The organism is Bradyrhizobium sp. CCBAU 53421, from assembly GCF_015291625.1.
Taxonomy (GTDB): domain Bacteria; phylum Pseudomonadota; class Alphaproteobacteria; order Rhizobiales; family Xanthobacteraceae; genus Bradyrhizobium.
Window position 1 is genome coordinate 7606752 of record NZ_CP030047.1, and the last position, 57671, is coordinate 7664422.

At 58.6% G+C, this 57671-nt stretch carries 47 protein-coding genes and 2 pseudogenes (2 of these 49 cut by a window edge); 21 read left to right on the forward strand and 28 right to left on the reverse strand.

Annotation, left to right across the window (positions count from 1 at the left end; genetic code table 11):
• Both XH92_RS35535 and XH92_RS35540 read right to left on the reverse strand, forming a co-directional pair.
• Window positions 1–829: the beginning of a trehalose-6-phosphate synthase gene (locus tag XH92_RS35535; RefSeq protein ID WP_194456270.1), read on the reverse strand. The gene continues 989 nt to the left of window position 1, outside the view; 829 of the gene's 1818 nt are visible here — the first part of the coding sequence; it begins with the start codon at window positions 827–829; the stop codon falls past the left edge of the window.
• A gap of 294 nt (window positions 830–1123) precedes the next feature.
• Window positions 1124–2011, reverse strand: coding sequence for a LysR substrate-binding domain-containing protein (locus XH92_RS35540; RefSeq protein ID WP_194461576.1), 888 nt, complete (start codon window positions 2009–2011; stop codon window positions 1124–1126).
• 137 nt (window positions 2012–2148) lie between these two features.
• Between XH92_RS35540 and XH92_RS35545 the strand changes: the two genes are divergently transcribed.
• The 5 genes from XH92_RS35545 (at window position 2149) to XH92_RS35565 (ending at window position 7844) form a co-directional block, all read left to right on the forward strand.
• Window positions 2149–2898, forward strand: coding sequence for an SDR family NAD(P)-dependent oxidoreductase (locus XH92_RS35545; RefSeq protein WP_194456271.1), 750 nt, complete (start codon window positions 2149–2151; stop codon window positions 2896–2898).
• 19 nt (window positions 2899–2917) lie between these two features.
• Window positions 2918–3766, forward strand: a complete 849-nt coding sequence (locus tag XH92_RS35550; RefSeq protein ID WP_194456272.1) for a transketolase — start codon at window positions 2918–2920, stop codon at window positions 3764–3766.
• A complete protein-coding gene (locus tag XH92_RS35555; RefSeq protein ID WP_194456273.1) occupies window positions 3763–4773 on the forward strand; it encodes a transketolase family protein in 1011 nt (336 codons plus the stop codon). The genes XH92_RS35550 and XH92_RS35555 overlap by 4 nt, the downstream gene beginning before the upstream one ends.
• Window positions 4774–4929: 156 nt before the next feature.
• Window positions 4930–5955, forward strand: coding sequence for a TRAP transporter substrate-binding protein (locus XH92_RS35560; RefSeq protein ID WP_194456274.1), 1026 nt, complete (start codon window positions 4930–4932; stop codon window positions 5953–5955).
• Window positions 5956–5960: 5 nt separating this feature from the next.
• The gene (locus tag XH92_RS35565; RefSeq protein ID WP_194461577.1) at window positions 5961–7844 is read left to right on the forward strand and encodes a TRAP transporter large permease subunit; all 1884 of its coding nucleotides are present in this window, start codon (window positions 5961–5963) and stop codon (window positions 7842–7844) included.
• 956 nt (window positions 7845–8800) lie between these two features.
• On the opposite strand, the gene XH92_RS35570 is transcribed toward XH92_RS35565, so the two are convergent.
• Window positions 8801–9934, reverse strand: a complete 1134-nt coding sequence (locus XH92_RS35570; RefSeq protein ID WP_194456275.1) for a glycoside hydrolase family 18 protein — start codon at window positions 9932–9934, stop codon at window positions 8801–8803.
• 951 nt (window positions 9935–10885) lie between these two features.
• On the opposite strand from XH92_RS35570, the gene XH92_RS35575 reads away from it, so the two are divergent.
• A complete protein-coding gene (locus tag XH92_RS35575) occupies window positions 10886–12652 on the forward strand; it encodes an MFS transporter (RefSeq protein ID WP_194461578.1) in 1767 nt (588 codons plus the stop codon).
• An 800-nt stretch (window positions 12653–13452) separates the two neighbouring features.
• Here the strand turns inward: XH92_RS35575 and XH92_RS35580 are convergent.
• The 8 genes from XH92_RS35580 to XH92_RS35615 form a co-directional block, all read right to left on the reverse strand.
• A complete protein-coding gene (locus XH92_RS35580) occupies window positions 13453–14289 on the reverse strand; it encodes a Crp/Fnr family transcriptional regulator (RefSeq protein WP_194456276.1) in 837 nt (278 codons plus the stop codon).
• Window positions 14290–15208: 919 nt separating this feature from the next.
• Complete coding sequence (locus XH92_RS35585; protein WP_194456277.1) at window positions 15209–15685, reverse strand: Lrp/AsnC family transcriptional regulator; 477 nt, start codon at window positions 15683–15685, stop codon at window positions 15209–15211.
• 291 nt (window positions 15686–15976) lie between these two features.
• On the reverse strand, window positions 15977–16237 hold the full coding sequence (locus XH92_RS35590; protein ID WP_194456278.1) for a hypothetical protein: 261 nt from the start codon (window positions 16235–16237) through the stop codon (window positions 15977–15979).
• 1434 nt (window positions 16238–17671) lie between these two features.
• Window positions 17672–18109: a hypothetical protein gene (locus tag XH92_RS35595; RefSeq protein ID WP_194456279.1), complete on the reverse strand. Its 438-nt coding sequence runs from the start codon at window positions 18107–18109 to the stop codon at window positions 17672–17674.
• Window positions 18099–19085, reverse strand: coding sequence for a hypothetical protein (locus tag XH92_RS35600; protein WP_194456280.1), 987 nt, complete (start codon window positions 19083–19085; stop codon window positions 18099–18101). Before XH92_RS35600 ends, XH92_RS35595 begins: the two co-directional genes overlap by 11 nt.
• A 69-nt stretch (window positions 19086–19154) precedes the next feature.
• On the reverse strand, window positions 19155–20444 hold the full coding sequence (locus XH92_RS35605; RefSeq protein ID WP_194456281.1) for a hypothetical protein: 1290 nt from the start codon (window positions 20442–20444) through the stop codon (window positions 19155–19157).
• A 607-nt stretch (window positions 20445–21051) separates the two neighbouring features.
• The gene (locus tag XH92_RS35610) at window positions 21052–21549 is read right to left on the reverse strand and encodes a hypothetical protein (RefSeq protein ID WP_246787890.1); all 498 of its coding nucleotides are present in this window, start codon (window positions 21547–21549) and stop codon (window positions 21052–21054) included.
• A gap of 829 nt (window positions 21550–22378) precedes the next feature.
• Window positions 22379–22633 carry a hypothetical protein gene (locus tag XH92_RS35615; RefSeq protein WP_194456283.1) on the reverse strand — a complete coding sequence of 85 codons (255 nt, stop codon included), beginning with the start codon at window positions 22631–22633 and terminating at the stop codon, window positions 22379–22381.
• A gap of 30 nt (window positions 22634–22663) precedes the next feature.
• Between XH92_RS35615 and XH92_RS35620 the strand changes: the two genes are divergently transcribed.
• From XH92_RS35620 to XH92_RS35630, 3 genes are read left to right on the forward strand one after another with little or no spacing between them, the layout of a single operon-like run.
• A complete protein-coding gene (locus tag XH92_RS35620; protein ID WP_194456284.1) occupies window positions 22664–24589 on the forward strand; it encodes an ATP-dependent endonuclease in 1926 nt (641 codons plus the stop codon).
• 15 nt (window positions 24590–24604) lie between these two features.
• Complete coding sequence (locus XH92_RS44030; protein WP_210345504.1) at window positions 24605–24820, forward strand: KTSC domain-containing protein; 216 nt, start codon at window positions 24605–24607, stop codon at window positions 24818–24820.
• Window positions 24821–24849: 29 nt separating this feature from the next.
• Complete coding sequence (locus XH92_RS35630; RefSeq protein WP_194456285.1) at window positions 24850–26130, forward strand: DUF2130 domain-containing protein; 1281 nt, start codon at window positions 24850–24852, stop codon at window positions 26128–26130.
• Window positions 26131–27456: 1326 nt separating this feature from the next.
• Here XH92_RS35630 and XH92_RS35635 read toward each other — a convergent pair.
• Window positions 27457–27663, reverse strand: coding sequence for a cold-shock protein (locus XH92_RS35635; protein WP_210345505.1), 207 nt, complete (start codon window positions 27661–27663; stop codon window positions 27457–27459).
• A gap of 963 nt (window positions 27664–28626) precedes the next feature.
• On the opposite strand from XH92_RS35635, the gene XH92_RS35640 reads away from it, so the two are divergent.
• The 7 genes and pseudogenes from XH92_RS35640 (at window position 28627) to XH92_RS35670 (ending at window position 32962) form a co-directional block, all read left to right on the forward strand.
• Window positions 28627–28857 (forward strand): hypothetical protein, encoded by a 231-nt coding sequence (locus tag XH92_RS35640; RefSeq protein ID WP_371817860.1) that lies wholly within the window; start codon window positions 28627–28629, stop codon window positions 28855–28857.
• A 376-nt stretch (window positions 28858–29233) separates the two neighbouring features.
• A pseudogene (locus tag XH92_RS44035) lies at window positions 29234–29929 on the forward strand (C1 family peptidase).
• 28 nt (window positions 29930–29957) lie between these two features.
• Window positions 29958–30005 (forward strand): annotated as a pseudogene (locus XH92_RS44040) (hypothetical protein); the annotation flags it as partial.
• A gap of 36 nt (window positions 30006–30041) precedes the next feature.
• Complete coding sequence (locus XH92_RS43340) at window positions 30042–30266, forward strand: hypothetical protein (protein ID WP_246787894.1); 225 nt, start codon at window positions 30042–30044, stop codon at window positions 30264–30266.
• A gap of 144 nt (window positions 30267–30410) precedes the next feature.
• Complete coding sequence (locus tag XH92_RS35660; RefSeq protein ID WP_246788611.1) at window positions 30411–31235, forward strand: isocitrate lyase/phosphoenolpyruvate mutase family protein; 825 nt, start codon at window positions 30411–30413, stop codon at window positions 31233–31235.
• Between the two features lie 132 nt (window positions 31236–31367).
• Entirely contained in the window at window positions 31368–32168 is an 801-nt protein-coding gene (locus XH92_RS35665; RefSeq protein WP_194456289.1) for a phosphocholine cytidylyltransferase family protein, read from the forward strand.
• A 179-nt stretch (window positions 32169–32347) separates the two neighbouring features.
• Entirely contained in the window at window positions 32348–32962 is a 615-nt protein-coding gene (locus XH92_RS35670; RefSeq protein WP_194456290.1) for a CDP-alcohol phosphatidyltransferase family protein, read from the forward strand.
• A 136-nt stretch (window positions 32963–33098) separates the two neighbouring features.
• Here the strand turns inward: XH92_RS35670 and XH92_RS35675 are convergent, their stop codons facing one another.
• The 9 genes from XH92_RS35675 to XH92_RS35710 form a co-directional block, all read right to left on the reverse strand.
• Window positions 33099–34031 carry an aminotransferase class V-fold PLP-dependent enzyme gene (locus tag XH92_RS35675; RefSeq protein WP_246788612.1) on the reverse strand — a complete coding sequence of 311 codons (933 nt, stop codon included), beginning with the start codon at window positions 34029–34031 and terminating at the stop codon, window positions 33099–33101.
• Window positions 33989–34306 (reverse strand): hypothetical protein, encoded by a 318-nt coding sequence (locus XH92_RS43345; protein ID WP_246787896.1) that lies wholly within the window; start codon window positions 34304–34306, stop codon window positions 33989–33991. Before XH92_RS43345 ends, XH92_RS35675 begins: the two co-directional genes overlap by 43 nt.
• Before the next feature lie 486 nt (window positions 34307–34792).
• Complete coding sequence (locus tag XH92_RS35680; protein ID WP_194456291.1) at window positions 34793–36562, reverse strand: asparagine synthetase B; 1770 nt, start codon at window positions 36560–36562, stop codon at window positions 34793–34795.
• A 467-nt stretch (window positions 36563–37029) separates the two neighbouring features.
• Window positions 37030–37839 (reverse strand): metallophosphoesterase, encoded by an 810-nt coding sequence (locus XH92_RS35685; protein ID WP_194456292.1) that lies wholly within the window; start codon window positions 37837–37839, stop codon window positions 37030–37032.
• Window positions 37836–39383, reverse strand: a complete 1548-nt coding sequence (locus tag XH92_RS35690) for an ABC transporter substrate-binding protein (RefSeq protein WP_194456293.1) — start codon at window positions 39381–39383, stop codon at window positions 37836–37838. The genes XH92_RS35685 and XH92_RS35690 overlap by 4 nt, the downstream gene beginning before the upstream one ends.
• A gap of 39 nt (window positions 39384–39422) precedes the next feature.
• Window positions 39423–40298, reverse strand: a complete 876-nt coding sequence (locus XH92_RS35695; protein WP_194456294.1) for an ABC transporter permease — start codon at window positions 40296–40298, stop codon at window positions 39423–39425.
• Entirely contained in the window at window positions 40298–41224 is a 927-nt protein-coding gene (locus XH92_RS35700; protein ID WP_194456295.1) for an ABC transporter permease, read from the reverse strand. Before XH92_RS35700 ends, XH92_RS35695 begins: the two co-directional genes overlap by 1 nt.
• Window positions 41224–42222, reverse strand: coding sequence for an ABC transporter ATP-binding protein (locus XH92_RS35705; protein WP_194456296.1), 999 nt, complete (start codon window positions 42220–42222; stop codon window positions 41224–41226). The genes XH92_RS35700 and XH92_RS35705 overlap by 1 nt, the downstream gene beginning before the upstream one ends.
• Window positions 42219–43226: an ABC transporter ATP-binding protein gene (locus XH92_RS35710; protein ID WP_371817861.1), complete on the reverse strand. Its 1008-nt coding sequence runs from the start codon at window positions 43224–43226 to the stop codon at window positions 42219–42221. Before XH92_RS35710 ends, XH92_RS35705 begins: the two co-directional genes overlap by 4 nt.
• A gap of 1048 nt (window positions 43227–44274) precedes the next feature.
• Between XH92_RS35710 and XH92_RS35715 the strand changes: the two genes are divergently transcribed.
• Window positions 44275–45204 (forward strand): TIR domain-containing protein, encoded by a 930-nt coding sequence (locus tag XH92_RS35715; protein WP_194456297.1) that lies wholly within the window; start codon window positions 44275–44277, stop codon window positions 45202–45204.
• Here the strand turns inward: XH92_RS35715 and XH92_RS35720 are convergent.
• The 3 genes from XH92_RS35720 to XH92_RS35730 are packed head-to-tail and all read right to left on the reverse strand — an operon-like array spanning window position 45173 to window position 48941.
• On the reverse strand, window positions 45173–45703 hold the full coding sequence (locus XH92_RS35720) for a Mov34/MPN/PAD-1 family protein (RefSeq protein WP_194456298.1): 531 nt from the start codon (window positions 45701–45703) through the stop codon (window positions 45173–45175). The two genes, XH92_RS35715 and XH92_RS35720, sit on opposite strands and share 32 nt — an antisense overlap.
• Window positions 45700–47391: a ThiF family adenylyltransferase gene (locus XH92_RS35725; RefSeq protein WP_194456299.1), complete on the reverse strand. Its 1692-nt coding sequence runs from the start codon at window positions 47389–47391 to the stop codon at window positions 45700–45702. The genes XH92_RS35720 and XH92_RS35725 overlap by 4 nt, the downstream gene beginning before the upstream one ends.
• Window positions 47391–48941, reverse strand: a complete 1551-nt coding sequence (locus tag XH92_RS35730) for a transcriptional regulator (RefSeq protein ID WP_194456300.1) — start codon at window positions 48939–48941, stop codon at window positions 47391–47393. The genes XH92_RS35725 and XH92_RS35730 overlap by 1 nt, the downstream gene beginning before the upstream one ends.
• Window positions 48942–49232: 291 nt before the next feature.
• Between XH92_RS35730 and XH92_RS35735 the strand changes: the two genes are divergently transcribed.
• The 4 genes from XH92_RS35735 to XH92_RS35750 all read left to right on the forward strand — a co-directional run bounded on the left by XH92_RS35735 (window position 49233) and on the right by XH92_RS35750 (window position 53618).
• Entirely contained in the window at window positions 49233–50354 is a 1122-nt protein-coding gene (locus XH92_RS35735; RefSeq protein WP_194456301.1) for a Fic family protein, read from the forward strand.
• Entirely contained in the window at window positions 50351–50902 is a 552-nt protein-coding gene (locus tag XH92_RS35740; protein ID WP_194456302.1) for a Pycsar system effector family protein, read from the forward strand. Before XH92_RS35735 ends, XH92_RS35740 begins: the two co-directional genes overlap by 4 nt.
• A gap of 403 nt (window positions 50903–51305) precedes the next feature.
• Window positions 51306–52262 (forward strand): S1/P1 nuclease, encoded by a 957-nt coding sequence (locus XH92_RS35745; protein ID WP_194456303.1) that lies wholly within the window; start codon window positions 51306–51308, stop codon window positions 52260–52262.
• A 6-nt stretch (window positions 52263–52268) separates the two neighbouring features.
• Window positions 52269–53618, forward strand: a complete 1350-nt coding sequence (locus XH92_RS35750) for a hypothetical protein (RefSeq protein ID WP_194456304.1) — start codon at window positions 52269–52271, stop codon at window positions 53616–53618.
• A 269-nt stretch (window positions 53619–53887) separates the two neighbouring features.
• Here the strand turns inward: XH92_RS35750 and XH92_RS35755 are convergent, their stop codons facing one another.
• The 4 genes from XH92_RS35755 to XH92_RS35770 all read right to left on the reverse strand — a co-directional run.
• Window positions 53888–54916 (reverse strand): hypothetical protein, encoded by a 1029-nt coding sequence (locus XH92_RS35755; protein WP_194456305.1) that lies wholly within the window; start codon window positions 54914–54916, stop codon window positions 53888–53890.
• 449 nt (window positions 54917–55365) lie between these two features.
• Window positions 55366–55764: a transposase gene (locus XH92_RS44045; RefSeq protein WP_371817862.1), complete on the reverse strand. Its 399-nt coding sequence runs from the start codon at window positions 55762–55764 to the stop codon at window positions 55366–55368.
• 58 nt (window positions 55765–55822) lie between these two features.
• Window positions 55823–56464 (reverse strand): transposase, encoded by a 642-nt coding sequence (locus XH92_RS35765; protein WP_194456306.1) that lies wholly within the window; start codon window positions 56462–56464, stop codon window positions 55823–55825.
• Between the two features lie 137 nt (window positions 56465–56601).
• A protein-coding gene (locus tag XH92_RS35770; RefSeq protein WP_194456307.1) for an HNH endonuclease crosses the window boundary here: on the reverse strand, window positions 56602–57671 show its 3' portion. It continues 157 nt past the right edge of the window; the window shows 1070 of its 1227 coding nt (coding positions 158–1227); the start codon falls outside the window, past its right edge; it ends in the stop codon at window positions 56602–56604.

The following is a 57671-nucleotide window of genomic DNA, read 5'->3' on the forward strand; positions in this document are numbered from 1 at the left end:
CATCCCTGCTCTCCAGCCCGAAATGGGTTCGCAGGCAGGCCGCGAAATTGTTCAGGTCCCGATTCGTCTGAAAGCCCAGCAGATCATATTCAAGCATCGATTTCATCAGCTCGCGATGGTTGGCTACGCGCCTTATCATGTCGGGCGCCGGCCACGGCGCGTGCAGGAAAAAGCCGGTTGGCCGCTCAATGCCGAGCTTGTGCAACTCGGCCCCGAGCGGAAATAGATGATAATCATGCACCCAGAATGCATCCCGATCCCGCAGCGTGAATGCCGCACGCGCGATGAAATCGTTCGTCTGCCAATAGCTGTCGTAGCCCTCTTCGGCGCGCGACATCCGGTCGGACAGGGAGTGCAATACCGGCCACAACGTTGAATTCGAATAATCCCGATAGTAGCCGGGAAAATGCGCTGCCGGCAGATCGAGTCTGGCGATCTGACCTGCGCCAATGTTCTCGAGTGGCAGTGGCCGCTCAGTCCCGTCACCGCGCTCTTTCGATGAGAATATCCAAGCGGCGCCGGAACGTTCAACGACCGGCTCGAGGGCAGCAGCAAGCCCACCGGCCTGGGGTTTATCGGGCTCGAACTCGGCGCCGCGGTTCGAAATAATGACAAGCTTCATGTCGGGTTGCTGGTTGACCACATCCGCCGCCTCGTCCGAGTTAGAAGGGGCGGGACCTGCACCGGTTGGTTCATCCAGCTCCGGCGGTATCTCATCCAGCTGCTGGTCAAAGGCGTGCTGGTTTATGGTTTCAACTTGCTGCGCAGCGCCTGACGTACTGCCGTATGCTAACGCTGCCGTTTCGAGAGCATTTCGAATTCGAACCATCTCAAAACTCCGTTTGACGATGTTTACGTTTGATTCAGTCGCAGATCAGCTCCGAGCGATATCCCCACGACGCCAGGGTGCCAGAGCTAGCTTTCGGCAAGCTGACCAACACTGAGCCAAGTGGCTGTCGTTCAACGCCATGCGTGCGCTCGTCAAGTCGATGAAGGCCAGTCGTTCTGCCTCTCGGAGGCGCGAGGCATGATCGGCTCGCGGGAAGCTCTTTCAGCCAAAGCCGATGTATTACGATTGTGGGTCACCACGTCGTCCGTGCAGCGCAGATTGACCCAGCTTGCGTTAACTCTTGTCGGTCCGCGCGAGCTCAGAGTTGATCCATTCCACGAAGGCTCGCAGGGCGCGGCGCTGACGGCCCGCGCGAGGGAAGACCAGATGATGGCCAACATAGCGGATGTCGGTGGAGCGACCGACCAGTGGCGCCACCAGTCTGCGAGATGCGACTTCGCGCTCGGCTAAAAGGGTCGATTCCAATGTCACGCCTACCCCTCCGCACGCCATTGCAATTGCGAGGAAGCTGCGATCGAAGCGCATGCCATGTATGGCGGGCGCTTCCAGTCCATTCGCCGCGAACCATTGATGCCACTGCACGCGCTTCACGTCCGAACGGATCAGCACGTGATTCAGCAGGTCTTTCGGTTTGCGGATCTTCCTTGCAAGCCGGGGGGCACAAAGCGGAGTGACCGTCTCTTCACCTAGCGGAACGACCTCCAATCCATCGCCGCGCGGCTGGCCGTAGACGATGTCGAGATCGAAGTCGTCATTCGTAAAGCGGGCATATTCCGTATTGGCCGCGAGGCGTAGCTCCAATTGCGGCTCGGCAGCAAGAAACTTCGTCAACCGCGGTGCGAGCCATTGGGCCGCAAAGCTGGGAGCACAATGTACCCTGAGCAGTTGTGGACCGCGACCCGCGACCTCCTCGATGCCGCGTCGCAGATTGTCGAAAGCGGCACCGGCGTGACGCATCAGATTCTCGCCAGCGGGGGTTAGCCGAACCGAGCGGGCACTCCGCTCGAATAGAGTGGTGCTCAATATGCCTTCCAGCTTGCGGATCGCATGGCTGACCGCGCTGGGGGTCAAATGCAGTTCGTTCGCCGCGTCGCTGAACGATCCTGTGCGCGCAGCCGCTTCGAAGGCACGAATGGCCGAGATTGGGATGCTCGACAGCAGCATGCCCATGAGTGAACCAGATTCACGCACCCAAGACAACTGCGCGTTTGTTCCGAAAATGGTTCGCGCGTATCAGATGCGGTCAAGAAGGCCGGCCGCTGAAGCGGCGTCTGGTACGTCAAACAGGGAGGACGAAAATGCTGCTTCGCGGCAAGACGGCAATCATCACCGGTGCAGCTTCGCCTCGCGGCATTGGCCTGTCGACAGCAAGGCGGTTCGCGGAAGAGGGAGCTCGCGTGGCCATCCTCGATATCGATGGGCCCGCCGCGCAGGCTGCCGCGCAGGGTCTCGGTGACGCTCATATCGGAGTGGCGTGCAACGTCGCCGATCAAGCCTCTTGTTTGAAGGCGGTCGAGATCGTCACCGGCACGTTCGGCCAGATCGATATCTTGATCAACAACGCCGGCATTACCCAGCCGGTGAAGTTCCTTGACATCACGTCGGGCGACTGGGACCGGATCCTAGACGTCAACCTCAAGGGCATAATGTTGCTGTCTCAGGCGGTGATCCCGCATATGCAAAAGCGCAAAGCCGGATCGATTGCATGCATGTCTTCGGTCTCTGCGCAGCGCGGCGGCGGCATCTTCGGCGGCCCGCACTACTCAGCGGCGAAGGCCGGCGTACTGGGGCTCGCGAAGGCCATGGCGCGCGAGTTCGGCGCTGACGGTATCCGCGTCAACTGCGTCACGCCGGGCCTCATCGGCACTGACATCACGTCCGGAAAGCTCACCGATGAAATGCGCGTAAAGATCCTCGAAACTATCCCGCTCGGTCGGCTCGGAGAGGCAACAGATGTCGCCGGAATCTACACATTCCTCGCCTCTGACCTGTCCGCCTATGTCACTGGCGCCGTGATCGATGTCAACGGCGGGATGCTCATCCACTAGCTCAGCGAAGGAGAGAAAAATGGATAGCGCGAAAACGCTCGCCAACGCACCAACCCTGGCGCAGCGCGCCCGCAACATTCGCCGCAATGCGTTGCGGATGGGCGAGGTCCAAGGTCAGGGATACATTGCGCAAGCGCTCGACATCGCGGACGTCTTGGCTGTCGCCTATTTTCACGCGATGCGCGTCCGTCCGGAGGACCCGACATGGGAAGAACGCGATCGTTTCCTTCTCTCGAATGGTCACTATGCGATCGCGCTCTACGCCGCGCTGATAGAAGCGGGCATCGTTCCCGAGGCTGAGCTTCAGACCTATGGGTTTGACGAAAGCCGTCTTCCGATGTCAGGCATGGCCGCCTATACGCCCGGCATGGAAATGTCCGGAGGTTCTCTCGGTTTGGGGCTGGCCATCGCCGTCGGCATGGGCCTCGCCCTGAGGCGCAAGGGCTCTGATAGCCGCGTATACACGCTGTTCTCCGACGGTGAGCTCGACGAGGGCTCGAGTTGGGAGGCCATGATGTCGGCGGCGCATCACGAGCTCGACAATCTGATTGCAATCATCGACGTCAACAATCAGCAGGCCGACGGCCCCTCGAAGCAGATGATGGGGTTTGAGCCGCTGGTCGACAAGCTCGAGGCATTCGGCTGGTTCGTTCGTCGAGTTGATGGAAACGATCTTGATGCAGTCGTGGCGGCCTTCGACGAGGCGCGCGCTCATAGCGGCCCGCAACCGCGCGTGATCGTAGCCGACACGCTGATGGGTAAGGGAGTTCCCTTCCTGGAGCAGCGCGAAAAAAATCATTTCATCCGGGTCGAGCCGCATGAATGGCAGCTCGCGTTGGCGGAACTCGATGCGGGAGACAAGTCATGAAGTCAGCAACCCCAGCCACGCCCGGGAAACCGCGGCTCACCACCTCGGCAATGATCGCATCGATCGCGTCCGAGGGACAAAGGACGAAGCCGGCGCCATTCGGTCACGCGCTCGTCGAGCTGGCCCGCAACCGGCCTGAGGTCGTCGGGCTGACGGCCGATCTCGGCAAGTACACCGACCTGCACATCTTCGCGAAACAGTTTCCGGATCGCTACTACCAGATGGGTATGGCGGAGCAACTGCTGTTCGGCGCAGCCTCGGGCCTGGCGGCGGAAGGTTTCATGCCGTTCGCGACCACCTATGCGGTGTTCGCGTCACGACGTGCATACGACTTCATCCACCAGACGATTGCCGAAGAAGACCGGAACGTCAAAATCGCCTGCGCTCTGCCTGGCCTTACGTCCGGTTACGGCCCCAGCCACCAGGCCGCCGAGGACCTGGCTTTGTTCCGCGCGATCCCGAACATGACGGTGATTGATCCTTGCGACGCGCACGAAATCGAACAGATCGTTCCCGCTATCGCCGCGCATAAAGGACCGGTCTACATGCGGCTGCTGCGCGGCCAAGTACCGCTTGTCCTGGACGAATACAATTACCGCTTCGAGCTTGGGAAAGCTTCGCTGATCCGCGACGGCCAGGACGTCCTGATCATCTCCTCGGGGATTATGACCATGCGGGCTCTGGAAACCACCAAGGTGCTCGCGGATGACAAGGTGGATGCGGCCGTACTGCACGTCCCGACGGTCAAGCCGCTTGATCACGAAGCGATCCTGCGCGAGGCGAGCAAGCCAGGTCGCCTTGTGGTCGTGGCCGAAAACCACTCCGTGATCGGCGGTCTCGGCGAGGCCGTCGCCGCGTTGTTGCTGCGTTCGGGCGTCCATCCAGCGTTTCGTCAGATCGCATTGCCCGACGAATTCCTCGCCGCGGGGGCCCTTCCGACGCTGCATGACCGCTACGGCATATCGACTGCTGAAGTTGCGCGGCAGATCAAGGGGTGGCTGCGCTAGTCGCGCAGCGCCATTCGTCGAGCTCGACCGAGAGAACATCGCTTGCGCGGCATTCGCCGCGGAAAACGATGACCGCTGCCCCGCGCCGGCGCCCGAGAGCCGGCCAGGTTTCCTGTGCCGATCGACCGATCACTTTGCATCAACAAGGAGGAAGCGATGACCCAACGTAAACCGATTGCCATCTCTCGCCGCAAGTTGCTCCTGGCCGGCGTAGCCGTTCCTCTGTGCGCGGTCCTCACCCGCCCTGTCGCGGCGGCAGAGTTCACCTACAAGCTTGCGACCGGGCAAGACCCGACGCATCCCGTCAACGTTCGCGCCAAGGAAGCGGCAGATCGCATCAAAGAAGCGACCGGCGGACGTCTCGAGATCAACGTATTTCCGGCCAATCAACTCGGTTCGGACACCGATCTTCTGACGCAGGTCCGCAACGGTAGCGTCGAATTCTTCAACCTTTCCTCTCTGATCCTCGCAACGCTCGTGCCGGCGGCCGGCACGGTAAATCTCGGCTTTCTCTTCCCAAACTACGATGCCGTCTGGAAGGCGATGGACGGCGATCTCGGCGCCTACATCCGCGCCCAGATTGCCAAGACGCCGATTATGGCCGTATCCAAGCCGTGGGACAACGGCTTCCGGCATATCACCTCGTCCGGCAAGGAGATCAAGACACCGGAAGACCTCAAGGGCTTCAAGCTCAGGGTGCCTGCCGCGCCGAATCTGACTTCATTGTTCCTCGCGCTTGGGGCAGGCCCAGCGCCGATCAATTTCAACGAGGTCTATTCCGCCCTGCAGACCAAGGTCGTCGATGGCCAAGAAAATCCCCTTCCGATCATCGCGACTGCACGACTGTACGAGGTACAGAAGACTTGCAGCCTAACTGGACACGTCTGGGACAATTATTGGATCCTCGGCAACAAACGCGCCTTCGAGAAGCTGCCGAAGGACGTTCAGGAAATCGTGACGCGCGAGTTCGATCGCTCGGCCAGCGACGAACGGGCGGACATCGCCAAGCTCAGCGAGTCACTGCGAGCCGATCTGACCGCCAAAGGCATGCAATTCCTCGACGTGGACCGATCCATCTTCCGCCATGCGTTGGCGAAAACGAGCTTTTACTCCGACTGGAAAGCCAAATTCGGCGATGAAGCCTGGGCTCAGCTCGAGAAAGCTGCCGGCAGGCTGGGGTGACCACCATGGAACACGGACATATCGAAGGGCCGGCTCTCGCCCTCCCCGAACCAGCTTTTGGATGGCGAAAGGCTATCGTGAGCTTGAACAAGGCACTCAAGCCAGTCGTCGCGATTCCTGCCGCGCTACTGGTCGTCGCGGAGGTAATCGTCCTCTTTGTCGGCATCGTATCCCGCTACTTGCTCCACGCACCGATCGTCTGGGCGGATGAACTCGCCGGCATTCTGTTCCTCTGGCTCGCCATGTTGGGATCGGTCGTCGCTTTCCAGCGGGCCGAACACATGCGGATGACGGCAGTCATCGGCATGATTCGTCCGGAAGCAAGGTTGTTCCTCGACGTGTTCGCGACAGCCGCATCTTTGGCGTTCTTGTTGCTGGTCATTCACCCGGCGTACGAATTCGCGGCCGACGAGGTGTTTGTGACGACACCCGCTCTGGGAATAGTCAATTCCTGGCGCGCCGCGGCGCTTCCTGTCGGAATCGGTCTGATGCTGATCGTGGCGTCGCTGAGATTGATAGCCACGGCCAATGTCAAACATCTGTTTGGGGCCGTCGCGGCCGTAGGGGCCCTGGTTGCGGTCCTCGCGCTGTTGGCGCCAGTACTGAAACCGCTCGGAAATCTGAACCTTCTGATCTTCTTCGTGTTCGTCGTCGGTGCGATGGTCTTTGCGGCGGTGCCTATCGCCTTCTCGTTCGGTCTTGCGACCGTTGGGTATATTACGCTGACGACGAGCACGCCGGATGTGGTCGTCATCGGCCGCATGGACGAAGGCATGAGCCATCTCATTCTTCTGGCCGTACCGTTGTTCGTATTCTTAGGTCTCTTGATCGAGATGACCGGGATGGCCCGTGCCATGGTCGGATTCCTGGCCAGCCTGCTCGGGCACGTCCGCGGCGGTCTGCATTATGTGTTGGTCGCAGCGATGTATCTCGTTTCGGGCATCTCGGGATCGAAAGCGGCCGATATGGCGGCCGTGGCCCCCGTGCTTTTTCCCGAAATGACCAGGCGCGGCGCAAAGCCAGGAGACCTGGTGGCGCTCCTTGCGGCCACGGGCGCGCAGACCGAAACCATCCCACCGTCCCTGGTGTTGATCACCATCGGATCCGTGACAGGCGTTTCGATCGCGGCCTTGTTCACGGGCGGCCTGCTGCCCGGCATCGTATTGGCCATTGGCCTCTGTGCGGTGGTGTGGTGGCGATACCGTCGGGAGGACCTTTCGCACGTTCGTCGTGCGACAAGACGGGAGATCGGTCGTGCGTTCCTGATCGCGGTTCCCGCGATCGCTCTGCCGTTCGTGATCCGCGCGGCGGTCGTCCAAGGGGTCGCAACGGCCACCGAGGTCTCGACGATCGGTATCGTCTATTCGACACTGACCGGGCTCCTTATCTATCGTCAGTTTGACTGGCGCCGCCTCTATCCGATGCTGGTCGAGACCGCCGCTTTGTCCGGTGCGATCCTCTTCATTATCGGTGCGGCGACTGGAATGGCCTGGGCACTGACCCAGTCGGGGTTCTCGGCATCGCTTGCAAAGTTCATGACCTCGTTGCCGGGCGGAATGCCCATCTTTCTCGTCGTCACCGTTATTGCCTTCGTGATCCTGGGAAGCGTGCTCGAAGGCATTCCCGCCATCGTTCTCTTCGGCCCACTGCTTTTCCCCATCGCACGCCAGGTTGGCGTGCATGAGGTCCACTACGCGATGGTCGTCGTTCTGGCGATGGGAATTGGTCTATTCGCCCCGCCTTTCGGAGTCGGCTACTATGCGGCCTGCGCCATCAGCAGAATCCATCCGGATGAAGGCATGGGACCGATCGTTTCCTACATAGTGGCCCTGCTCCTCGGGACCTTCGTGGTGGCCGCCGTGCCGTGGATATCCATCGGATTCCTGTGACATCGTCCGCACCTCACTCCCTGCAGTCTTGGCGGAAAAGAAAGTGAGTTACGGCGAGCCCGACATCCAATCTGTGGGCATTTCAGTAGCGGTCCAGACATTCCGGCCCGCTCTAGGGGCATCGGATTGCCGGTGCCCGCGCCCTCGATCCGAAAGCGCTTGCTGCGCCGTCTGAACGATGTCAGATGTCATTAAACGATCGCTGCTGTGGGGCGATGCGCCCGCCGCCTGCCGGCAACTTCGGGCGTGCCATGAGCAGCTTCTCCGATAACGAATTCGGGTCGCAACTGACGATCTTCTCTCACACGACATTCTTGAGCATTAGCAATGAAGACGTCCCGCATCGAAGTGATCTTACGAAGATTCTCGGGGGTCCCTTTGTTTGGAACTTCCGGTATGTCGCGACCTTCATTCAAGAACGCCCTGATTCGGCGCGAAGGCTGCGCACTGCGGAAATATAGTTCCATGATATCGAGGGCTGTCAACAGCGGCTGGTCGTTCCGGACGCTGGCAAGTGCCTTCGGCGGCCGGATGATGAGCATCCTTATCCCGGACAACACCACATGCTGTTGGCAGTTCGTTTAGAGAGCTCAAGACGCGAGATTCGGCGTCCTGGCTCCCGGGTTCGTTGAACCGCTTTCGTTTCGATGGAGACGAGTACCAAAGCGCTCCAGACTAACGGGCTTCTGGATCGGGCGTGCTTGGTAGCGAAGACCACCTTCGCGCTGGAGAAGCCGCAATTCAGAAGGCTTTGGCGATGCGGTCTAGCCTCAAGTCGCCCAAGTTGGCGTGCGGTCCCTCAAATTAGGCGTGCATCACGGTCGAAACACGCATTGCCGCCAGTATCTTCGACGTGCCGTTTTCAATCGGACCTGGCTCTGGTTTAGCACCGACCTGGGTCGCGGCTGGTTCGAGGTACGCTCGATGACGTGCACGTTGGCCCGCTGACCACACACCTATTCGGATTTTTGCGAAGGAAGGGTGCCGGTGCGAAGTGCCGCGAGCAACGAACCGTCGTCGGCAAACAGATCCCAGATCATGATCCCGGCGAGTGCGCGCGCACGCGCGTACATCGCTTTGCGTACGACGGAGAGCGGATCGTCGTAGCTGATCCATATGCGCCGCTCTGCGTCATAGAGCCAAGGCACCTGGGCCTCGTCGCTCCAAAACCGGCGAAAGCCATGCTCTTCCGGGCGCCTGCCGACGAGATCCCGGTAATCGATGCCGTCGCTCCCTCCCCACTCCTCACTCGCTGTCGCCCCTGTTTGGAAGAGCCCGCCGTTCTGTTGCGGAACATTCGCAACAGCTCGGCCATAGAAGGCTATCCCGAGTGCGACCTTGGCTGGCGGTACCCCGGCCCGGACTAAGCCATTCACACTTGCATCGACGTTGAGATCAGGATTTGGATCGCCGGCGCAGGCGAACAGCGGTGCATTGAAAGCGGCAAAGGCCGAGCCTGCATGATAGTCGTAGGCCATTAGATGAAATCGGTCTACCAGCCTGGCCAGAGCGGCTGCCTCCAGATTGGCAAGCTTGTCTGGGACGGCCGACACTGCAATGGCGAGCTCAAGCTCCCTACGCTCCGATGCAGCAAGGTCGGTGAGTCTTCGGCGGAGCTCCGCGATCAAAAGCGTGAAATTCGCACGATCCTCAGGGCGCGCGAGATTATCTGGACGCCCCCCTGAGACGGGAAACTCCCAATCGATATCCACGCCGTCGAACAGGCCGGGATACGGCCGTAAGAACGCATCGATCACGGATTGCGCGAACCGCGCGCGTGAGAGCGGCGTGGCGGCCGCTGCCGAGAAATACTTCGATCCATTCCAACCGCCCAGTGAAATCAGAATTCGAAGCTGCGGATTGTCTTGCTTCAATTCGGCGAGCTGGGCAAAATTGCCGCCGAACGGAGCCGCCGGCGCGGTTCCGTTGCAGGCTCCCGCATCCACGCAGCGATCGGCAAGTTCAGCCCGTCCTTCTGCCGAAACGGTACCGAACGCATACATCAAGTGGGTCAGCTCGCGAGCCGGGATCGTCTTGATGTTCGGACCGTTCGTCCGGGCTTTCCAGGGGGCAACATAGCCGGCGACCACTGGCCTCCTGGCCGACACGGCCCGCCCCTGCTGCGTCTGCGCGTATCCGCATACGAAGGCAGAAAGCCCGGCTAGAGCGAAGCGTCGGCGATCAACTGCCATGGCCTACGACCTTATGCGTATCAGATGCCATCCGATAACGCGATCTCGACATCGGTCCGAGTCAGCCCCGAGTCTATCGTTTCCGAACCACGAAACATCTGCCCGTCAGCTTGTCGTCAGGCGTCTCGCGCATCATTCGCAATAAGATCGAAGCGTACGAGCTCATCGCGACGGGACCTACGAAAGCAAACATGAGGCGCGAAGTATAGTCGAATCGATGACCTAGCCACATACAACAACCAAAGCCACGAACTGAGCTGGTCAGGGGACCGTGCTGAACCCGCCTATATCTGATCGCAGGCAAGTTCGCCGAGGAGCGCGGTCGAGTTCGGACACGCTGCGCGCCGATCCAGCACATATGAAAAGTGAAAAGTGACGATGACCTCGCCGCCTTCACCATCTGCTGTCTAGTGTGCTGAATGCAAAGTTCGTGCGATCTCGCGGCAGCCACCTTCACGAACTTCGCATTCATAAAGCACACTAGAATCATAAATTTGCTAGTGTCCTTATCGAATCCGAAGTTCGCTCCGAGGGTGCGGCAAATGATGCGAACTTCAGATTCGGGACACTAGCGGGAACTTGCATCAAGAAGGTGTTGGCGATTGGCGACAACGTGCGGCACAGCTGCTACCAGGCGCACGGTATGAACCATTGAATCATCCCGCAAAATCGGGACGGCTATACCGGCCCCGTCAGCGTGCATACGCCCACTCGCGCGGCAGATTGTCCGTTTCGTACAAAATTTACGCCTGGAAGTGAGTGCAATCCAACATCATCGCGAGCGCGCTGCGCGCGAACATCCTTGTGATGCAGATCAGACCCAAATCATGCTATCCATCGCGACCGGTTATGATCGATTCAGTCAAAGCCAAGTCGCATGGGCGCGACGCCATCACGGCGCCGCTGCGGCACGCGACGTTCCGACGCATCTGGCTGGCAAGCCTTCTGTCGAACGTCGGCACCTTGATTCAAGGGGTTGGCGCCGCCTGGGCGATGACACAGATGGCGTCTTCGGCTGATCAAGTCGCGTTGGTGCAGACCGCTTTGCTGCTGCCGGTAATGCTGATTTCGGTGCCTGCCGGAGCGATCGCCGATATGTATGACCGGCGCATCGTAGGGCTGGTCTCGCTCGGCATAGCCCTGGCCGGCGCGATCCTCCTCACGCTGGTCACTTGGCTTGACCTGACCACACCGAACATCTTGCTCATGCTATGCTTCGTTGTCGGCAGCGGCATGGCGCTGATGGGGCCGGCTTGGCAATCGTCGGTTAGCGAACAGATTCCTTTGGAAGAGCAACTGCCTGCGGCTATCGCGCTGAACAGCATCAGCTACAATATCGCGCGAAGCGTCGGTCCGGCGATCGGCGGAGCCGTTGTCGCGGCCGCGGGTGCCATGGCTGCATTTGCGCTCAACGCTTTGTTCTATTTGCCTCTGATGGTCGCGTTGCTTCTTTGGAAGCGCAAGAGTACGCCCTCGCGCCTGCCGCCAGAGCGATTGAGCCGCGCAATGGTTTCTGGCGTGCGCTATATCAGCAATTCGCCGCCGATCAAAATTGTGCTAACTCGTACTTTGGTGACCGGCGTCGCTGGGGGCGCGATCACTGCGCTGATGCCGCTTGTGGCGCGCGATATTCTGCATGGCGACGCCCAAACCTACGGCATCATGCTCGGCGCCTTTGGCTTCGGTGCGGTGGTTGGCGCATTGACCATCACCGAACTGCGAAAAAAAATGAGCGGCGAGGCCGCGATCCGCACCTGCGCGCTGTGCATGGCCATGGCAATGGTCGCCGTCGCGCTAAGTCGCGAGCCGGCCCTGACTGTGACAGCACTCGTCCTCGCGGGCGCCGTGTGGACGATGGTCTGGATGATATTCAACATTGGCGTGCAGCTGTCGGCGCCCCGTTGGGTGGCCGGGCGATCTCTTGCCGCATATCAGGCGGCGGGCACAGGTGGGATGGCCATCGGCAGCTGGGGGTGGGGTTATCTGACTGACGCGGCCGGCGTCCAGAACGCACTGTTGGTTGCGGCCGTCCTGATGCTCGCTTCGCCCCTCATTGGCCGTTGGCTACCGATGCCCCGTGTCGGAGCGCGAGGGGAGAAAGAGGCCGAGCTGCTGGCCGATCCCGAGGTGCGCCTGCCTTTGAGCGGGCGCAGTGGGCCGCTCGTCGTCGAAATCGAATATCGCATTGCGCCGCACAATGCACGGACGTTTCATAATATCATGCAGGACGTGCAACTGTCTCGCCAGCGCAACGGCGCCTATGGCTGGTCGATCGCGCGCGATATTGCTGATCCGGAGTTGTGGACCGAGCGCTATCATTGCCCGACGTGGCTCGATTACTTGCGGTGGCGGAACCGCTCCACCCAATCGGAACGGGCACTGGAGCAGCGGGCGGCTCACTTCCACATTGGCCCTGCGCCGATACGCGTCCGTCGCATGCTGGAGAGGCCGTTCGGCTCAGTACGATCAGAGGACCAGCCGCCCGAGAACGGGCCCGGCAAAACGCGGCCGGAGATCGAAAACCCAACAAAGCAGATGAGAATCCGTCCACTCCCGCCGGCCAAGGGACCAGCTTGCGACCATTATGGGGGCTTTAGCTGCCGCCTGCTCAGCTAGAGCTCGATATCTTTTCTGCACTTTGAGAGACTTGATCCGCATTCGGTCGCATTCTCGTATTCATTGCAATGCGGCCAACTCATACTTACGAAAATACGCCGATTGTCCTAGTCAGAGGTCCGGCACGTTTCTTTAAGTTTACTGAGGATGGGCAGGATCAAGCGATGTCTGCGCGCGGATTAGTCCGCTGATCCGGCCCCGTCAACGGACCCAATTCATCGACGCGATCCGAAGACACCTGACTGAAAATGATCGGATCACAGCCAAGAGACCCTCGCATGTGGCAAGGGTTGCGGATTTGGTCGAGGAATAGATAGTCAGTTCGCTTCCCGAAGCAAGCCGCGTCATTCTTGTTTGATGCTAGACTTGCTCGCAGGCCTCAACGCCATGATCTCGGCTCTTGACAAAGGCGTCGCGCGGCGTGCTCGCGAGGACGGCGTATCGCGCACACTGGCCACCAATCCTGGCATCCCGCCGGTGTCCGCGACCGCGATCGCCGCTTGAGCACTGCCTGCTGAGGCTTTTGCAAGGGCCTTGAGCTTGCGGGGCCCAGTTCGGGCCGACGTCTGTTCAAATTTGAAGGTCCGCGTTTATGAGTTGGATCCGGTCTGCGAACGCCCATGGGGGCCTGCAGTGCCATCGCTGCACCTGGGGGCAGAACAGACGGGCAAAACAGGATTGGCGCCAGTGCTCTTTAGAAATCCGCTCGAAATCCCGGGCGTCGACAGATGTATGCACGACCTCAGGTCAGGCGCTGACGAGAGCTCACGAATTGAGACGCAGCGCGTTCTGGCGAACTGCTAGCTCGCTTGTTCTTGTGCTGAGATCGCGGATTGCGAGGAGGCATAAGCGGCCGAGACGAGCTTGTAACAACAACACGCTTTTTGCTCCAGGGCTTTGTGGTCATCGATCTGCAAGACGCCGCGCATCTTGCGAAGTAGCCCTTGCTCCTCAAACCGGATTAGCGTCTCGGTTACGCCGGCGCGGCGCAGTCCCAGCACGGACGATAGATAGTCATGGGTCACCGGCAGTACGCGGGCGTCAACAGCCTCGCTTGCCAGGCAGAGCCAGCTCGCGAGCCTTTGTTCACGATGATGCCGAACCCCGCATAATCCCGCCTGTACGCACTGAAAGGTCAACGCTTGAACATAATCAAACAGATGGTCGCGGACCTCAGGATGCACCTTCATCACCCGACGCAAATCCTCCACCCGGATGCGGTGCGCGCTTCCAGGGAAAATAACGACAGATTGATGACTGGAAAGATGCCCTCCCCACAAAAAGGAAGCTCCGACAACGCCCCGATACCCGATGACTGCTGTTTCGAGCATGGTTCCCGCGGCCACGACTCTCAACGAGACGAGGCCCGTTTCGAGAAAGTAGACATGCTCGACCTGCTTCTTCGGCTCCTGTAGAATCATACGCTCTTTTAGGATGAAAGGCTCAAGGCACTCCCCTATTGCCGCAAGGTCCGGCACAGAAAGACGGGCCAGGATGGCGTTCTTGACGAAGGGCCGTTTCGCAGGACGCTTCGCAGGCGACAGAGGAAGCGTCGGCCGTGTGCCGGGCAGCTGTTTGAGAGCCGCGGCGGCCGAGCAATCGAGCGTTTCCAGGACTGCGGGCACGCGATCGGTCATGGTCCCTCTCCTGCTAGCTGGCGTTTGTGTCCGCACTGGCCGTAACAAAAACTTGATTGCAAATGTACCAACATCTTGATCTCGATTGATGCAACGAGGCCAGTGTCGGCGCTCAAATCCCGCGCTGGAAAGCAACACCCCGATGAAATTCAGCTGGCGACGAACCCTTCGACGGAGGCGCGGCAAGGGCGCCAGATCCTCGGTTCTGCAGTAACCGTGGTGCAGGAGAATCAGACGATCCAGGAGCTAAGGCGCAGGAAGCTATCAGACGGGCCTATCGCCGATCTTCCTGAGCGAGATTGGCTGGAGCGGCTCGCTCAAGCCCGTTGCTCGCATTTCCTGCACTGAGGTTCTAGGCGCTCTGGCCGCGCGCGGCCTGCCTAACTTCTCGGCCGGAGTGTGCGCAATTGACATGATCGAGGACTGCGCATCTCTCCGGAGAAGGCGGCTTACCTAGGGGGGCGCGAAGCCATTTGGCCATTAGCCACTCTGCGATATCTTGCAGGCTGAAGAGCCTCTCAAGCGCATTCGGCACCATTGACAGCGCGGAGAGAAGAAGCGGACCGTCGCCAGGAGGAAGGGTGCCGCGATTAGTGCGATAATGGCGCAGCCACATCTGCACGACTTGTTTGTCGACCGAAAGCGGACAGAAGAGTCGGGCTAGATGGCTCGTGAGGAGACAACCTCACGCTACACACCCGGCGGCCTCGATCACCCATTGCAGGTGCTGCCTTGTCCCCACTCGCCTCGGCGCAGTCACCGGCAGCCTGGACTGTTGTCCACAGCCGGCAAGCGCCGTCCTGGCTTATTGGAGGCAGAATCATTGCGCGATCAAGTGCCGATTGGATTCTGACACTTGTCGAGAGGCTGTGGACGCGTACACCCTCGATCGTCGAGACGAGACACCTCGACCAATGGGTCAGTCCTCCGGCGGAAGTTCAACTGGAACAGCAAAGCCAGCCTTTACTCGATCCAAGATGACCATCGTCTTGAAACCTTTGATGTCTCGATTTTCATAGAAGAAGGAGCGCGTAAATTGCTCGTAATCTTCCATGGTCCGGGCGGTGATGTACAAGACGAAGTCCGCGTCACCCGTAACATAGAAGCCATTGACAATGTCAACTGATGATTTGATGGCCTTCTTGAACCGATCGATGATGTCGGCGCTTTCCCGCTCCATGGTGACGAGGGCAAGCACTTGAATTGGTCTTCCGACCGCCTTCGGCGAGACGATGGAGACATCAGCCTGGATGATGCCTTCTGAGCGTAGCCTCTTCAATCGCCGTTGGCACGCGGTAGGAGAAAGGCCGGCCATCTCGCCGATCACCTCGGACGTTAGCCGATTGTTCTTTTGCACGATCTCGAGAATGCGGGCGTCTATCCGATCATACTGCATGAGCACCTCCAGTTTGAGGTGAATTTCACCACGAGATAATCAATCAGTGCAGGAAATCCTCCGCTACAGAAGAATACGCCCAACATTTCTGTGAAAAAGCCCCACCTTCGGTCGGATCCACAGCAGCGCAGCATCCGAGTAACCGCGGGCACCAGGTCACTCTGATCTGCCCGCCAGCAAAAGAGCGGCCGGAGCTGCGAGCTGTCTGAATTTCGACAAGGCTTTCGTTCGCGGGGCAAGTCCGAGGACAAGGCGAAACCAAAACACAACCAAACACGCTTCATTGCGAAATTAGGCCGCATCTTTGTTTGACCGAGCCAGGATTCGCCCGGTTCTGAGCACGCGCCAAGCCACCTTATCTGCCATTGAGAGCAGCCCGTTCATGGCCTGGTTGCGGTCGCGCTTCCGCTCTGTAGCGGTTGAAAGAACTGTCGCGAGCGGCGCCACTGGTAACCATTCGCGCAACGCCATCGCATCGACGGGATTGCCGCAGGTCAGAGACCCCTCCCGTGATGTTTCCACGAGAAGATTGAGCCGGTGCTTGTAATGCATCCCGTTCTGCCCAGCCTCACACTCAAAGCTCATGCGCACTTTATCGTCCTTTGGAACCGCAAACCTCGCACTCCCTGCCCTGCGAACTGCTCTCAACCCTGCAACATAGGATGCGTTCCCGCATGCGCTTTGCTCCAGCCACGTTCATGCAAATGATCCGAGGATGCTGCGCCCTCTCAATCGACCATGTCTCAACTCGACAAGCAGCTCCACTGGCGAACGCGCCGGGTGGTAGGCATGTTGGACCATGGGCAACGAGGCCTTTTGCCCATGGTGGCACCGGAATGGCACCGACGAGATGCAGGTCAACACGTGATCATGCCTCGATCAGATCGCCCGGATTGGGCACCCATGCCGGTCCCTTCCGGGATCTGAGTTTGACGTTCCCACAAGGTTTACTCATAGCGCCTCCACTCGCGGTGAACTTCGCCAGCCGACGAAATGCTCCAGACCCTGATGTTTGTTGCCCGCAGACGGTGTGCTCTAGCTACCTTTTTTGAACTCAAGCAAGCACGATTGTAATCGTCAGCAGCGGGCACCGACGACCTTCTGATGCTGCGTCGAGCTGCTGCCTCAGTCTGCAACCAGACAGACGCTCGCCTTCGCTCGCTACTGCCGGCTGGCGATACAACCGAGAGCGGCCGAGGAGGCTCGTGAAGAGCTACTCTTACGACCCGTCCATCGAAAGCGCGAAAAGATGGCTCAAGATCTATTATCGCAAGATGTAGCTGTCGGTCCACAAATCGGTGCGAAACGGACAATGCCCGCCATCCACCAGGTCTGGAGAGACGTTCACAACCAAGCCATCGGCAAGCACGACGCAGCGTGCCGGCGTGGTTGACCTGAAAATGGCGTTCGCCGGCTGGCCGCCTGAAATGAATAATACATCCAATGCGCCAGCAGCCGACGCGGTTAGATCGGCATTCGTCTCACAAGATCATGTCCGAATGAAGCTGCCGGAGTACCGGCAAGAGATGTTGCGCCGAATTGGTACAGCATCTCCGCCACCATTGATCTTGCTGCATCGCGCCTTCGCCAGTTGGCGGCATCCTTCGAGCATTGAGGAACGCGCTGGCACATCTGCGCTGAGCTGTTGACCATCGCTGACACGCACGCCCGAGCTATGGCGAACCTCCTCGCGGGTTGGATCTGTTGGAGCGGGGGTCGATTGCAGCGGCAGCGAGAATCTGGGTGGCGACCGGTCATAAGCCAAAAAGCATGCGGGGCCGAGCATCGCTGGTGCAGGAGGGCTTGGGCGAGATTACTTGCGTAGATATCTGCTCAGCCTTCAATGTTTAGGAGATTGAAGCTGCCTAGCACGATCCAGAAAGACCTTGCTGCTCGGGCGCTTGACCGAGCCGCGACAGTCAGCGGATCGAGCTCGACGCCCTTTCCGGAAGCAGATTGCCGTCGACGCAGCAAACCGGGCCAAGCCTAGGCGATGGGTTCGATCTCGGAAAGGCACTTCTCTAGGTTGGCCTTTGCCTGGGACAGATAAGCCTTCATGGCTGAGAGTCGAAGAATGTCCGGCTTTGCTCGTCCTGAACTGACCGCGCCGAGTTGTTGACAAACAGCCGTCAAGTCGCTGGTGACGTCTTCCAAAACAAAAGCCAGATTTTCGATCGTCATCAGCTGATAGAATAACGTCGATCTCGTCGTATCGTCGACAATCGGCCCGTCAAGCCTGACGTCGACCAGCGGCACCAGAACATCGGGGCCATTCTGGGTTACTTTGCCCATGCACATGAGCAGAGAGGTATATGTAGATGGAACGTACGTGACCCTATCCACCAACGATTGGCCGTACAAGATAATGCTATCTTCGGCGAGGCCTTCGGTCGGCGTCGACCCAGACTGATCCTCAGTCGACATGATTTTCATTTTCCTCTTTATAGGCGTGCAGCATAAAATGCCCGCTCTTCTGCTGCTGCACCGGTTCAACGAACAGGTGTGCCCGATGGGCGTCTAGCGCTTTGTCGTGCACCGGGGCGACCTGAACGGCATAACAGCGCTTTCGCCAGATTTTCCTCGCCGGCTGCGCTTGGGTTGGCGGGGGAGTTGCGGGCGGCGTTGGCGTTGGCGTTGGCGGCGCTGGCAGATTCGCCAATCTTTGCAGGAGATTCATCAACCCCAAGCCGGGATCTGCGGTCGGCATCGGGTATGTTAAGTCCGGCAGGATATTCCCATGAGCGAGCGTTAACTGGGAATCATGACGCGCAGTCGCAAGAATTTGCCGGTAAACCGCGCCGGCCTCCGCGGCACTCTGCTGGACCATAGGCGCAGCAGCCTGTGCGGGACGCAGCGCGGCTTCTCGCTTTGAAAGGGCTATGGATCCCTCGCGTGTGATACAGAAATGAGCCTGCTTGCCGTAGCTGGTTCGCTCAACCAGACGGGCGTTCGCCATCATATGCAGTATTCGACTGAGATTGGCCGGTTTCAGGCCGAGCTTTCCAGCAATTGCCGCCTTCTCAACAGGCCGCTGTCCGGCCTGCTGCAGGTGCTGCAAAATGCTTACCACATGTTGACGGGTAAGAATCTCGTCCACATTTGCGGCTTTGGAGGTTGCAATCGACATTTCGAGTAGATCGTAGAACGCTCTGAAGCGTTCCGCATATGCCGGGTTCTTGGCCGACAGAAACGCACTCGTCCGTCGAATAATGTCGAACCACTGCCTCAACTCATCGTCGCGCCGCCGTCCGTCCAATGTCTTCCAGAGCCAAGCTCCCATTGCCGCATAAAGGCGACTGTAACTGGACTCCGACCCCTCCTTGAGGAGCTCTGAGACAGCTGCTCTCGCCTCGGCTGCGGTGGCGTCACCCAATTCCATTTTTTTGAGGTCCAGCTCCATTTGCCCTCGCATACGCCACAACAGTTAAGAACACTTTACAACGCTTTACTCTGATTTTGTGCCCTAAATCTAGGTGGTCTGCGGCCACGGATAAGACTTCCAAACGGCATTTTGACCCAAATGCGCCACTGGAACCCGAGAGGGACGCTTCGTCATAGGTAATATAGCACCTATTCTGCCATCCTTGAACTCTGAGTCGAGCATGTGCTGCACCACGAAGCTCCGCGTTCCGAATTTGACTTCGACCTGCGCGGCGGTCGTCTGGTGACCTTCCATGGTCCGGTCATTGCCCATCGAAGGCACCAGCATCAGGTCGAGGTTGAGTTCGGTAAAAGGGTTCGACGTCGCGTCACAGAAATCCAGACAGATCGCAAAGCCTATCAACGCCGTTTCCGTTGCGAGCACGCAGAGCCTTGTTCCAGGCACGATGCCTTCCTTGCCTAGTCCGCCCACGGCAAATGGAGCGATCTTATCGTAGACGAGCCGCTCCTCGCCGTAGCCGTCGTAGATGTGAGCCCGATTGACTACTCCCTGCTCCGTCGTGTCATGCCAGGTTCCTGCAACAACAATCTCAGGAGGGGGACGATCGTCGGCAACATCACGGTCTCGCAACAGCGTCCGGATTCGCTCACGCAGCCCCGGCGGGACTGTCAATTCCGGCCAGACCAGCGCGACGCATCCCTCGAGCAGCGATTGCTCGATCTGGCTTGCGACGAGGGCATCCGCTGAAGGTGCAGTCACCTCCCGCACAACGAAGCGATCTTCTCCACATTCCTTGGAACGACTGGTTTTGAGCTCAAGCTTCTCGAACAGGCACGCTGCCATCTTCCATTCGGTCTTGTCGGCGCAAAGATGAAGCGTCCTGGCGTTGAGAACTTCGACGCTGTAGCCGTCTATCTCGCTGGGAATCAGGCGATGAAACACCAAGCCGCGCTTTTGATAGGACTGCGACTGCGATCCGGATTGGACCGCGCGCATACCGTCCCTGGGGATTACATACCAGCCGCCCATCATCCATTGCGACGAGCTGCCGGGCCAATGCGAACGGTATTGCCCCAAAGTCCAGTCCACGGCACGGATTAGCCCACCGACCACTTCGGCAACCTGCTCTGGATCTGCAGGTAATGACCAGGCGATAGAGCCACCCAGCACAGCATTCGCAAAATCTCTGCAGCGATCCGAAATCCTCGTATCGCTCATCGCACGATAAGCCTTTTGTACAGATCCAGGCGAGCTCACGAATAATTCGTGAAGGTCCACCAGCACACGGCGAAGGCTATCGCAGTCCAAGTCGCTGATACCGCCATGGGCCATCGCGAGCTCACGAGCTCGCTGTTTCCACTGATCGAATTGTCTCATCTCTTTAGAATTTGGGCGGAGGGTCACTGACGAACCTGAAATCGGATACCAAATAAGATAGGATGCTAGAAACAATCTTGCGCAGGGTTTTGGCAAAGTCCTGAATGTCTGTGCAACTTTTCGGTCTTTACGGCCAGAAGACGCATCACAGAGGGCAATGACAATTAGGAAAGCAACCAAAGCCTGTATTTGGGTCGGCGAAACTGCATCTTTGGCATTGACGACCTTCGCTGGCAGCCTGTTTTAACGCGCCGGATGTCACGGATTGCATCGTCAATCGCTTTGCGATCAGCCCCTTCCAGCACAGCAAAATGCCTATCATGATTCGTTGCAGAGCTCAGGTCGCACTAGCGGCTTGCCGGATCGATTGCATCGGCGTCTGCCGGATCACGAAGCGCCAGCACGCCTCGCGCTGGCAGTGCACGGCCCGGACGGTTATGTGATGCCCGGCCGGCGTCGCTCGCAGCGTCATCTCCCATGAATAGGGTCCCGGTTCGACCGTGCGGCGGACGGTCGTCACAGGTCGAGATCGGTTCAGGCCAGGTTAACGCTACGCTTCGCGCCTCGCGGACCGGGCGGTGAGACAACGATACCGGACGGGCCGCGGTCAGTGCTCTGCGGGCTTTGGTCCCGCGATAACGGGCGCGCCTCCGACCAAAACAGGTCCCTGTGATTTTGAGCGGCCGATTGACCTTTTGACCGGAGTTGAAAGCGCGTTCGCCGGGGTAGGAGCAGAAGAGGCGGGCATCGCATCCTGCAAGGAGGCAATTTGTGAAGTTAGCGCGGTGAGCTGATCCAAAATCGCCTTGAGGTTGCCTCGCTGAGCGTCAAGGCGGCGATTGAGCTCTGCAAGGTCATCACTCGCCTTCTGCTGGGTCTTCTGCATCTCGCTCAGGAATGACCTGTCCTGCGGCGATAGGCCCATCGTAGAACCGGCTTGCCCATCGGCAGGCGTTTCGACGAACTCTGCGAGACTATCTGCAAAATGGGCTGCTGCCGCGCACAAGCCGACCAGGATGAAAAGGAGCATCAAACCCCAGCGAATCCGCCTTGACGAACTGTGCAAGAGCGGCCGCAGGTCCGAGGCGCCTGCCTCGTCTGTCATCTCCATCGTCCCTCGCCCGACTTCCGCAGCCCGATCGCTCTTTCGTTGCAGCAATAGCCGGCGATGCGCATGCGCCGCAGCCGTCTGTCATCGGCCAGTATAATCATCTTTGCAACCTTTCCGATCGTTTGGGTCCAGCCAGAAGTCTCCGCGCATTTTAGCGGCGCCGGCGGCCTGCCACTTCTCGTCTATTCCTCGATCGCGCAGCATTCCCTCGTGATTGCGTAGAACCATGCAGATTTCCTACATCTGCAGGGTCCACGCGAGTCGCGCCTGCACCGCGGCAGCGTGACTTTCGATGCAAACTTAGCCTGCCGCACAGACCCCACGCCAAAGAGTTCGATGCGCTCTTCGTGCATCCTGAGTGCGCGCTCATCAAACTTGCCCATGCAATGGCGCTCCTATCTTTTGTGGACGAGTATAGAGGCGAGGCACTTGCACTTGCTCCGCAGGGCGCGGCACTACGCCTTGCCGTGCTGACTGGGAAGCGCAAGGACGCCAGCAAAAGGAAAGCTCGATAGCTATCTGAAGCCAACCACCCGCAAGGACGGCGCATGAGCGCCATATTGACCCAATCGGGGCCGCTCCAGGCCTCGAAGGCAGCAACGTGGACGCGGCTCAGCAGCAACCACCGTGGCCCGGCGATGAATGCGCCAATCGTCCGGGCTCGACATGATCGCGGATATGCGCGAGCGCTGCGGTAAGCCCAACCGAGCCGATCAGCTCGGCAAGTCAGCTCGGCTATTGCACGGGGACAATGCCCCTTTCACACGCAGCGGCAACAATATCAAAGCGAGCCACGCACCCTGGTTGAGACCTTCAAGCGCCACTAGAATGGTCTTCGCAGCCGGCTCTGCAGGTCAGGCGGATAATCACGCGCTGGTTTTTTCCCCTTGCGCCGGAAAACTGCGCGAATCGACAGACTGTCATCCACCCAAAGCCCAGTTGTCCGCAAACTTAATAGAATGCGGCGCAGCGAAAGAATAACTTCCGCGCAGAGCAATTCCGCTGCAATGCGTTGATGCTGCCTGCGGATGTAGCGCAGCAGATGCGCGCGTCTGATGAATTGCTCGATCGATGCCACTTTTGATTGATAAAGCCGACGGGTGTCTCTTTGAAGATCAAGTCTATTTGCATCAAGAATTTTCGCTCTTTCAAGGACATGGTCGTTGACCTCGATGATTACACGGCTTTCGTGGGGCCGAACGGCGCCGGAAAGTCGACCGTTCTCTGCGCGCTGAATATCTTTTTCCGCCAGACCGAAGAAGCTCCGACAAATCTGATCGAGCTCGAGGTGGAGGATTTTCACAACGGCAACGTTGAACAGCCGATCGAGATCACATTAACCTTCCACGATCTTGAACCAGAGGCTCAAGCCGACTTCTCCGAATACTATCGTTCGGGCATTTTGATCGTCTCAGCGCTGGCGGAGTTCAATGAGACCACGCGTAAGGCAACGGTCCGCCAGTTCGCTAAACGAAGCGCAATGATGGAGTTCAGCGAATTCTTCCGCAAATACAACGACGGGGCGTCAGCGGGGGATTTAGCGGCGATCTATGAGGGGATTCGAGAGAGCCACCCTGCGTTTGGCCTTCCCAAAAAGGGCAGTAAGGAAGCCAATAGACAGGCGCTTCGATCCTATGAAGAAGGTCATCCTGAACGATGCGTTCTGATCGATAGCGAAGATCAATTCTACGGATTCAGCAAAGGTGGCGACCGCCTGTCGCGCTATATCCAATGGGTTCACGTTCCTGCTGTCAAGGACGCGACAAAGGAAAACGTTGAGGGACGCAACACGGCTCTTGGCAAGCTCCTCGCCCGGACTGTGCGCTCTAAAGTCAATTTTGACGGAGAGATCGCTTCTCTGCGAGACTCCACACTCGACGCCTACAAGAAGATTATCCAGAAACAGCAAACCGCGTTGGACGATCTGTCGCGAGCTCTGACAGCAAAGCTTGGAGAATGGGCGCATCCGGAGGCTGCCGCACGGCTGGAGTGGACCGAGGATCCGCTCAAGTCAGTACAAATCGCCGACCCCACGGCGCGGCTATTTGCCAGCGAAGGGGCCTTTTCAGGTGATCTTGCCAGGTTTGGGCATGGCCTTCAGCGATCCTATCTGCTGGCTCTGCTACAAGAGCTCGCCGCTACAAATGAAGCCGCGCAGCCTAGGCTCATTCTGGGGTGCGAGGAGCCGGAGCTATATCAACACCCTCCGCAAGCACGCCATTTGGCATCGGTCTTCAAGAAACTAAGTCAAAACAACGCGCAAATCCTGGTTTCGACGCATAGTCCGCATTTCGTTTCGGGACGGCATTTTGAACATGTGCGCCTGGTTCGAAGGGACGAGGCAAAAAGGGAGTCCAGCATACGCTGGACAACGTGTGAGAACGTCGTCCAACGATTGTCCGTGATCTTCGGAGAAAAGGTGACGCCGATCGAGGCGGAGCGTGCGCAGCTCCATCAAGCTCTGCAGCCTCACATTAATGAGATGTTTTTCACCCAGAAACTGGTGCTCGTGGAAGGCCTGGAAGATACGGCCTACATCACAGCCTGGATGACATACTCAAAACTCTGGGATGATTATCGCAAGTCAGGATGCAACATCGTCGCCACGAATGGAAAGAGCTCAATCATAGAGCCCCTGCTCATAGCCAAGGAACTCGGCATTCCAACGTTCGTCGTCTTTGATGCTGATGGAAACGAGCAAAACGTTGGGCGTCGCAACCTTCACAAAATTGACAATCTGAAGATCCTCACCCTGCTGGACGGCGATCTGACCGTGCCATTTCCAGTTAATCCGGTGTGGACGAACAGATACGCCGTGTGGCCCGAGAATCTTGGCTCGATCCTCAAGCAGGAGGTTGGAGCTGCCCTTTGGGAGACTTCCTATTCGGCAGCCACCAAAGGATTGGGCAATCCTTCCGGCAGCTTTGTCAAGAATACCGTGCACATCGGCGATCATCTGGCGATCTTGAGAGAAAACGGCGCGAAAATTCCCACACTGGACCGGCTGTGTGCGGCGATCCTGGCTTTGGCTTGAGACTTGGGGACAATCATGGATTACGTAAGGGTGCGTTCTAGCAGCGTGAGCGCGGTTGGGTACGATGACCAAGCAAAAGTCTTGGCCGTGCAATTTGTCAATGGCAGTGAATACCACTACCTGGCTGTACCCAAGCCTCTGTTCGAAGGCCTCAAAGCAGCCCCTTCGGTAGGCACTTACCTGAATGCATATATCAAGGACGCCGGTTACCAATTCAGGCGAGTCAGATAGAGGAGCATCAGAACGGGGCGAACAACATTATGATAGAGCCGACCATCACCTGCCCGAAATGCAGCAGCGAGATCAAGCTGACCGAATCGCTCGCGGCCCCATTGCTCGAGCAGGCCGAGAAGAAATTCCATAGCCAGCTCGCAGCCAAGGACGCCGAGTTCGCAAGGAAATCTGAAGAAATTCGGGCACAGCAGCATGAGGTTGCCATCGCCCGCGAGCAGATCGACGAGCTGGTGGCGACCAAGCTGAAAAGCGAACGGTCTCAAATTGCCGCCAGCGAAGCCAGAAAGGCTCGTGAGGCGGCGGCCCTGGAACTCGAAAACAAGGACAGGGAAGCGGCTGAACTGAGAGAGCTGCTGGCGAGGAACAACGAGAAGCTTGCCGCAGCTCAAAAAGACCAGGCGGAGCTCTTGCGCAAGCAGCGCGAAATTGAGGACGCTCAAAGAGAGCTGGACCTGACTGTCCAGAAGAAGGTCCACGAGGAGCTTGCCCATGTGAGGGCAAAGGCCAAGCAGGAGGCCGAGGACGAGCTGAAGCTCAAGGTCTCAGAAAAGGATCATCAAATCGCCGGCATGGCACGCACGATCGAAGAGCTGAAGCGAAAGGCGGAGCAGACGTCACAGCAGGTCCAAGGAGAGGTCCTCGAGCTTGAACTGGAAGACGTACTCAAGGCGCGGTTTCCAACGGATATAATCGAGCCGGTTGCCAAGGGCGAACTCGGCGCCGACGTCGTTCAGCGTGTTAATGGCGCAATCGGAACGCCCGCGGGGGTTATCCTTTGGGAATCAAAGCGTACCAAGAACTGGTCGGACGGATGGCTACCCAAGCTGCGCGATGACCAAAGACGGTGCGGGGCCGATGTTGCTTTGGTCATCTCGAACGTTCTTCCGAAAGAGGTCGAAAATTTTGACTTCATCGATGGCATTTGGATTGCCCACCCGCGCTGCGCGGTTCCGGTGGCGGTAGCCCTCCGGCAATCGCTTGTAGCGGTCAACGGCGCTCGTTCCATGCAGCAGGGCCAGCTTAGCAAGGCTGAGGAAGTTTATCGGTATCTGACCGGTAAGGGATTCCGACAACGCCTGGAGGCTATCGTTGAGCGCTTCAATGATATGCGCGAAGATCTGGATAAGGAGCGCAAGTTCATGACGCGCTTATGGGCAAAGCGCGAGAGCCAATTGAGCAGTGTCGTTGAATCCACGATCGGAATGTATGGAGATCTCCAAGGCATCGCCGGCAAAGCTATGCCCGAGATAGAGAGCTTCGACATGCCGCTGCTGGATGGTCCTGACGCCAAGGCACAGCGATCGTAGCATGGCTGACGCGGCTCTTCAGCCCCGGTGCGATCTTCTTGAGGCGCACATGGCTTACGACTGCCGATTGATGAGTGACGATCTCGTATCGCATACCGACAAGGCAAGTCGCTCTGTTTTCGCAAGTGTCAACCGGTTTGGTTTCCGGAATGTGCCGCCAGACACCGCGCACGTGCGCGTCATCCTGCCAAAAATTGTCAAGACCGCGCCATCCCAACGAAACGTTGGAATCCGGTCCTTGCGTTGCAGGATGTTGCGTGCCTCTTCATAGAAGCGCTGATAGCGGGGATCTGACTGAAGCACGCCGAGTGACTTGTCGTTCTCTGTGCGAGCCCAAGCCAATGCGCGCGGCCCTTCGATCTCCTCGAGCCAAAGGAATGGATCGTCAGCAGGCCCAGTCATCGTCCGCTCTTGCGCCAGCGCTGCGGAAGTGAAACAGACAGTCAAGAGCAACGCAGCGGAGAGTACTGACGGTTTCATAGGTTTTGTTCGGATGAGGTCGAGCTCTACGCCGCATGTCTTTCGCGCACATTTGATCTCAGGATCGTGCATTGGCGTCATGCGGGCTGGCAGTTCGAACGTTGCAAGCTGCGTGCCGACCTAAACGTCGTGCGTTTCAGCCTCTGATGGCCGCATGACGATGTCAACTTGCAGACGTTGGTTCAGAAGCTGACACTTACGCAGCGCGGGATGGATCGCGCCGCATCATCGGACAGGCCAAGCGGCTCTGATCGTTAAGTCTATGAATGGGACGCGGCGATGATCCGCCCGTCACCTGACATCTACCTCCGAATGGAGCGTGTGCGCCTCGCGTCCCGCCGAGCATGACCGGCAGATCTATCAACGCGTGTCATCAAGACAAAGACCAACGCGTTGATCAGCAGCCAAATCGCAACAAGGCTCAGGGCGGTGTACATGGCGATCTCCGAAATCGTTCATGGTCGCTTCGAGCTGCTCGCCCAGTTGCATGAGCTCATCGCTAAACGAACAGTACGCACGCGAACCCGTTCGGCTTTTCGCCATACTGGCAGGCTGCGCACTATTCGAGAGCGCTGAACGCTCCCACTCCAGAGCAGCAAGGGGAGAAACAGACAGGACGGATCCACAGCTCGCCTGCGCAACTAGCAAGCCGCCGGGCAAAACAAACCGACCTAGCATGAACCGTGTTGAACTGGCCGCCCTGCCGCTAACAGCGCACAGCAAACGTCCATACGCGATCCCACGCCGCGTACGAGCTAGCGAATATACCGTTGGCCCGGACATCAGAATCCACTCTCCGGATCGATGACACGGGGATCATGCCTCGCAATTTTGTCCCCGATCTGATTAGCCGACCCGGATGTTTTCGGCAGACATTTTGCCCGAGCGATTGGCCTTTAGCTCGTAGCTGACCCGTGCGCCCTCTTCCAGTCCGGTATAGCCGGCCTTTTCAACCGCGCTGATGTGCACGAATACATCAGGCCCATCATCTTCCGGTCTGATGAAGCCATATCCCTTGGCCGGATTAAACCATTTCACAATGCCCATTGCCACGACACACCTCCGGTTTGAAGGACTCGTGATCTAACGAAGAGTCGCGCGGTCATCAAGCTGCGCGGCAAGGGGCCCGATGTCCAGGCCGGCCTGCGCGGCACAACGCCGCGATCAAAGTCGCCAGCTGAGAAGCTGTCATGTGGAGATAACCACTCCCTCGACATGCTTGCCGCGAAATGGACCGCACTTGGAATGACAGAGCTTCCTTCCACAAGCGGCCAGACTGCACAAATCGCACCGTGGACGCAGATTTCAAGCGAGCTTTGCCTTGAGGAGCAGTATTCCGGCTTTGCGATCGCCTAGGCGAACCACTCCGCATCGTCTGTCCGTCCTTGAAAGACATTTAGATGGCACCAATGGCGCGATCACAATCCTCTGCTGATGAGGTAATCACTGACAGGAGGCTGCGAACGCGATCGAGGCGAACAAGATCACGGCGACCAGCTTTGCCGATTTATTGGATATGGCTCTGCCGAAAAGCGCCCGCGACAGCCGCTCCGATTGGTAGCGCCGAGCCAGCTTCGTCGGACAATTGGGCTTTCTTGAATGTCAGCTCAGATAACAACGTCTTATGCAGGGGCCGGCAGGAGGAGAATATGCCGGCGGCCCCTAAGCATCGCACCGTCGTCTGCCGCAGGGTGACCGCAAGCCGTTTATGTAAACACGAGATGCTCGCCACGACGTTTCCTCGCCGCGCGCTCGTCAGCGTCAAGGTTCCATACTTCATCCCAGAACTGGTAGGAGATGAACCTGCGCGTTTGAGGTATTTCTTCGATGGAAGGTCAACGCTCGGCGCAGCCAGCACCAAGCCTACGGCTCGTCAGAGCGGACCAAACTCTGGGTCGCTTAAATGCGGCTCGGGTCGCCAGAGAGTTCAACAACCTGTTTGCGCTTGCCGTTGAAATACCTCTGCTGCAGCCCCGTTAGCGTGGGTTTTGAACTTCATCTGACCGAAGGGATATGATGATCCAGCTGCTCGAGTTCCCTTCGCCCGACTGGACTCGCCGGGTCGTTTTTGTCGGCCGGAACCGGGACGGTCACTGGGTTGCCCGCGAGCAGCGGGGCGTGTTTGGAGGTCTGTTTATCAACCGCGCGCAAGCCCTGAAATACGCTCGTTCTGAGAATGGCCGGCATTCAGAGTGCATCATCGAGGTTACATGTGAAATCGAACTCGATATACGCGCTAACCCATGAACTGCTAAATACAAGGCTGCAGGCCGATGGCCCAGCGTCCAACCTTTCACGGCATGGATAGCTAGAGCATTTCGCGCGATCGCAGGGCCAGCCGCCACCGCGAACCGCTACGTGGAGCCATTGCATGCGATTGCGGCGCTTCCCCTTGCCCACTGCGGATCGTGTTGATGGACACCGCAAGAAAGAAACGTTCAACTCGTGCTGTACTCCATCACCTCGCCCCTCGCCGGCAGGCGCGAACAGGTTCCGCCGCCGGCAAAGACCACCTCACGTTTGAAGACGGACGGGCAGAATGACCCGAAGCGCTGGCGTGTCCCGGCGAGCTGGGCGCAAAGCCAGACCGGCAATTTCAGTTGTTTGGTGAAGTTGGGTCTAAATGGCGAATTGTACGAAACGGTCGAAGAGGTTTTGCCCGGAGCGCAGGGCGACCCCGGCGTTTCCGATCGAGATATCCAGAAGATTGCCGCAACGGCTGGCCCGCCGACGTTGGCATTGCAGGCCCAAGCTCAGTTTAAGCTTTCCGCATCGGTGGGCGGCAATCCGGCAGCTCAATTCCCTCGGCGCAAAGCCAGCCGCGATCTTGCTCGAGGGCTGCGATCCGCAGGCCGCTGCCTTCAACTGGTTCGACAAAGGCGTTCTGTCTCCGGTCAAGGACCAAAAGAACTGCGGCGACTGCTTTGTATTCGCGGCGACCGCCGCCTTCAAGGCAAGCTGGTAGCTGCAGAACCATGAGCAAATCTCCGTATCCGAGCAGCAGCTGCTCGATTGCGCAGGAGCGGGCAATTGCAAAAGCGGGTGGCACGGCGACGTCTTGAACTTCCTCAAATCCAAGGGTGTAACGGACGACACCAAGGTCCCCTATACCGGATCATCCAGCGGTACTTGCAAGGTCAACGATCACCCGGATACGGCCGTAAACTGGAGCTATGTTGATCAGAGCGAAGCAACGGCAAGCCTGAAAAGCATCAAGCAGGCCCGGTGCGCGCACGGTCCGGTCGTGTCAGCCGTTTACGCCGTGCGCCCGTTTCAACGCTATTTAAAGTGGCGTCTTCAACGAATTTGCGGAGGGTGATGGGACCAGTTCCGTCAATCATGACGTCCTGATCGTCGGCTGGGATGATCAGAAGCACGCCTGGCGCATCAACAACAGCTGGGGCGAAACGATCTGGGCCGAGAACGGATATATGTGGATCCGCTATCGCAGCAACTACATCGGCTTTGGCGCAGCTTGGGCCGACGCATTCAAGCGGCCGGCCGCACAAGACCCGGTCAAGGCTCTGGCATCAGCAAAGCAGATGGGTCGCCGATCACACATCCACATCGAGGTGGCGCTGTTTTCGATTCAGACCGCCTACCAGTTCTGGCAATTGATGGGGATGACAGAAAAGTGTCACGTTCAAAGCCGCTGAACGTCGACCGCTCGAAACACAGGGAGTGCCATGCAGGATCATTCACCATCTGGGCTCATCGATGGCAATGATCGATCGGTCAACCTTTCTCGAGCTGATCGTCTGCGCGCGGAAGTCTGCTCGAGCAGCGAACTCTCCTTTCTTATGGAGGCGCATGACGGCCTCTCCGCCGCGATTGCCGCGCGTGCGGGGTTCAAGGGACTTTGGGCATCAGGTCTATCGATCGCCTGTTCCCTCGGCTACCGCGATGCGAACGAAGCATCCTGGAGGGAGCTCGTCGACGCCGTCGAGCGGATCGTGGATTCAAGCCAGCTTCCGGTTCTCGTTGATGCCGATGGCGGCTTTGGCAATTTCAACAACGCCAGGTTGCTGGCGCGCAAACTGCGCGAGCGCGGCGCGGCCGGAATTGCCCTGGAGGACAGCTGTTATCCGAAAGTAAATTCGTTCGTTGGCGATCGTCATCCGCTCGCTGGCATCGATGAGTTCTGTGGCCGGTTGCGCGCCGTCAAGGACACGGCCGCGAAGGATCTTATCCTGGTCGCTCGGATCGAAGCGCTCATCGCGGGCTACGAGATGCACGAGGCCATCGCACGTGCTCACGCATACCGGGAAGCCGGCGCAGATGCGATCATCATTCATTCGCGAAGCAGCTCCGCCGACCAAATCCTTGCGTTCACACGCGCATGGCAGAACAGACTGCCAGTCGTGATCGTGCCGACGAAGTATTTTCGGACACCGACCTGCGAGTATCGTCGCGCCCGCATCTCGACGGTCATTTGGGCTAATCATTCCGTGCGAGCCGCAGCGGCCGCAATGCGAAAGGTCTGCGGCCGCATCTTCGCTGAACAGAGCGCCGCTTCCGTCGATTCGGATATCGCTCCCCTCGACGAGCTCTTCGAACTGTTTGGCTACGATGAACTTGCGAAGGCGGAAGCGCGATACCTTCATCCTGATGAGCTCCAGCAATAGGTTCGTTCACGCCAGTTAGCCGCTGACGTCACGAACGGCCTGTTCGTCGCGCTCCAACTTTCTCAATAAGAGCGCCGTGTGGCCAGACGTTCAAGAACAAAAGACATCCCTCGACGGCAAGTGAGCGATTGCATGGCAAATAACGCGCCCAAGAAAGCAGTGATTCTCGCCGCCGGCATGGGCTCTCGCCTGAGACCGTTGACGGATCTGCGACCGAAACCGTTGGTCGAGGTCAACGGCGTTCCGATCCTCCATAACGCACTTCGCAACCTGCGAGAAGTCGGCGTGGTTGAGGCGACAATCGTTGTTGGCTACCGAAAGGACGCCATTCAATATGCGTGCGATCGTCGCTACGCCAATATGGACATCAACTATATCGAAAATGCCGCGTTCGAGCGTACTGGAAGTGCCTATTCATTGTGGCTCGCGCGCGACTGTCTACTGTCCACCGATTGCTATCTTCTCGAAGGGGACGTCTTCTTCGAAAAGGATGTTCTAGGACAATTGATGATAGAGCAGGCCACTGATGCTGCTGCCGTGGCTCCTTTCACGGCAATGATGGAAGGTTCAGCAGTTGTGCTGTCGGATAGCGGGTTGATTTCCGCAATTCACGTCAAACAGACCTCGGCCAGTCTCGCTAGTGCTGCCGCGCCCCTCTTCAAGACCATCAATGTGCTGAGGTTCGCGGCATCGACGCTGCGAAGCACGATTGTGCCGGCGCTCGACGAGATCATCGGCTCCGGCGCAACGCGATCCTATACCGAGGAACTTCTCGCCTTCCTGATTGAACGACGCGGGCTGCAGCTCGCGGCTGTCCGATGCGACGATCTAAAGTGGTATGAGATCGACACGGCTGGCGACCTAGAGATTGCCGAACGCATCTTCGCGAGCAGGTCAACGTTTCGGCCGCCCAAAGCTCCGCAAAATAGTTGAAAGGATTGCGTTGCAGTGCTTCCCGGCCAGAGCAATGGGATCAGTCCGCCCCGCAAGATCCGATCCGGCTCGGCAAAGATGCCGGCCGGTCCACTGCCGACCGGCGCGGTGCTCGCGCCCCTACCTTCTCCACCTCAGCCCATCGGAGCAGATCGCAGGCTTATGACAAGGGTAAGGAAATGATCGGATATTTGGCCGATTGTGCAAATGCCATTACCGCGTTCGCCCATCTGTTTGCTGTCATTGGCGTCTGCCTGGCTCTCAATGGCCGACTGGAGCTCGGCGCCGCGGCGATGCTCTGGACCTGGTTTTTAGATCATTGGGACGGGCATGTGGCCCGAAAAACCAGTCACCTTCGTCGTCCAGGAATGGCGGCGTTCGGAAAGAGCTTCGATGGCTTTGCCGATTTCATCCATGGTGTCTGGTTCCCTGCCATTATCATCCTGCTCGTTGATGATGGTTCGCTGCTCTCATTTGTTGCCAGCCTCGCGCTGGTCATGGCGGGCGCGATCAGATTGAGTTATTTCGAGAACGTTGGATTGACGACGGACGCGAAATTCATCGGCATCCCGGTTTCATATGGCACACCGTTGGTTGCTCTGATGTTGCTGGTTCGGCCGCTCATGGCGGAGCAAACCTTCCGGGCGCTGTTGCCACTTGCTTTTTCAGCGCTTGCGGTTCTCCATGTCAGCGACTTTGTCCAAGTTCCGGCAATCCGGGGCCGCGGGGTCCCCATTGCGACGATGGCAGCGATTGCGTTGTCGCTGGCGCTCGTGACCATGGCCTTGATCTAGCCGGCAGACGGCTCATGGAAACGACAGCTGGTCCGCGGGCGACGCACTCGCCCACCCGAAGCGCGAGCCAAATGCCAGCAGCAGCAACAATAGCAAAGGCCTAATTTCCAGAATCTGCCGCCGTGTGTGCCGCCAATTAGGATGCGGCCACGGCCGACAGCGCTGCCACAAGGCGGTCAAGCTCCGGCTCGGTCGTGTAGATAGCCGGGCAAACGCGAATGCATTCGCCGGCCGCGAGGCCGCCGCGACGCACTGTAAGGACCTTGAATTCGTCCCTGAGCCGCGCGACGATCGCAGCAGTGTCCTTCTGACCGGTCTTGTCCTTGATCCGAAATGAGCTGATGCCGGCATGCATCAATGGATCGTTAGGGGTCAGTATGTGGACCGAAGGGATGTGAGCGACGCGCTCGACCCAGTAATTGCGCAGATGGGTCAACCTGGCTCGCTTGGCCGGCACGCCGATTGCCTCATGTAGGTCGAGCGCCGCCGGTACCGTAAGCGCAGCAGCGAAGTTGAGCGTACCGGTGTGGATGCGCGAACGGATATCATGCGCGGACCAGTCTTGATCGCCCATATGGACGTCGATGTCGGCAAGACGTCCTTTGCGGATATAGAGGAAACCGAGACCGACCGGTGCCCCGATCCATTTGTGCAGGTTGAAGCCAGCGAAATCCACGTCAAGATCGGCGATGTCGAGCGGGAGCTGACCCCAGCTATGCGCCGCATCGAGAATGACGTCGACGCCCCTGCTGCGGGCCATGGCGGCGATATCACGCACAGGCAGCACCAATCCGGTGCGATGCGACAGATGGGTCAGCAACAGAAGTCTTGCCGTCGGCGTCTCATCCAGGACCTTGCGGTAAGTGTCGAGCACGGAAGCGCGCGTCGTGGGCTCGGGGATGGCGAAACTCTTGACGGTGACGCCGCGGCGGGCTTTGAGCATCGCCATCGCATACTGCGCGGAATCGTAGTCCAGGTCGGCATAGAGCACCACATCTGCGCGCCTGAGCCGATTATACCCTGCTATCAGGATTTGCAGGGCCTCTGTTGCACCGCGTGTAAGAGCGATCTCCTCGGCCGCAACGCCGAGGGCGGCCGCAACGCGGACACGGACGTGGCGACATCGGCATCGAAGGAGCTGCGTACGTAGATCGTGTTATGGCGATTGACGCGCCGAATGTTCCGCAGGTAGGTCTCAAGAACCGGTTTGGCCATGACGCCAAAATAGCCGTTCTCGAGATTGGCGATCGAGCGGTCGACATCGTAGAGTTCGCGCACCGCCGACCAAAAGTGACGATTGCCGGCAGACTTGTCTTGGTTCGGCGCGAACAACATCGCGCTCATTTGGGGAATACTGCAGTGGCCGGCCATCATTTATGCACTGCCTTATCTGATGCGCTGATGCGATCCTGCGGGTGTCGGGCAGTTGTCTTGCTGCTCTCTCTTCCAATCGCGCGCTCACCGTGTCATTTCATTTCTTTCATTCTCTTGCCTCGCTCGCAGAGGCAATGCGCGCGGCCGGCAAGGAGCGGGAGCAGTTCCCCAGCAAACAACAGCAGCGCGCGCGACTGCGCCTTCAACGGTTCACGAACAGCGCTGGTCGTCATCGCTTAAGGCGGTGCATGCAGGCGCCCGCTAGATCTCATGCTGCGCGACGGAGGCACCGATACTGCTGGGAAGATGGACAACCGTAAACTGCGTGATCTGGCAGGGTGACAGAGCGCAAATGGGGCGACCCAGGCGCGTCGAATCTACGAGAAGGACGTTCCGATCGCGCGACACATGGATAAATTCCGCCTCCCATTGCGGTCGGATCGCGTTCCATCGGCACTATAGCGTGATTGGTCCGATGGCTTTGCTCTCATCACCCACAAAGACTTCGCGGCGAGCGATGAATTGCTGGGCCCAGACCTCCGCGGTTATCGCATTCCAAAGCCAGCGGACCTCGACAGGCTTGTAGGGCCGGCTTCCCCGTCTCAGCAAGCGCTGCACGTCGGCATGATTGACGACGCTGACCTGGTTCCGTCGGCTCGGAGCAAAGAGCCGCGAATACAGATGGTCGATCACATCGGCCATTTCCGCGTCATAGGGAAACTGTTGAATGTACTTCTTCCGGTGCGTGACGGCACGTGGAAGCACTAGCTCCGCCGCCTTGCGCAGGATTGCCTTCACCTGGCGCGGGCCGACCTTCTGGCGATCCGGAATTCTGAGCGCGAGATCGATAAGGTGTTTGCTGGCGTATGGCATGCAGGACCTCAAGCCAAACTCAGCCGCGAGCACCTGCTGCGCGCCCATCCTGTTGTCCCATGCTGTCAATGCCGAGCACAACATCCTAAACAGCGGCGCCTTGTCATCGGCAAACGCCATTTCGTCTGTCGCCAGACGACTTTGCTCCGGATAGGCTGAGCACGGCGCCGGCAAGGGGTGGCGGCCTTTAGTCACCTGGTATATTGCACGCGCGATCCAGGAATCCGGGAGCGTGCCGGAGAGCTCGGCGCTGCGAAAATCACGGAGAATACGCTTGGCCCCGGGCACATGACGACCAAGCCACAGGCGACGATGCGCGGGCATGCCAGCGAACAGCGTGTCGCACATATTGCCTGAAAACATCGTATCGACTGTTCCGGCCGCCCCACGCGCCAACGCATAGAGTTGTGGGAACTCATCATAGCCGCCGGGATCTTCCAGGCACCAGACGGTCGTTGGAAGGAGCTCCATCAGGTCCTTCGGACGGACGATGATTTCGTGATGATGGGTCCCAAGTATCGACGCAGTCTGCCGCGCACCGAGAATATCCGGATCGGTGTCGCCGTGTCCGACCGTGAAGCTATGGAGCTGGTCAACAGCAAGGCGCTCCCGCAGCAGGGCGGCGATCAGGGCCGAATCGACGCCACCACTCAGCGACACGCCGACTCTGGCCCTGGTATCGGGGGTCCACGCATTAACGGATCGTTCGAGGACATCGAGGACCTCTTTCGGCGTGACAGGCTCACTCGGCGCCTCATAGTCGCAGGCCCGCGGCTTTGTGCGGACAATTTTTGCTGCGCTTGCGCTGACTATCATTGCGCTGCCCGGCAGAACCGGTCGGATGTCCTTGAAAAACGTCCGCCCTGGTGGCGCCCAACCATTGTGGAAGAAGGTGTTGATCGCCGGCAGGTCCGGCTCAGAACTGATCTGCGACAAGGCGAGCAGCGCCTTGTAGTGCGTGGCAAAGGCCGTCCATCCCTCCCCCTGTGCAACGGCCAGCGGCATCACCCCGAACGGGTCGCGCGCGAGCACCAGAGCCTGCAGCGCCTCATCCCAGATCGCAATTGCATAGTGACCGTCCAACTCGTCTAAGAACCGGATGCCGTCTCTTCGATAGCCCTCAGCGATCTCTTGCACCGACAATGGCAGCCCTGCAACATTGAGCAGATGGCCCGTACAGGCAACGAGTTGCTTGTCCAAACGTTCAACGCCGCCAGAGCCTGCGCGCATGGCGAAATGCGCCAAACCAGATTCCAAGATATGGACTTCGGGCCCGCCTTGCGGGAGCAGCTGTCCCATTCGTGTCATCAGCGATCCATTGATGCGCCCGACGAATCCGCACATGCTGGTCATCGATGATCTCACTCAGTTAGTGTTGGGAGGCCTGGCTGCGGAGGCGCGAGCCACTGATGAATAGGGTCGATAGTGAGCTGCAGGACAGGCTGGCGACATTCTGCAAGACCGTCATGCACTGTCTTTTGTGAGCCCCTTTTTAGCCCATACAGACGTATTCCGGTGGCGCCTTCATGCACTCATCAAAATCAGGTGTCGAATGAACCGCGATGCGAGCTCCTGATCTGACGATTTTTGGGTGCGCGAGAGGCAGCGAGCGTGCATCATAGCCGGCCACCATCAGGCTGATTTGCAAGATGACGCTTTGCTGCTCTGGTCAAAGGCATCAGATGTGGTTCGCCGTGACAAGCCAACTACCAATGCCGGTGGTTGACCTGAAGAGCGGACGATGCACGGCTCGCTCTTTTAGGCGCCGATCGCCGCCTGCCGACAAAAGTGGTTGCACCTCTTGCTTCCCAAGGCGATTGTTACAGCGCGCGAGACGGCCGCGTTGCGTCGGGAGCGATGTCGATGATTTTAGCATCACGGATCGCATGGGGGTGCACCACGACATCGCGGCTGTTGACCAGGATGACGCTAAAATATGGCTCGACCTCGACATGCCGGACGATCTCGGTCTGAAAATCCAGCATGACCTGATGGGTGAGACCTGCTGCGACCGTGAACGGAACACCCCGCCAGGAACCGGCGACGTTTCGGTGCATATGGCCGAAGAACATGTGGCGGATGCGCGATTTGAACGGGGCGATGGCCTCCCAAAATTCGTCCTCGTTCTGGAGCGCGATATGATCGAGCCGCTTCAGCCCGACCCTGACCGGCGCGTGATGCATGAACATCAAAACCGGCTGATGGCCCTCGGCAAGCCGTGCGCTGAGCCAATCGAGGCGCACGCGATCAAATGCACCGGCATGGGTTCCCATCGTCCAAGTATCAAGCAGCAGGCCAACGTGATCACCCAAATCGAATCTTTTGTGCGCGTAGCCGTCGGGAGCCAAATGCTGCGGAAACACCGCGCCGAACACGCTGCGACGATCATGATTGCCGACCGTGACATAAAGCGGCGGCAAGGAGAATTCGTCCACAACGTCGCGGAACAACTCGTAGGATGCTCGATCCGCAAGATCCGTGACGTCGCCGCTTACGACCAGCGCTTGCGCATCGAGATGGTGAGCCTCGATCTCGGCAAGGCAGGCTCGCAAACGCGCCTGCGGATCAATTCCCCTCAAGAGGCTTCCGTTGGGCACGAGATGAGGATCGGTCAGCTGGATGATCTTCATTGTCTCGTCCTGGCCGCTGGGTTGAAGGGGCCGAAGTCCATCACCAGGGCGGAATAGGGCGCCCACGCAAGGTTGCGGCGCTTTGCGTAAAAGGCGCCATTGTTGTGCAGAATGATGAAGGGTACGTCCTCTGCAAGGATCTCCAGAGCACGATGAGCGAGCTCCTTGCGCTGCTCGGCATCGCTTGACTGCGCGAAAGCCGCACCGACCGATTGGTATTGCGGGGAGTCCCATATCTTGAGGGCGTGTTGGCCGCCCCCCGCGGCATGCTGACGCCAAACCATGGATGTCGGATCGGGCCAGGACGGCAGAAAGGATTCATCCCAGATCGCATGGGAGGGTTTTGCATAGACCTGGCTGAAATTCTCCATCGGATGCAGCACGACGTTCAGTCCGACGGACTTCCACATCTGGACCAGGATTTGGGCCGTCAGCACCTGGTTCGGATACCAGTTGTTGAGCAGGCGATAGGCAATCGGATCGCCGTCGTAGCCCGCCTGCCGCACCAATGCGCGCGCCTTGTCTGGATCATGGGCGGGCACAGGAAACGCAGGGTCGTAGACATCGCCAAACATCGGATATTGCGCCCCATTGGGCACATCGATGCGTCCCCGCCAGAGCTGCGAAATGATGAGATCACGGTCGATCGCAAGGCTCAGCGCCTGGCGAATACGCCGGTCCGATAGAACGGGTGCGGTAGTATCGATCGCGAGCACGCGCAGATTGGCGATCGCGCCGCCCACGACATCAAACCGGGAGGCGTCAATCGAGTCGAACTGATCCGGAAGCAGGTCCGATATCAGATCATAATCGCCCGCCAAAAGTCCATTGACCCGCGAAGAAAGCTCCGGAACGATCCGGAACTCGATCCTATCGAATGGCGGCAGGCCGCCCCAATAGTCATCGTGAGACTTGAGGACGAGACTGACGTCCTTCTGGTTCGAGATCACGCGATATGCGCCGGCCCCGATCGGCGCCCTGAACCAATTGTCCCAGCTGCCGGCGTTGCGGAAGGCGGCTTCGCTGACGATTTGCGCACTCCAGGCCGCGAGCTTCTTGTCGATCGCCGGGTCGGGGCCCTTGGTTGTGACAAGCACGGTGTGCGGCCCCCTCGCCTGCACCGAGGCGATGGACTGCTGGTATTGCGCGGCGATGGTATTGCCGCTGCCACTGGGTCCGAGCCTGCGCTCTTTGCCAAGGGAGAAAACCACGTCGTCGGCCGTGACGATCGAACCATCGTGAAACTTGACCCCTCGGCGGAGCGTGAATTCGACGCTGGTGTCGTCGATCCGCCGCCACGTTTCGGCAATGGCGGGCTTGACGGTCATGTTGTCGCTAAAGTCGATGCGCAGCAGACCATCAAACGCGTTGGAGAGCATCCGCAGCGCCGGCGTGTTGTTGAGCATCACCGGGTCGGCGTAGTCCGGCTGCGTCGGCACAGCGACGACAAGCCTGGGACGGCCCGATTGACCAAAAGCCCGCGGCGGCATCGCCGCGCCAACTGCAACAGCTTTCAGCAGGGATCTTCTACTCAGGCCGGGCATGGATGAGTCCTTTTTTGCATAAGAAGAAAGCGCGATGAACTACCGGAGCGTCCCGTCGAGGCGATCGCGCAACCAGTCGCCGAGCAGCGAGACGGATAGCGCCATCATCGAAATGACGAGAGATGGCATCATCAGGATCCAGGGGGCGCGGGCCAGATAGTCGCGGCCGTAGCCGACCATCGCGCCGAGCGAAGTCGATGGCGGCTGCACGCCGAGGCCAAGAAAGCTCAAGCCGCTTTCGACCAGAATGATTTCCGGAAACGAGATGGTCATTGAAACGATCAGTGTCGCGGCCACATTGGGCAGGATATGCCGCAGGAAGACATGAAGCGGGCGAGCCCCGAGCTGGCGCACCGCACCGGCATAGCCTTGGGCATTGGCGCTGATCGCAAGGCCCCTGGCGATCCGCGCATAACGTTCCCAACCATGCAGCGCGAGCAGGCAAACGAAGACCGCAAGCGAATTTCCGATGAAGGCAAGCACCGCAAGCGCCAGGATCAGAAATGGCATCGTGGCCTGGAAATCGACCAGGGCCAGAATGGCCTGCTCGATCCAGCCGCGAAAATGGGCGGCAACAAACCCGAGCGCGGTGCCGAGAAGCGCGCCAAGAGCTGTCGCACCGAGCCCGATGCAAACACTCATCTGGATGGACAGAATCAAGCGGGACAACATGTCCCGCCCGAGTTCGTCCGTGCCAAACGGATGAACAAATGAGCCGCCCCATCCGATCGGCGGCGACAAGCGGGCCTTCAGATCGATCGCTGCGGCGTCATAAGGGATGATAAACGAGGCCAGCGCGGCGGTCCCCGCCAGCGTGAGAAGACATCCGAATGCTAGGCGGACAGCCAGCGGCGAGCTCGCTCGCGTGGAGTTCAGCTTCAAGGATGGTGGCTCGGGCGTAGTCCTCTGCAGCATCAAGCAAGCCCTCCCCGCCGGGTCCGCGGATCGATCACGCCATAGAGCAGGTCAACGGCGAGGTTGGAGGTGACCATGGTTATGGCGATCAGAAAGAGCACGCATTGGACGACCGGCAGATCGCGACTGGCGACCGAGGACACCAGCAGCCGGCCGACGCCCGGCCATGAAAACACGCTCTCGACCAGCACTGCGCCTGCGATCAGCTGCCCGATCATGAAACCGACGACCGTGACCGTCGGGATGGCGGCATTGGGCAAAGCGTGCCGGTAGACGATCACAGGGGCCGGCACGCCTTTGGCCCGTGCGGTGCGGATATAGGGTTGGCCGAGCACATCCAGCATGGCGCTACGCGTATAGCGCGCCAGGACGGCTGCGCCGCCGGCGCCCAGCGTGAGAACCGGGAGGATGGCGTGGTGCCAGCTACCAGCACCACCCGATGGCAACCAGGCGAGCCAGACGGAGAAGACCAGCACAAGCATTAAACCAAGGACGAAGGAGGGGATGGTGAAGCCCGCCACTGCGACAAGCATGACGCCGCGGTCGAGCAGGCTGTTGCGGTGGAGCGCAGCAAAGATGCCTGCCGGAATGCCGATCAGCACATTGATGAGGAGCGCCGGCACGGTGAGCGCAAGTGTGACCGGGATGCGTGCAACGACGACGGTGAGCGCGTCACGACCTTCGCGCATCGAATGACCTAGCTTGCCGGTCGCGACATGACTCACATAATCCAGGAACTGGACCCAGATCGGCTGGTCCAGGCCCCACGCCTTGCGGAATGCTTCACGGGCTTGTGGCGAGGCATCATTGGAAAGGATCTCCAGTGCCGGATCGCCTGACAGGCGCAGCACAATAAATGCAAAGCCGACCACGATGAGGATCGTGATAATTGCACGCGCGAGCCGGGTCAGAGCAAACCACCCCATCACTGCGCCCTCACCGCCTGGAGGGGCTCGTTTTCCGCAATGAGGTGACAGGCGACCTTGCGAAGACCACCTGCAATATTGACGAGCAAAGGCCGCAGATTGCGACAGGCTGGCACGGCAAGCGGACAGCGCGGATGAAAATCGCATCCGCCGGGACGCTCGGCGGGGTTCGGGGGATCACCGGCCACGCTCATCCGCCGTGTTCTTGGCTTGCGCACGTTTGGCACGGCCGACACCAATGCGCGGGTATAGGGATGAAGCGGCGCCTGCAGGACATCCTCAGTTGTCCCCTCCTCGACGATGCGACCGAGATACATCACTGCGACGCGCTGGCTGATCTGCCTGACCGCCCGAAGGTCGTGGCTGATGAACACCATCGCGAGGCCAAATTGCTGCTGGATCTCGGTGAACAGGTTGATCACCTGCGCCTGGATCGAGACATCGAGCGCCGAGACCGGCTCATCGCACACGAGTAGCTCCGGCGAGGTCGCGAGCGCGCGCGCCAAGACCGCGCGTTGTCTTTGCCCGCCGGACAGTTCATGCGGCAAGCGGGCCCCTTGCTGCTGCGAGAGCCCGACCCGCGCTAGCAGCGTTGCCACCCGGTCCATGCGCCCTTCGGGATCGCCAATGCCGTGAATGCGAAGCGGCTCGGCGACCTGTTCGGCAATGCCAAGCCGCCTGTCGAGCGCGCCGAGGGGATCTTGATAGACAAGTTGAATCCTTGCGCGAAGCTGCCGCCAGGCTCTGGTGTTGCCGGGCGGCATGACGTCATTGTCGAATATCACCCGGCCCGCATCAGGCTTTTCGAGGCCGAGCAACATCCGTCCGAGGGTCGATTTCCCGCAGCCCGACTCACCGACGAGACCGAGTGTCTCGCCTCTTCTTACCGAAATCGACACCCCATCGACGGCCAGCACCTTTCGCTGTTTCGTAAACAGGCTGCCCGGCGCGGGATAGGCCTTGGCAAGACCCTCTGCCTTGAGAAGCGCATCGCTCACGCCACGATCTCCAATGGCCCAGCGACATCGGCCCGCAGGCACGCCACCCGCCAGCCGTCGGGCCCGGCGCTGAGTTCAGGTTCCAGGTGGCTACAGACGCCGGCGCGATTTGGGCAGCGCGAGGCAAAGGCACAGCCTTGTTGCTGCACCATTGCGCCGGCCGTGCCGTCCAAAATGCTGTTTGGTCGCCGCAGAGGACCATCAAGGCTCGCAAGCGCCTCGAGCAGGCTGCGCGTATAGGGGTGACGTGGCGCGGCAAACAATTGATCGACAGGACCGGTCTCGACGATCCGGCCGGCATACATCACATAGGCGCGGCTACACACTTCAGCGATCACGCCAAGATCGTGAGAAATCAAGACCAGAGCCATTTCGGTTTCGCGCTGAACATCTCGCAATAGATCAAGGATCTGGGCCTGGACGGTCACATCCAGCGCGGTGGTCGGCTCATCAGCGATCAGCAGGTCAGGCCGGCCCGCCAGCGCCATGGCGATCATGACGCGCTGATTCTGGCCGCCCGACAGCTCGTGGGGGTAGGATGCGAGCCGCCGCCCGGCTGAGGGAATCCGTACGAGGTCGAACAGGCGCCTGGCTTCGGCCTGCGCGGCCCATAGATCCATGCCACGATGCAGCTGCAGGGCCTCGATCACCTGGCGGCCGACGGTCAGGACCGGATTAAGTGCGCTTTGGGCATCCTGGACGATCATCGCGATCCGCTTGCCGCGGATGCCAGGCAGGCTTTTGGCCGAAGCGCCGAGAATCTGCTGGCCGTTCAGCATGACGCTGCCCGAGATGGTTGCACCAGGCAGTAGGGCGAGAGCACCGAGCCAAGTCACGGACTTTCCCGATCCACTCTCCCCGATGATGCCGACGGCTTCGCCCCTTCGGATTTGAAGATCGATGGCTCGAACCGCTTTGACCGGTCCAAAGCTGACCGACAACTGCGCGATGCTCAGAAGTTCGCTCAGACCCTGCCCCTGATTCTGATTCTGATTCGCTAGCACGCAAGCACCGCGAAAATGCCAGCGTGGTCCAGCTGCTTTTGGACCGGCCCCTTGCCACTGTCACATGCGCAAGCGAAGGAAGCAGCAGAACGCTCAGCTGTGGCGCCGCACTCCGTCTTGAGGATGTCGACCAAGGCAGATGCCATTTGCTCTTTCCTTTCATGTCACGACCGCGCTGCCACAGCCGGTCGCCGCCAGCAGCTATCGCAGCACGGCTTGGAATGAGCACTCCAAGACTTTGCCCGCTACAGGCCGATGACACTCATCGAGTAATGAGATGCAAACATCGAAAGATACGATGGCGAACTGTGCGCGCCAGAAGGAGTCCGCCAAAACGGCAGCATGTCTCTCAGAGCGATGTACTGTCTAAGGCCGTATGTGACAGAGCTGAGGCACCGAGCCGCCGCCCTTCTACGCCCGATGGAAGGCGCAAGACATCTACCAGACCACCAAGAACTGCCGCACCAGCGTGAAGATGACCGAGAAGTTCTACGCCTCGCACGTCAAGAACCAGCTGAGCGCAGCTGCCATCAGCGTTAAGCAACTACCCAAGAACGAAGAGAACCAGGGTAGTGCCTGAGCCCTCCTCGCCCGCAAAGCCCCCCGGTATCCAAAAGCGCTTGCGCTCAACTATCAAGCATTATGCCAGACGCAAGCCAAAGGGATTTCGCCTGACACCTTGGCGGGCACGGGTGCACGGGTTATGAAGGCAAGGGGATGCGGGCGTGGCGAAATGGTAGACGCAACGGACTTAAGCTAACTTGAGTGCTCCCGGGCAGACGCGGGATGCAGAACGGCTCAAATTCGGGCAGGCCTTCGCTGGTAATCCCGAGCCAAGCCCCGAGATAATCGGGGAAAGGTGTAGAGACTAGACGGGCGGCACCTAAAGCGACAACGCCAGGGTGAAGGGATGATCCAGACCACAAACCCCAAGTTGGCGGCGATGAAAGTCGTAGGCGGAAAGAAAATCCGTTGGGATTCCCCGTGGCGGTTCGAGTCCGGCCGCCCGCACCATTTTAAAGAAACCTAAATTGGGAAGGCGGGGCCTGTGAAAGAAAGATTTGAGGGAACGCAGAACCGTGCCCTGCTCGTCGCGGCACTTCGCCGTCAAGATTTTGCGGGCGGTAGCCAGGACATAGCCAACGCGCTGGCAGACGCCGGCGAGCTTTGCGAGTACAGACCTGGTGAAAACATCATTGTCCAGGGCGGAGCAGACAACGAAATCTATCTTCTCGTTGCCGGCGTAGTAGCGATTACAGTCAACGGCGCCCAGGTCGCCGTGCGTTCTGCCGGCCAGCATGTAGGAGAGATGGCAGCGATCGAACCATCCTTACTTCGATCGGCAACCGTTACGACCCTTGAGCCGTCAGTACTTCTGAAGCTTTCGAGCACCGCATTCCTGGACGTCGGCCAACGGTTTCCTGCGCTGTGGCTGCCGATCGCCCAGGAGCTTTCAAGACGCCTGCTTCAGCGCAACAAGACGATTTATCCGCCCAACAAAGCTGCAAAGCTCTTCATCATGTCCTCATCCGAGTCGCTGAAGGTTGCGCACGCACTTCGAGCTGGCCTTGAAAAAGATGTGTTCAGCACGGTGTGGGATGACGGGGTATTTTTCGCTGGCGGGTACACCCTTGAAGCGCTCGAAAAGCAGGTCAGCGAATCCGATTTCGCGGTCGCCATTGCAGAACCTGACGACATTTCGGAATCGCGTGGCCGGCGGGCTCCTACCGTTCGGGACAACGTCCTGTTCGAGCTCGGCCTATTCATGGGAAAACTGACCAGGTACCGGACAATTTTGGTCCACCCGAGGATCAAAGATCTCAAACTCCCGTCAGACCTTCAAGGATTGACGCTCGTGTCCTATGATGCAGGCGAGGAGGCCACGATCTCATCGCGCATCTCCCCGGCCTGCGACACCATCCGCGAGCTTGTCAGAAGGCTGGGCGTCAGAACCTTCGCGATCGAAAAAGGTCGATAACACGCTGTAACCAGCCCTTTTCGGCCTTCATCGTCTCGTCTTCCATAACGACATCGACGCTCTCTGGTGAGGTTCCAGGTCGGAATGCCACAGCCGACAGCTCAAGGACCCCTCTGCGGCGAAGAGATACAATGAGAAGCACGGCAAAATGCGCGCCGACGTCTGGACTCTCGACGATGTCCTGCATCGTTCGCAAATCCTGCCCACTGGGTAACGCGTTAAATCGTGGGTGGGAGTGCCATTCGCCGAGATAGTTGAACCGTTGATAGTCGTTTCCCGTTCGTGCAAAAAAATCTCTCAAGAACGTCGAGTTCTGCTCAACGTCGCGCACGAAATGCGCCACCGAACCGCCGCTCCGCTGCACGGAAAGATCTGCCAGGCGGAAGGTTGCGTCATGCAGGTGCTCGCCCACGAGCACTCCGCCGATTTCCCGGTCGCCCGCGGTGCGGAGTTCTTTTCGCAAGCGCCCGACTAAGTCAACCGGCAAAATCAATTTCATTTGGGCGAGAATATCTTCACGATTTCGGCGACTTCCAAACCGATCTCATCGGGCGTGAGTCCCGGCTTGGGCTCAGGCGCCGGGGCACCGCTCATCTCGATTGGATAGGTCTCGAAGGCTTGGGTAAACAGGCCTGGCTCCGGCGCCAGACCCAGGACATAGGCCGAAAACGGAAAGTAGGACGGATCTCGGCCAATCAAGGTATCAATCGTGAGCCGTGTTGCCGAAGCGGCGATACTCGTCACATCTGCATCATCCGCAACAAGCACTGGACCTTCTCCACCGGTTGCATAGTCTCGGCCAGCGCGCGCGGGCTTGTGATGTCGTTCGCCAAACCAGTTCTCTACGGCTCGCCGCATCAGTTGAGGGTTAGGCTCAGTTCCCGGCCGATATCGAGCAATCAATCCACCAAACCCTCCTCCGAACACCTCAGCCCAGATCATCGGCCGCTCCGCGCTTTCAGCTATCGCCGACATTAGATTGAAGACGTTCGGATTGGCCGTCGCATCAATGAACAAATCTCGTCGCACCAGCGATGACAAAGCAGCGTCGGCGCTTCCACTCGACTCCTGTCCCGCAAGACGAATCTGCCGAAAGTACACCTCAGCCGCCGGGTTGACGTTGCGAATACGTTCTGCGACAGCGTCTGCCTTGTGCGTACCCACATCGCGCCAGTCGAGGTCGTTGCGTACCAAATTGTCAGGCTGCAACAGGTCATCGTCGATCAGATAGAAGTCGCTTACCCCCGCTCTTGCGAGCATTGCAGCGATTTTACTTCCCAGCGAGCCGCACCCAACAATAGCAATGCGCTTAGCACGCAAACACGCGTAAGCCTCGTCCAATCGACGAGCCTGCGGTTCCGGTCCAATCGCCGAGATTGGAACCACCGATTTGTCCAGTACGATGAATCCATAAGCCGCCTTGCCCTTCAGCATGATCAGCGTCGTGTCATCGGCTTCGAACCCAAGCGCGGTTGCCGCCATTTTGAACTCCGCGACATCGTTGATCGGCGGCAGGGATTGACCATCAGCAAGCCGACGTAACCCTATGGTTCGCTCGAACGTCTCTCGGCCGAGAGTCGGCGGCACGTCCTGGTTTTGCCAAACCGTTCCATCGGGCAGCGTTATCTTGTCGACGATATATACGTTGCTCTGCCCACGGTAGAGCACGAGCATGTTGGCTTTCAGTTTGGTCCCGGCCTCGACGTTCGCGAAGAAGCTTTCCAACGAACGGGTGATCAACAGTCGGAACGTGGTGGCGCGTAGGGTCTGACCAAGCGAGACATCATGCCTTGAAGGCACATCTTTCCGATCACCGGTTGGAGGATTTTCCGTCGACAACAGTCGATGAGCGCTTTCGAGCATTTGCCTGCCCGTTCTATCGCTTGTCCAGTTATCCGGTCCATATTCGAGGCAGAGTTCACCGCCGGGACCGAACTGGTGATTGGACCAAAGCGACGCGTCGCCGCGCGGAAAGACGGACGGGGGCGTGTGCGGAAAACTCTCTGGATAGATGAGATAGACCGGGAAGGTCCGCGCGCCGATCACGATATCAGCGTCATAAATCAGCTTCTTTGAATCGTCGGTTCGCCAGCCCACTGGCGCGAGCCAGGCGACATCACTGGCCAACGTATCAAGGCCAATCCTTTCACTTCTGAACCGTGCGAGGTCAGAAAGGTACCACCACATCAGGCAAACCCATCGGGCTTGGCCGGCCCCGTCGGACGGTTCGGAAAGCTGAAGGGCTGAGCTGCGGCCGAGGGCGGCTGAAGCAGGCTTGATGCGGCCATGGCCTTCGATGCACGCGCGGACTTGTCATCCTTGCCAGCCATTTCGTTGACGGCAGTCTCATAGTCGAGGTCGGTACGGACCCGGGCGTCACCAAAAAGGGCGTGCACACCATGTGTGGACTTTGCGTAGGCCACCTTTCCGATAGCTGTCTGTCTGCCTGTACACCGCGATTGTTCACTTTCTGCAGCCAGGACGCCGCGGCTGACGGAACAGCGAATAAGATCGCCCTTCATTCCCAGCCGAGTGACGTTCATCGGGCCAAACTCGAACCCGATCGCTAAGCCGAGGCTAGACGCATCGGTACCTTTTTCCTTCAACCGCTTTAGTGCCACATTGAAGCTGCTGCGCATCGCGCCGGCACATAAGGTCATATTGCTGATGGTTTCTTGGGTGTCGGTCGTCTGCGCCGTTCCCTCCACCAAGAGACCGTGAATACAGTCGCCAATGAAACGCACTTTGTGACCCTGGAAGTCCTCGTGCAGCACCGCGTCCAGCTCAGACCGCAGGACGTGAAGCGTGCGCACGACATGCTTAGCACCGTCATCGGTCACGATGTTCGCGCCAACATACTTCGTGAAGCCGTCCAGATCGCCATAGACCGTTGCGGCTTCCTGACGGCGCGAATTTTTGGCCGACAGGCTTTCAATATCCAGCGTGGCGTACGGCGGAGTGTGGCCCGAAAACTCGAACGCGCCGATAGGATTGCTCTTCAAGTCCTCCTGCCACTCCTTGACGATGTCGGCAGCCGTAACCTCCAGCTTTGCCTCGTTTTGGCTTTTTTCGATCTCGGCCGTCGTGAGGGGCGAGCTATCGACGCTAGTCACTTCCGCGAGGCCGATTGCCTTGCGCGCGGTGTTGGTGAGGTAGATGCCTGTTGCCGTCCCGCCACCCGCCCGCTTGGCCGCGTGGTTTGCAGGCTCGCCGAGAAACAGCGGTTCACGGTGACCGCGGCGACCGTTGTTAACCGCAAGAGCTTTTCCCGTGTCGATACCAATCCGAACCTTCGCCGCCGGGTGATCCGCGTCTTCGCCGGTCTGCGCTAACACATCGATGATCAATTGGCCTGTCGCCACCGCACGATGAACCCGTTTGGCTTCGCCGTCGTATGGTTTTGTCACCACCGAATGCAGGCGCTGATTGTGGAAGTCGACCAGAATGGCATCTACCCGGGCAATGATCCGGTAAGCCGCCCTGTAGTGCAAATTCAGAAACCTGAGCGTCCGCTTGTGGCACGTCTCGCCTTCGATCTCGGTGACAGCCAACATGTCCTTCATATTGAGAATGTCAGCATAGAGATGAACGCCATCCACGCGATAGGCGACTGTGCTGGACAAGTTGGCGAGATTGGTGTCTCGGACATACTCCTTGATCTCGATGTCCTTGAGCGCATCGATCTTTGCGTCAATACGCTTTGTCGCCCGATCCTTGTTCCAATTGCGGCCTGCCATGATCTAAAGCTCCTGTTCGAGCGCAAAGCGCTATCTGGGTGATAATCTCGGGCACAACCGCAAATGGTGCGCCTTGGAAAGTTCCGCTAGTCCCGAACGAGAACCATCCACAGGTCCACCCTTAATAGAACACATCAGGAACATTTGGAACGCCTCGGGACTTTCGACGAATCAATATTTGGATCAGCGTGAGGTGTGAGAGCTTATCTAGATTATTCTCGTCATTTTTTGACGAGAAGTATTGTCGATGACGCGAAAGAGCCCATAATCTCTGCATGCGATGAGGAGATTATGCCGTACGTCCATGACGACCCAAACTGGCCGAATTTCAACTGGAACGTTCAGCGCATCACTGATCGGCTCGCCTCCGTCCGCCACAAGCAGGGTCGCCTCATAGGCCGGATGGAGCGTTTGGGCTTCCCGCTCCAGGCCGAAGCGACTCTCCAAAACCTGACTGAAGAAGTCGTGAAATCCAGCGAGATCGAGGGCGAAGTCCTCGACCGCAACCAGGTACGCTCGTCAATTGCCCGCCGGCTCGGCGTCGACATCGGTGCCCTCACGCCGGCAGATCGGAATGTTGGGGGCGTCGTCGAAATGACGCTCGACGCTACCGAAAAATATGCCGACGAACTCACGGCCGAACGCCTCTTCGCTTGGCATGCGGCCCTATTTCCCACCGGCCGAAGCGGTATGACCAAAATCGCGGTCGGCGCATGGCGCACCGACAAGTCCGGACCCATGCAAGTCATCTCGGGACCCGTGGGGCGTGAGCACGTGCATTACGAGGCTCCCACCGCCGGACGGATTGAAAGTGAAATGTATGCCTTTCTGGCGTGGTTCAACAGCCGCGCTGATATGGACCTCGTCCTCAAAGCGGCGATTGCCCATCTGTGGTTTGTAACCGTGCATCCCTTCGAGGATGGCAATGGGCGCATCGCGCGAGCTATCGCGGATTTAGCGCTTGCGCGTTCCGAGAACAGCGGCCGCCGCTTCTACAGCATGTCGGCCCAGATCCGTCGCGATCGGAATGATTACTACGCCATTCTCGAAAGAACCCAGAAAGGAGGCCTAGACATTACCGAGTGGCTCAGCTGGTTCTTGGCTTGCCTAGATCGCGCCTTTGATGGCGCTTCGGTTATCCTCGCGAGCGTCCTGCGGAAGGCGAATTTCTGGGACGAACACGCGGGCAAACAACTCAATGAGCGTCAACGGGTCGTTCTCAATCGGCTTCTTGAGGGCTTTCAAGGTAAACTGAGCTCTTCCAAGTGGGCGAAGCTGACCAAGGTTTCGCAAGCAACGTCGTCCAGGGACATTGATGAACTGGTCGCGCTCGGCATGCTGAAGAAGGATGCGGCGGGAGGCCGGAGCACCAGTTACTCACTGGTCGAGCCGAAAACATGGGAAAGCCGATGAAGGACGATCAAGAAGAAGCCTTCGAGAAAATCCTCTCGACCCAGCTTGGTCGCACGATCGATTTCGTCAAATTTGCCGAGACGAAAAATGCGGCTCTTCTGACTTTCTCCTCGGCATGGATCATCGGCACCATCAACCTGTTGACGGGACCCAATCCCCTCCCTCTCGGCTACAATGTTGCCTTCTGCGTGGCGCTCCCGCTCTTCGCGGTGGGCGGCCTGGTTTGTATCTTGTCGTTTGTACCCCAAGTTCTGGCCAAGTTTTTCGAGGCCGAGGACGACTCGATGAGCTTGTTGTATTGGGGGCACATCGCACAGATACCGGTAGCTCGGTATCACGACCGCGTCACAGAACGTTACAAACCTCACGACAGCCACAGCGTTACCGAACGCTATCTCGATGATCTCTGCGTACAGATCTCCGTGAATGCTCGCATCGCGAACCGCAAGTTCACGATGTTCAACATGGCTGCTGGCTGCGTATTCGCCGCAATCTTCGTCCTCGCTTTGCCACCCATATGGTGGGGCATTCGAGCCTTCACAAAATAAGTTTGTACGAACATCCGTTGGGCCTTCGTCTGACAATCAACGAGATGCCTTAAAATCCTGCAGTCCGCCATGTCCGGCCTAGTCCGCTTGTGAGTGAATAGGCGCAACCGCTTGCCTGGCAGATAGGCGTGACGGTCGGGACTACGGCGGGCCCGCCATGGCATCATCACCCAATCGACTTGTGCGTGTAGTTGCATTGAGCTACATTCACCACCATTGATCAGTTGATTTTCCTGGCCACCTTTTGCTGGCCACCCCGATGTCACACGACGAAACTGACGGACTTTGTGCAAAAGCATCTCTCGCGGGCAGAGGCCGGCGTGCCATGCGACAATGCTCGTCTTGCCAGCGGATTTTCGTCCGCCATGAATTGCCCCGTCATTTTGTTGGAGGAGTTATAGCCATGAAGATCGTTGCCCTATCCTTGGCTTTGCCGATTCTCGCCGCGCTACCGCAATCCGCATTGGCCTGGGGAGACGACGGCCATAAGACCATCGCACTAATCGCTCAGCAATGTCTCACACCAAAAGCCAGCGACGCCGTTAAATCGCTTTTGGCGGCCGATACCGACAATCTGGTCCCTCACGACATCGCCAATGCCGCAACATGGGCGGACAAGTTTCGCGACGAAAACAATCGCCGCGATCACTACCAGGAAACCCAGAACTGGCACTTCACGGATATCGAAATCGCCACTCCCGATCTGACGGCGGCGTGCTTCGGCCGCAAGCCACTGCCGGCGCGTATGTTGGCGTCGGATGGCCCTCCCCAAGCCTGTGCCGTGGACAAGGTCGAGCAGTTCGGCGCCGAACTTGCGGATTCCGGCACCGACGCGGAAGAGCGGGTGATGGCCCTGAAGTTCGTACTGCACTTCGCGGGAGACCTCCATCAGCCGCTGCACTCTCCGGACAATCACGACTACGGAGGCAACAGCGTCAAGGTGACAGTGGAAGGCTTCAAGCACACCAGGAAGGATGAGCTGCACGGCTTCTGGGACACACAATTCGTCGACGCCATTGCCAAGCCGCCAACTGCACTTTCAAAGCAGCTGCTAGCCGAGATCACTCCCGCCCAAGCCGCCGAATGGGCGCAGGGCAAGCCCGAGGACTGGGCGATGGAAGCCTTCAACTTGGGAAAAAACGATGCTTATGGCTCGCCGCCGCTTTCGAAGGATACGCCGCAACAGATTGATGCGGTTTACGTCGCGAAGGCTGAAACTGACGTCAAGCTGCAATTGAAGCGAGCAGGCGTCCGTCTGGCCTTGTTCCTGGACCAGAAGCTGGCGTCCGAAACCCCCGACTGGAATGCCTGCCTGAAGGCGGGGTCAGCTGTAAGCTCGAGAGCCCGGACCAGGCAGTGAAGCCCCATGGACTCATCGACTGACGATCGCACTGATACTCTCACGACGGGTCATATTACCGTGCCAACCAGATTTCCGAAGCGTTCGGGCTTCTTCAATAGAAACAAGCTTTCCCTCGGCCTCATCGTAGCTTTTGCGGCCTTCCTGCTCGCTCCCCTTTACTTCAACCTGGCGGAGCCGGCCGCGGGACGGCCACAAAACAAATGCAACGCGGATCAGGACGATCCCCAGGACGATCCACGAATAATCGAGCGCCCCAACGATGACATCAAGGTCATCCGGCTCACCAATTCGGGAGAGTTCGCTGACCGATGCGAGTTAACAAACGCCCTCTACGAACTGAACTGGGACCGTCCCCGGCCAAAGTCTTCATTCGGCGTACGATTTGATCCAAATGCCCCGAGGTTGCCGAAGCTCGCCGTCCTTTACATCCACGGCTGGAAGCATAATGCCGACGCGGCCGACTCCGACCTGCAGCATTTCACCGAGTTGATCCAGACTTTGCGCAAAACGCACGCCGGCAAGCGTTACGTCGTCGGCATCTATGTTGGCTGGAATGCCGATGCACCGCTCTGGGGGCCACTCGAGAACATCACATTCTGGGTCAAGAAGAACAATGCGGACCGCATTGCGCAAAGTGCAAATGTCACGTTCATCTTCAGCGCGATAGGTTCGATCGTTAAAGCGGATCCCCATCAGCAGGATCAATTCATCGCCATCGGGCACAGTTTCGGAGCGCGCGTTCTGTTCTCAGCTACGGCCCAACCGCTGGTGACCGCCGTGGAAGAAGCCCATCCTGGATTTCCAGGCGGCCAATACAAACTGGTTCAGGGATTGGCGGACGCAGTCATCCTGCTGAATCCCGCTTTTGAGGCGGCTCGGTACTCGACCATCAACAGCTTCACCCGTAACCGGGAGACGTTCTCCCCCACACAGGCGCCACTGGTGATCACCATCTCATCTACCGGGGACTGGGCAACGAAGGCAGCTTTCCCGGTCGGGCAATGGCTCGGCCTCGCGCGCACCTCCCGCGAGCTCCACACGCTCGGTAACTATGCGGCATTCCGCACCCACTTGCTGGAGAAGGGAAAGTGTAGCGGTCCCACCGACGAGCCGATCACGGAGAGCTTTGCCGGGGCAGATCTTTGCCTTAGCCGCCTTACCGAGCCGCCCTCGGATGAGGTCGACAATTACGACCAGGAGTTTCGTGCTCATAACCCCTTTATTGTTGCCCAGACTACGCCAGACATCATCCGCGACCATAATGACATTTGGAACAGCACCTTCAGGGGGTGGCTGGCCGAGCTGATCAATGCACTCCAGCGGCTTCATGCCGCAGAAAGTGGAAAGTCGTAACACCGACATGACGCGTTGCAAGCGACCGGGCTCGACGCGCTGCGCGCGCCGGGCCAATGTTCCAGCCTGCGGTGACGATCCCTTCTGTAATCCGAGTTGAAAGGTCAAGCCCCTTTTTTTCCAGGGGCGGTATGTCCGGTTTCAGGGTAGAAGCGGCCGACCCAAGATCGAGTGCGGCGGCCTCACTTTGACCCATAGCGGAAATCAAGCCGTCGATGAAGATTGGCTCAAAGCACCTGTAGCCCAAGCCGGACGTTGAGCAACCGATGTTAGCGCGAGATGCGCGTAAGCACCTCGTCCAATCTTTGGATAAGGAGATTGCAAGGGTCATCACCAACATCATAACCCCGTAAAAGAGTACATAGTTCTTTCAAGTCGATACAAAGAATTAACTTTCCTTGCTCGCGCAGAGCTCCGTTCATCGCCTTCTCCGCACTCTGACTAAACCCGCTTCTCGCGACGATTACTGCGACTGACCGCAAAGCTGATGTGAATAAATATTTCTCGGTCGAATAGACTTCGCTTTGCGTTATTGCCCCGGGATAGTTTTTAAATTCAAAAATGACATAGCGCGACCGGAAATCATGGGCCAAGTTCACCCAGAACGGCGAAATTGGGACAAGGCGAGCCACGAGGTCAATACGCTGAAATCCACCGTCAACCCGTGCCTGAGGCGTCCAAGCCGCAAAGTCACTTCCATACAAGAGCGTCAACGCCTGCTCACAAAGAACCTCAAAGTTCTTCGCGGCGGTTTTATTTCGCCCCGTCGAACTAGCTTGCAGCTTTTCAGCTAACTCCGCGCCACGTCTCGGAGTTACAATAATCTCCTCGACAAGCTCCGCGATCGCAGCCGATGGAGTCGTCTGCTCATCCATTCGCATGTGTTTAAGTAATTCATTCAGCGACAGGATTGCGCCATTCCCAGCCCTTTTCGCTCTCTCGGTTAGGTCAACACGATCCCAGACCGCAATTTTCTCCAAACCAGTAACTCGTGCCTTTTGCCGTTCCGAAAGAATTGACGTAATCACCAAAATACCATAGGCCGCGCCATATCGTTTCACATCTTGCTGCAGACCATCGACTGCGTGCTCAAGAAGCGTGAAACTGGTTCGCTCCGATCTATATAGTTTCAATGAGAAGACTGTTATCGCTTTGGTTCTTAATGCTCGTGCGATGAGATCTGGGAAGACCCGCTCATCGCGAGAGACGATTTCATATTTCTCCGCGGTTAAAATACCTTCCAACAGCCTCGCAAACCTTTGCTCTAGGTCAAAAATTATCCGAGAGCTCTCGATCATTGCAGGCGGCCCTCATGAAAGGCTCGGCATATCTCCATCATTCATTCTCCAACTTCCCCACCGGCAAAGAGATTGCATGGGTAAGCTAAAGGTGCACATGGGCGACGGCAAGTGTGTTGCCACAGGTTCTACCGTTGATTGTTCATAGTGGAGTAGGTCTGGATTTGGCACTTTTCGGACCTCCGCTTTAGTCCTCCAAATGTCTGCTATTGGGGCAAACTGGAAAATGATTTTTCGGCCAGCCCTTCGGGCAGTCACGCTCTAGTCTCGGGCATAGATCCGCGACCGAAGCCACCGCTTGCCGGTATCTCCGCCCATTCGGGTAACGATCGTTGCCGCATCATGCGGCTATCGTTCCGCGATCCACCGCTGCCTGGCCCGCGCTTCTGTCCGGAGTCAGCCCTGCGGCATGCTCCATGATGGGGTCCGGCGAGTTGGGTCGTCCAAGCTCACAGCGCGTGCTTGAGTACCGCACAGGGATCGAAACGGACTGACCCTACCCACGTCCTCGGCAGAGCAGATCGATACGCCGGGACGATTCTTATGTGGGTTGGGTCACAGGTGGCTTTCCGAAGCGGAAGTCCGTTTCCTCGACCCACATCCGATGCATGCATAATCGCGAGTTTGCGGGCGACTGCCACGCACGCTTTTCTGGACCCGATACGTTTGGCGAGCTTGACGCCCCAGGCCCAAAGTGTCGACCACCTTTTTGAAATCCGCATGTGCGAGTTCGCGGCTTCATAGAGCGCATGCCGCATCAGCTTGTCACCGCATTTGCCGATATTGCCTGATCGATCAATCTCACCCGACTGATAGACGCGAGGGGTCAATCCCAGATGCGCCGCCACGGCCTTGGAATCCTTGAACCGGTTTGGATCGTCTATCGTCGCTTTGAAAGATAGGTCACTAGACTAGCGGTCCAACGCCGGATACGGTCATCAACCGCTTGCAAACATAATCCTTGCGAGCCACTTGCGAAAGCTGCCGATCCATGAGGGCTTTGTGCTTAAGCATCATGTTGCGCGCTTCAAGCAGTGGCCCGATGGCCATACGAAAGTCTGGTGCATCGGCGAGCAGAGTTTCGACCCTCGCCGCAAATCCACTCCGATGCACTGCACCAAGCTTTAATTCATGCACCTTCATCAGCCCCCGGATTGTGTCTTCGATCGCCAGCATATGATCAACGAACCTCTTGCGCGCGATCAGGGTTGTTCGAAGAAGCTGTGACGCTCTGCTCTTCGCATGCACCGATCGATAGTGTCCGAGCCGCATCATCTCAGCGATGCCACGCGCATCGCTGCGGTCGGTCTTGTTGGGACGAGAAGACAAGAAGCGCTGTGCATGCCGGGTCTCAATGCAGACGATCTGAAACCTGCTCTCAACCAATGCGCCGTAAAGCCATTCGGAAAGCGGACAAGCCTCGATTCCGACGAGAGCGATTTTATCTCGCCAAGGCGAAAGCACCTTTACCAACGGGACCGGCTCACTTTCGGCTTTGCCTTCCCATACCGACGAGCCATCCGCCTCGACGACACAGATTGACGTCATTCTTAGTGAAACATCCAGTCCGACATACAGGCCATCGCTTGTCTCCTTTGCTGGGTCGAATCAGTCCCAGCACAAGATTAGCGAGTGGCCGAGATCGGATTACCCCAGCTCGCGCAGATCGCACAGCCCTTGCCGTATCAATCCTTCGCGTCGCCGCCGCTAGACGGCGGATCTTCTTTCGGCGCGGCCGCTTGCTTCCGGTATCGGCGCATCAGCTCAGCCAACGTGGCCTTTTCCTCGAAAGGCAGGCCGAGCCGGTGCATGGCAACTCGGAGGCCCAACTCTCCGCCGATCTTGTGCGCCAGTGCGGCCGAGACAGGGCCCCCCTGCTTCAACCCATTCTTCTCCAGGACATCGACCATCATACGCTCGAATTCATCGGGCGTTTTGGACGCGGCGTAGCGCGCGTGGAATCGCGCGAGGCGGCCCCTGACGTCTTCGAGGTTATATTCCGGGGCAGACAGCCACTCGAATGGCAACTCAAAATTACTTCCCTTCGACCATACCTCCGGCGCCTCCGGATTCGACACCAGCGTCATTCTGCGGTCGGGCGCGCCTCCCATCTCAGCGAGCACAACGCGGAAGGCGATCAGATTGTAGAGTGTGAAGTGGCCGATGACGCAGCCCGTTGCATCGCTCTGTACGTGGATCAGATTGAACAGAGGTCCGTAGGCCGCTCTGATCTCATCGACGATCGGGATCGGACGTGTGTCGAGCATCGTCCTTGACCGACAGAAAGCTTCGCCGCCTACCATCACGAAATCTCGCGCTGCGCAGTAGGGTTCGCCGCTCACTTCATCGTTTCCGACCACGGTTGCCCAAAGCACCAGGCAGGACTTCATGGCTGAACGAAAGGCATCGATGCCGCCGAACGATAATCGGAACGGAATCGTGTTGGGACGTTGCTCGATCATCGAGGCGGGCGAGGCCAGCAGCTGCTTGCGAAATTCTTCCACTGGCATCTTGATTGACGCCGCAATGTGCGGAATCAACTTCTCGATCTCTTCAATCGATCGCGCGTGAATGTCGACGACGAAAGTGCCGTCTGGATTCTCTTTCACTGTAAACGGTTTGCTGACAAGATCGATCTTGCCATCGCCACCGAGATTGAGGATCTGCTCGCCAGCCTTCACGTTCTTGAGCGCAGGTGCCGTGCGCCCGCTCCCGGACCTGAACTGCAACAGATTGCGAATTTCCGGCAACTGAT

Bases quoted from the DNA above. Each gene is read 5' to 3' on its own strand.
- XH92_RS35545 (WP_194456271.1), top strand. From the start codon at position 2,149: ATGCTGCTTCGCGGCAAGACGGCAATCATCACCGGTGCAGCTTCGCCT.
- XH92_RS35550 (WP_194456272.1), top strand. From the start codon at position 2,918: ATGGATAGCGCGAAAACGCTCGCCAACGCACCAACCCTGGCGCAGCGC.
- XH92_RS35555 (WP_194456273.1), top strand. From the start codon at position 3,763: ATGAAGTCAGCAACCCCAGCCACGCCCGGGAAACCGCGGCTCACCACC.
- XH92_RS35560 (WP_194456274.1), top strand. From the start codon at position 4,930: ATGACCCAACGTAAACCGATTGCCATCTCTCGCCGCAAGTTGCTCCTG.
- XH92_RS35565 (WP_194461577.1), top strand. From the start codon at position 5,961: ATGGAACACGGACATATCGAAGGGCCGGCTCTCGCCCTCCCCGAACCA.
- XH92_RS35575 (WP_194461578.1), top strand. From the start codon at position 10,886: ATGATCGATTCAGTCAAAGCCAAGTCGCATGGGCGCGACGCCATCACG.
- XH92_RS35580 (WP_194456276.1), bottom strand. From the start codon at position 14,289: ATGACCGATCGCGTGCCCGCAGTCCTGGAAACGCTCGATTGCTCGGCC.
- XH92_RS35585 (WP_194456277.1), bottom strand. From the start codon at position 15,685: ATGCAGTATGATCGGATAGACGCCCGCATTCTCGAGATCGTGCAAAAG.
- XH92_RS35590 (WP_194456278.1), bottom strand. From the start codon at position 16,237: ATGCATTACAAGCACCGGCTCAATCTTCTCGTGGAAACATCACGGGAG.
- XH92_RS35595 (WP_194456279.1), bottom strand. From the start codon at position 18,109: ATGTCGACTGAGGATCAGTCTGGGTCGACGCCGACCGAAGGCCTCGCC.
- XH92_RS35600 (WP_194456280.1), bottom strand. From the start codon at position 19,085: ATGGAGCTGGACCTCAAAAAAATGGAATTGGGTGACGCCACCGCAGCC.
- XH92_RS35605 (WP_194456281.1), bottom strand. From the start codon at position 20,444: ATGAGACAATTCGATCAGTGGAAACAGCGAGCTCGTGAGCTCGCGATG.
- XH92_RS35610 (WP_246787890.1), bottom strand. From the start codon at position 21,549: ATGACAGACGAGGCAGGCGCCTCGGACCTGCGGCCGCTCTTGCACAGT.
- XH92_RS44030 (WP_210345504.1), top strand. From the start codon at position 24,605: ATGGATTACGTAAGGGTGCGTTCTAGCAGCGTGAGCGCGGTTGGGTAC.
- XH92_RS35630 (WP_194456285.1), top strand. From the start codon at position 24,850: ATGATAGAGCCGACCATCACCTGCCCGAAATGCAGCAGCGAGATCAAG.
- XH92_RS35640 (WP_371817860.1), top strand. From the start codon at position 28,627: ATGATCCAGCTGCTCGAGTTCCCTTCGCCCGACTGGACTCGCCGGGTC.
- XH92_RS43340 (WP_246787894.1), top strand. From the start codon at position 30,042: ATGTGGATCCGCTATCGCAGCAACTACATCGGCTTTGGCGCAGCTTGG.
- XH92_RS35660 (WP_246788611.1), top strand. From the start codon at position 30,411: ATGGAGGCGCATGACGGCCTCTCCGCCGCGATTGCCGCGCGTGCGGGG.
- XH92_RS35665 (WP_194456289.1), top strand. From the start codon at position 31,368: ATGGCAAATAACGCGCCCAAGAAAGCAGTGATTCTCGCCGCCGGCATG.
- XH92_RS35670 (WP_194456290.1), top strand. From the start codon at position 32,348: ATGATCGGATATTTGGCCGATTGTGCAAATGCCATTACCGCGTTCGCC.
- XH92_RS43345 (WP_246787896.1), bottom strand. From the start codon at position 34,306: ATGAGCGCGATGTTGTTCGCGCCGAACCAAGACAAGTCTGCCGGCAAT.
- XH92_RS35680 (WP_194456291.1), bottom strand. From the start codon at position 36,562: ATGACCAGCATGTGCGGATTCGTCGGGCGCATCAATGGATCGCTGATG.
- XH92_RS35685 (WP_194456292.1), bottom strand. From the start codon at position 37,839: ATGAAGATCATCCAGCTGACCGATCCTCATCTCGTGCCCAACGGAAGC.
- XH92_RS35690 (WP_194456293.1), bottom strand. From the start codon at position 39,383: ATGCCCGGCCTGAGTAGAAGATCCCTGCTGAAAGCTGTTGCAGTTGGC.
- XH92_RS35695 (WP_194456294.1), bottom strand. From the start codon at position 40,298: ATGCTGCAGAGGACTACGCCCGAGCCACCATCCTTGAAGCTGAACTCC.
- XH92_RS35700 (WP_194456295.1), bottom strand. From the start codon at position 41,224: ATGGGGTGGTTTGCTCTGACCCGGCTCGCGCGTGCAATTATCACGATC.
- XH92_RS35720 (WP_194456298.1), bottom strand. From the start codon at position 45,703: ATGAAATTGATTTTGCCGGTTGACTTAGTCGGGCGCTTGCGAAAAGAA.
- XH92_RS35725 (WP_194456299.1), bottom strand. From the start codon at position 47,391: ATGTGGTGGTACCTTTCTGACCTCGCACGGTTCAGAAGTGAAAGGATT.
- XH92_RS35730 (WP_194456300.1), bottom strand. From the start codon at position 48,941: ATGGCAGGCCGCAATTGGAACAAGGATCGGGCGACAAAGCGTATTGAC.
- XH92_RS35735 (WP_194456301.1), top strand. From the start codon at position 49,233: ATGCCGTACGTCCATGACGACCCAAACTGGCCGAATTTCAACTGGAAC.
- XH92_RS35740 (WP_194456302.1), top strand. From the start codon at position 50,351: ATGAAGGACGATCAAGAAGAAGCCTTCGAGAAAATCCTCTCGACCCAG.
- XH92_RS35745 (WP_194456303.1), top strand. From the start codon at position 51,306: ATGAAGATCGTTGCCCTATCCTTGGCTTTGCCGATTCTCGCCGCGCTA.
- XH92_RS35750 (WP_194456304.1), top strand. From the start codon at position 52,269: ATGGACTCATCGACTGACGATCGCACTGATACTCTCACGACGGGTCAT.
- XH92_RS35755 (WP_194456305.1), bottom strand. From the start codon at position 54,916: ATGATCGAGAGCTCTCGGATAATTTTTGACCTAGAGCAAAGGTTTGCG.
- XH92_RS35765 (WP_194456306.1), bottom strand. From the start codon at position 56,464: ATGACGTCAATCTGTGTCGTCGAGGCGGATGGCTCGTCGGTATGGGAA.